Genomic DNA, 55,666 nt, shown 5'->3' with positions numbered 1-55,666 from the left:
CGGCTGCCTGTTCTGCCTGGACTGGCGCACCGAGCGCGACGGGGCGAAGGTCGAGGACGGGTTCGACGCGGCGGTCGCCGAGTGGCGCACCGCCGAGGGCTTCGACGAGCGGACCCGGCTGGCCGCCGAGTACGCCGAGCGGTACGCGCAGGACCACCACGGTCTGGACGAGGAGTTCTGGGAGCGGATGCTCGCGGCGTACTCGCAGGCCGAGGTGGTGGAGCTGACGATGTGCCTGGGGTCGTGGCTGGCTTTCGGGCGGCTCAACCACGTGCTGGGCATCGACGCGGTGTGCGTGCTCCCCGGGGGTTGATTTGGTGTCGCGACACCATCTATATTTGGTGTCGCGACACCATACCGATCCGGGAGGGGAACCCGATGTACCAGATCACCGCCGAGGCCGAAGTCCGGGGCGACATCGCCGTGCTGTGGACCGTGGCCACCGACGTGGACAACCGGCCGAGCTGGGATCCGCACGAGCAGGAGGCGCGCCTGGACGGCCCGTTCGAGGCCGGCGCCGTCGGATGGTCGAAGCCGAACGGCGGCCCGGCGACCGAGTGGACCGTCACCGAGGCCGAGGCACCGCACCGCTTCGGCTCCGAGTGCGCCCTGCCCGGAGGCAGGATCAGGGGCCTGAACACCTTCGAGGTCCTGCCCGGCGGACGGGTCCGCTGCGTCAAGACCGTTTGGGTGACCGGGCCGCTGGTGCCGCTGTTCCGCCTGCACTTCGGCCGCCGGATGCGCCGGGACATGCTTCTGACTTTCGCCGCGCTGGAGGCCGAGGCCGCGCGGCGGGCCGGCCGCGCCGGCGGGGAACAGGCTGGCGCGGGACAGGCTGGCGCGGGACAGGCTGGCGCGGAGCAGGTTGACGGGGACCAGGCTGGCGGGGAACGGGCCGCCGCGTGAGCGCAGCGGACTCCGGACCCCTGGCCTCGCCGGGCTTCTGGCTCCACCACGCCGCGCTGACCTGGCGGGCTCGCATGGAGACCGCGCTCGGACCCTTCGATCTGACGCACACCCAGTTCATGCTCCTGGCCACGACCGGATGGCTGGAGGGCACCGCGGGTCCGCCGACTCAGGCGCAGGTCGCCGAGCACGCCGGCTGCGACCGCCAGATGACCTCGCGCGTGGTGCGCACCCTGCAGGGCCGTGGGCTGATCGCGCGGGACAACGACCGGTCCGACGCCCGGGCTTTGCGCCTGACGCTCACGAGCGAGGGCCGCGTCCTGGCACGTCAGGCGATCCAGGCCGTCCGCGACCTGGACACGCGGATGTTCGGCGCCGATCCGGCACGGATGCGCGATGCGCTGCGCGCCATCGCCGAACTCCGCGATGCCGACGGGACAGGGCCCTGATACCCGCGCCGGACCGATGCGGCGGCCTGCCGAGGACCTGGCCGGCCGCGCCGCGAAGCTGGAGGGCATCTCCGGCGCCGCGGTCGGCTGCGCCGCCACCAGCCGCCGCTCCGGACCGATGCGGCGGCGCCGTCCGCATCGGTCGCATCGGTCGCATCGTCCGCATCGTCCGCATCGGTCGCGTCGGTCGCGTCGGTCGCGTCGGTCGCACGGGAACCCGCCCTCAGCGCGAGAGCTCCACCATGGTGTCCTCGAAGTCCGGGAACTCGTCCCGGGCCGCCGCGACCACCTCGCGGGCCGTCATCCGGTCCGTCCCGGCGTGCTTCTCGGCGACGGCCGTGAACTCCGGGTGCGGGTTGGAGCGGCGGGTCGGGTGCTCCACGGCTTCGTAGGGGCCCGAGCCGTCGGCCACCAGCCACAGGAACGAGGGCAGGTCGCAGGCGACCACGCCGGTCTCGCCCTCCGGGCCCAGGAACACGATCGGCTGCTCGGCCAGCGGCGCGTCCTCGCGGACCAGCCAGAAGGCCGCGTAGCCGCCGTCGGCGGTCTGGCCGAAGACCCGGAACTGCTCGGCGTCGGCGTCCGGGTTGCCGGTCCAGCCGCGGAACCAGTCGGCGGTGTCCTCGGAGTCCAGGAACTCCTCGAAGGGCTCGAAGTCCACCGGGGGGTGCTCGGGGGCGTCGTCCTCGTCGGGCTCGTCGCGCTCGTCGTCGCCGTGGGCGTCCTCGTCGGCCTCCGGGGGGAAGCCGATCGCGGCTATCGCGGCCAGCGCCGCGGGCAGGGCGAGGTCGTCGTCGTCTTCGATAGTCACGAGCCGTAGATTAGCCGCGCCCGGGCCGTCTACTCCAGCCTCACGGGGACCGTCTCGGTGTCGCGGGCCGGTGGCGCGCTCCCTAGGGGTATATCCGATGGCGCCGGAGGGCGCGGTCCTGGTGAAATGGGTTGCGAGGCGCGAGGGAGGGTGTGTCGATGAACACGGTCATCGAACGCGAGCGTCAAGGCAACGAGTGGGGTCCGGTGAGCATCGTCCACACGTGGGGCGGCTGGCCGTGGCGTGCACAGTGCGAGGAGTGCACCACACGCTCGCCGGGGCAGCGGACGCATGAGGAGGCCCAACAGTGGGCCGAGAGCCACTATCACGCGTTCCACGAGATCAGCTGACGCTGAGAGGCTGAGAGGCTGAGGAACCGAGGGGCTGAGCGACTGAACGACTGAGGCACCGCAGAACGCTGGAAGGCCCGATCCCCTGCCGTTGCAGGGAACCGAGCCTTCCGGTGCTTGTGACTCAGGGCGCTGCGAACCCGGACGCCCCAGGCGCTGCTTCTGCCTACTTCTGCTTGGGCAGCACCACCACGGCCAGCGGCGTGCGCTGCGCGCCCTGCCCCAGCGGGTTGTCCTTGAAGATCTCCGCGATCTTCTCCTCGGCGACCGTGGTGGCCTGGCCCAGGATGTTGCAGCCCAGGTCGTTGGCGTCGATGATGGCCACGCCCTGGAAGGTGTCAGCAGCCTGCTTCGGCAGCGCCCTGCGCAGCCGGTCGGACAGCTCCGAGGCGGCCTTGCCGGGGTCGGCCGGGGCCAGCTTCGCCGAGACGTTCGACGGGTACAGCGAGTACTGCGTCGGCCCGTCGATCGCCCGCACCGCGGGGCCGGCCAGCTGGTAGAACAGGCCCTTGCGGCCCACGACCTTGCCGACCGCGCCGGCCGCCGAGGCGGCCACGATCCGGGCCAGGCCCGCCTCCTGGATCGCCAGCTGCATGGTCTCCGGGGAGCCCAGGCCGATGCCGGCGGGGGTGCGGACCACGAACTTCTGCAGCTTGCGGGCCGCGAAGGAGGGCTTGATCTCCCACAGGAAGTAGCTGCGGCCCTGCGAGATGGCGACCACCTTCTCGCTGACCGCCAGGAACCAGGGGCTGTTCAGCGCCTCGGCGTGGTCGTCGGACTCCGCGGCCCGGGTCGCGAACTCGGCGCCGTACTCGGAGATCTTGGTGTGGAAGTCGTCGCCCTTGGCGAAGGCGTCGGTCTGGATCGGGAAGCGCAGCACCTGTCCGCTGGACGCGGTGCTGATCGCGATCTCCTTGCCGGGGTTGGCCGCGAAGTACTCCTTGGCCGCCGAGGTCGTGGAGTCGATGTGGGTGCCGGGGGCGTCCACGAACGTGCGCAGCCACAGCTCGACGTTCAGCATCCGCCAGAACAGCATGGTGTCGCTGTTCTTGCCGGAGATGAACTCCTCGAACGCGCGCAGCACCGAGGCCTGGTCGAAGTACGGCCGCGAGCCGAAGGAGTCCGAGCGGAACACCGTGTGCACGTGGTTCTTGATGCGCAGGAACCACTCGCGCTCCGGCGTGGTGAAGCCGATCTTGTTGCGGCGGTCGACGATCTGGTCCGGCAGCAGGCCGCGCACCGAGTCGCGCAGGATCTTCTTGTTCCAGCCGCCCTTGATGATCGCCTCGGGCTCCAGCGTGAACAGGTAGCGCACCAGGTTGAAGTCCAGGAAGGGCACGCGGCCCTCCAGCGAGAACCGCATGGTGTTGCGGTCCTCGTAGCGCAGCAGCGAGGGCAGGGAGTTGGCGAAGATGTCCTCGACCAGGCGGGCCCGCAGGTCGTCCGGGACCGGGCTGAACGTCTCGCCCTTGTGCTGCTTGGCGAAGCCCTTGTCCAGCATCTGCCGGATGTCCACCGGCTTGTCCAGGCCGATCTTGCCGCGCACGACCTGCTTGCCGTAGCGGGACAGCACGTCGGTGGAGGAGACGACCTCGCGCATCAGCTTCGTGTACTGCTTCTGCTTGCGCAGCTGGCGCAGGTAGACGAAGTAGTACGGCAGGTAGCCGGCCATCATCTCGTCCGCGCCCTGGCCGTCGAGCAGGACGGTGACGTGCTTGGTGGCCTCCTGCATGACCTTGTACTGCGCGTAGGGGCCGGTGGAGATGGTCGGCTCTTCCTGCGTGCGCACGAAGTCGGCGAGGTCTTCCAGGAACTCGTCCGGGTTCGGGTGGATCTTGTGGCACTCGATGGGGCCACTGTCAGAAGCAGTCTTGGCCATGACCGCATCAACGTAGCGCTCTTCATCGTTGACGCTGCCCGGGAACACCGCGGAGAAGCTGTTCTGCGTCGCGCCGACCGACTCCACGTCCTGCGCGTGCTGCTTCATCAGCTTGCTGATGACCGCGACCACGGTCGAGGAGTCCAGGCCCCCGGACAGCGCGGTGCCCACCGGCACCTCACCGACCAGGCGCATCCGGATCGACTCGGTCAGCCGCTCCTTGAACTCCTTGGTGGTGTCCTTGGTGAACGCCCGAGCCGGGCCGTCGGCCAGCAGGTCCTCGCGCAGCGTGGTGAACATGCGGCGCTGCACGTCGGCGCCGTCGATGACGACGACCTCGCCGGGGCGGACCTTCTCGATCCCGGCGAAGAACGTGCGGTCGGAGTCCTCGTGGATACGGAAGCGCAGGTAGCGGAAGAGGGTGGCGTCGTCCGGGGCCGCCTCGACCAGGCCCGAGGCCAGGATCGCCTTGATCTCCGAGCCGAAGACCAGGCGGTGGCTGTCGTCGGCGCCGGTGACCGAGGCCAGGTAGAGCGGCTTGATGCCGAAGTGGTCGCGCGCCAGGTAGCTCTTGCCGGTCTCGGTGTCGTGGATGGCCACCGCGAACATGCCGTTGAACCGGTCGAAGGCCGCCTCGCCCCACTCGGCGAAGGCGCGGACCACGACCTCGGTGTCGCAGACCGTGCGGAAGGTGTGGCCGAGGGCTTCCAGCTCGGCCATCAGCTCCCGGTAGTTGTAGACCTCGCCGTTGTAGACGGCGGCGTAGCGGCCGTCCTCGGTGAGGAAGGGCTGGTCGCCGTGGGCCCGGTCGATGATCGCCAGGCGGCGGTGGGCGTAACCGACGGCGGCCCCGTCACTGGCTGTGCTGCCGAACGAAACCAGGCCCTCGCCGTCGGGCCCCCGGTGGGCGATGGCGTCGCCCATCCGCTTGAGCATGGCCTCGTCATGAGCCCCGAAGACACCCGCGATACCGCACATGTACCGTGCCACTCCTCGCCGTAATAGAACCTGCCGCGCTGAGCCAAACCTATACGACGAGCGGGTGACGCCCGTGCGACGTCGAGTAGTGTGATCTTCGAGCGGGCAGAGGTACCCCGTGACCTGTCCCGACGCCGCCGGCACCTGTGAGATCGGTGTGGGCGCCCGGCCCGGCGTGGGATCTTCCGACGTTGCTACCATCGGAGTCGGAGGCGAATTTCCAGCGCATCCGCCCATGCCGGACGCCACGGCTACCGATCCGGGGGGACGACGATGGCGAATGAGACCGTGACCGACAGAGCGCAGGACCCGCTCGACGCCGGTTCCGGGGCGGGCCGCGAACCCGGGGAGCCAGTGGAGGCACCCGGCGGCGCGACCGGCGGGCTCAGTGGGCGCAGTGGGCTCGGCGGGCTCAGCGGCGGCGACCCCGTCCGGACCGCGCTTGCCGCAGATGCCGAGGCCGACCGTGCTGCCGCCGACGGTCTCGCTGCCGCGAAGCCCACCGCCGATGCGAACCGTGCCGCCGTAGATCTCTCTGCCGCCACGAACCTCAACGCCGTCGCCGACGACACGGATCTTGCCGACGACACAGATCTCACCGCCAACACAGATCTTGCCGACGACACAGCTCTCACCACCAACACAGATCTCGCCACCGACCCGTACCTCGCCGCCGTCGACCCGGACGCGGCGCCGCGGCGCAACCCGGTGGTCCGCGCGGCCGTGGCCGTGGTCCGCACCTTCGTGCGCGACATGGTCGTGTTCTTCTCGGTCCCGGTCCGCGAGGTCCGCACCAAGCGCCTGATGGCGATCCCGGCCACGCTGACGTGCGTGGCGACCATCGGTGTGCTGTGGATCCTGGAGCTGATCCGGCCCACCGGGCTGGCGTTCGTGCTGGACGTGGCCGGCGTGCGCCAGGGCGAGCCGATCTGGAAGCTGCTCCCGCAGCTCCCGCTGTCCCTGTTCGCTCCGGCCCCGGACCTGCCGGCCTGGGGCGCGATGGCGCAGGTGCTGATCGCCTTCGGGATCGCGGAGTGCTGGCTGGGCTGGAAGAAGATGATCGCGATCGCGATGATCACCAGCGCGGTCACCTCGATGGCCGCCCGGCTGATGGTCTACGCCAGCAACTGGCTGCACATCGGCACCCCGCAGATCGACAACTTCCAGGTCGACACCGGCCCCTCGGTCGCGGTGGTGGCGCTGCTGATCTACCTGGCGCTGCGGCTGCGGACGTACTGGGTGGTGGCGCTGACCGCGGTGTCGATGGGCGGCGAGGCGGCGATCCTGCCGAACCTGGCCGGGCGCGAGCACCTGGTGGCGATCAGCCTGGGCATCATCACCTACTTCCTGCTGGACCGGTGGTGGCCGGCGTGGAGGCGACGACGGATCGAGCAGGCCACTTCGGACTGAGCACGCTGACCGGAGTGAGCGGACTGACCGGCGTGCCCTGACCGCCACCGCCGCGCCGAGGTCTTCTCGCGGCAGCCGGTCGGCGACTCAGTCGGCTGAATCGCTGGCTGAGTCGCTCCCCGAACGGCGCGGCCGCACCCGCCGCGGATTGAGCCTCAGCCCCCGGATCGAGGCGTCGATGATCTCGATCGGGTGCAGCACCGGGGTGTCGTCGCCGAGGTGCCGCTGGATCTGCAGCAGGCAGCCGGGGTTGCCGGTGGCGACCAGGTCGGGGTTCGTGGCCCGGACGCGCTCGGCCTTGCGCCGTCCCAGTTCCTCCGCGGCCTCCGGTCGCACCAGGTTGTGCACACCCGCCGAGCCGCAGCAGAACGCGGCCTCCGCCGGCTCGACCACTTCCAGGCCCGGGATGTCGTTCAGCAGCTTGCGCGGCTGCGCCCGCACGCCCTGGCCGTGCGCCAGGTGGCAGGCGTCGTGGTAGGCGACCCGAGCCTCGATCGGGTGGCGTTCGGCGCGCGGTTCGAGGTCGGCCAGGACCTCGGAGACGTCGCGGATCTTCGCCGCGAACTCCGCGGCCGGTTCGGCGTAGTCGGGGTCGTCGGCGAGCAGTTCGCCGTACTGCTTCAGTGTGGAGCCGCAGCCGGCGACGTTGACCACGACCGCGTCGAGGTTGCCCAGCGCCACCGTCGCCGACGAGGCGGACGCCGGGCGCCGGAAGACGTCGATCAGCCGCCGCGCGTAGCGCTTGGCCTCCTCCTCGCGCCCGGCGTGCAGCGACAGGGCACCGCAGCAGCCCTGCTCCGGCACCACGACGTGGCAGCCCTCGGCCTGCAGCACCCGCGCGGTCGCGGCGTTGACGTCGCTGAAGAACACCCGCTGCACGCAGCCGGAGATCATCGCCACGGTCGCGCGCCGCTCCCCCCGCGGCCGGTTGCTGGCCGGCAGCCTGCTCCACGCCTTGCGCAGCGTGGTGTCCGGCATCAGCGCCTCCATGGCGCCGAGCTTGGGGAAGCGCCGCAGCAGTCCACTGGAACGGACCAGCGCCGCGCCACCCGTCCGGCGGTACGCGACCGCGCCGAGCGCCGCGACCCGCAGCCGTGCCGGGTGCGGGAACAGGCCGAACACGAGCTCCCGGAAGGCCCGGTCGCCGCGGTGCTCGGCGTAGGCCTGCTCGACTTCGGGGCGGAACTCCTCGATGATCCGGTCGTATTGGACGCCGGAGGGGCACGCGCTCACGCAGGACAGGCAGCCCAGGCAGGAGTCGATGTGTTCGGAGACGGAGTCGTCGAGTTCGGCCTTGCCCTCGATCACCTGGCGCATCAGGTGGATGCGGCCGCGCGGGGAGTCGTTCTCGTCACCGGTGAGGGCGTAGGTGGGACAGGCCGGGAGGCAGAAGCCGCAGTGGACGCACTTGGCGGTCAGGTCGTCCAGGTTCTCGCCCATGCTGGGCAGTGTACTGATCGGAAGATCCAGCTGAACACAGATCTTCAGCAAACACAGCAACGGTCCCTGCTCTCATCGAGATCAGGGACCGCTCCATGGAGGGTGAGCGACGGGGCTCGAACCCGCGACAACTGGGATCACAACCCAGGACTCTACCAACTGAGCTACGCCCACCATGCACCGCCGCGTCGCGAAGCTCCGGTCTCCCGTGTCCCGCACCGCGCTGGCACCGCCAAGCATACATGGATCCGGCGGTGCTCTGCACAACCCTTTAGGCCGCGTCCCGGAGGACCCGATCGGGAGGTCAGGACTCCGCGCGGGCCGCCGCGGCGGCGGCCGCAGCCGTTTCCTGTGCCTCGATCCGGCCGGCGAGGGTGCGCGCGGTCTCCGAGTCCGGGCCGGGCTGCGGGACGAAGATCGCGTCGCGGTAGTAGCGGAGTTCGGCGATGGAGTCGCGGATGTCGCCCAGGGCGCGGTGATTGCCTGTCTTCTTCGGTGCGTTGAAGTAGACGCGCGGGTACCAGCGGCGGGCCAGTTCCTTGATCGAGGAGACGTCCACGATGCGGTAGTGCAGGTGCTGTTCGAGCTCGGGCATGTCGCGGGCCAGGAAGCCGCGGTCGGTGCCGACGGAGTTGCCTGCCAGCTGCGCCTTGCCGGCCTCCGGGACGTGTTCGCGGACGTAGGCCAGGACGCGCCCCTCGGCCTCGGCCATGGGGATCCCGTCCGCCAGTTCCTCCAGCAGCCCGGAGGCGGTGTGCATCTCGCGGACCACGTCCACCATGCCGGCGAGCAGGCCCGGCAGGTCGTCGGCCGGTGGCGCGACCACCACGTCGACCCCGTCCCCCAGGACGTTCAGCTCCGAGTCCGTGACCAGGACGGCCACCTCGATCAGAGCGTCCTTGTCCAGGTCGAGCCCGGTCATCTCGCAGTCGATCCACACCAGCCTGTCACTCATGCTTCCACCCTAGTGGGGGTGGGGGTCGGACCGGGATCGACAACTGTGTTGACCATCTGGGCGGCGGCCTCCTAGGCTGAGATCGACAACCTTGTTGACGATCAATGCGAACCGGAGACAGCCATGCCCTTGTCCACCCTCGCCGAGGCCCCGCGTTTCGACCTCGACGGCTTCACCTTCCGCCCGCTCGCGGTCCCGTCGCGCGGCAGCACCGAACTCGCGATCTGGGCCCTCGACCTGGAGCCCGGCGCCCGCAGCCAGCCGCACAGCATGGACCGCGAGGAGGTCTTCGTCGTCGTCAGCGGCGCCGTGCTGGCCACCGTCGGGGACCGCGAGGTGCACGCCGGCCCCGGGGACGCGGTCATCGTGCCGCCGCACACCACCCTGCGGCTGGGCAACGCCAGCCCCGAGAGCCCGGCGGTGCTCACCGCCGTCACGTCCGTTGGAATGAACGCGACCGTCGGCGGCGCGGCGTTCGCGCCGCCGTGGGCTCAGTAGGGCCGGGAAGAGCGGGCCCTACCCGTCGCGGCCTTCGCGGCCGCCCCTGGCCCGGGACGCCAGGTAGGCCTCGCGATAACGCGCGGGCTGGGTGCCGAGCACCCGTAGGAAGTTGGCGCGCATCGCCGGTCCCGAGGCGAACCCGGAGCGCCGGGCCACCTCGTCCACCGGCAGGTCGGTGGACTCCAGGATGCGCTGGGCGGCGATCACCCGCTGGGAGTTCACCCAGCGCAGCGGCGTGGTGCCGGTGACCTCCAGGAAGCGGCGGTCGAAGGTCCGGCGGGACATCGCGGAGTGTTTGGCGAACTCGTCCACGTCGAACGGTTCGGCCAGGTGGTCCAGGGCCCAGGACATCGCGTCGCCGATCGGCGTGCCGGCGCCGAGTTCGGAGGGCAGGTGCCGGTCGAAGTAGGCGGCCTGGCCGCTGCGCCGCCCCGGGCCCACCACCAGGCGGCGGGCCAGCGCGCTGGCGGCCTCGGCGCCGTGGTCCATCCGGACCAGGTACAGACACAGGTCCAGGCCGGCCGCGGCGCCGGCCCCGGTGACCACGTCGCCGTGGTCGATCTGCATCGAGCGGGCGTCCACCTTCACCCTGCGGTGGTGGCGGGCCAGGGCCGGCGCGTACATCCAGTGCGTGGTGGCCCCTCGGCCGTCCAGGACGCCGGCCGCGGCGAGGACGAAGACCCCAGAGTCGAACGCGGCCAGCCGCGCGCCCTCCTTGTGAGCCTTGCGCACCGCGGCCAGCGCCGGTTCCGGGGGCCGCTCGCCGGGCGCCCGCCACGCCGGCACGATCACGGTGCCGGCCTGATCGGCCCCCGACAGCCCGAACGGCGTGGAGATGCGCAGGGAGCCGGTGGTGGCCAACGGCCCGGCTTCACCTGCGCACACCAGTAACCGGTAGTACGGCAGGCCCATGACGCGCCGGTCGACCCCGAACACCGAGATCGGTATCGAGGACTCGAACAAGGGGGCGTCCCGGAACAGCAGGACGGCGACGGTACCCCGGTCGCGCGTGGGGGCCAGGCGCGGGCGGGGGGCAGTCAGTGTCATTCGGCGGGCTGACCTCTCTGGTCCAGATGGATCGTCGGAACGAGCCATTTTCCTTTGTGCGCAAAGGCAAAAGCGACTTGGAGCGGAAGCCGTGCCGGGCCGGTGATTATCAGAACACATACATGATCGGGGCACGGGTGTCCACCCGCGCCGGACGCCCCGCCGGGGCTCACACGGGTGGCGCACAATGGTGATGTGTGCTGCCCTACTAATAATCTGTAGTGATCTATTACATCGCGGGGGACGGCAGAAAGGGGCACGGCGGGTGGATGAGCAAGCCGCTGCGGACCGGCGGCGAAAGCTCGACGCGGTCCTGGCTGACCTGCGCGGCGAGTGCGGTCCGACGCTGCGCGTGCTCTCCGGCGAGGCCGAACGCCGAGCGTACGAGACCGACGCGCTCACCGCGCACCGCGTTTTGCCCGGTCTGGTCCTGCTCCCCGCCGATCGCTCCCAGGTCGCCCCGATCGTCCGGGCGTGCCTGCGGCACGGCGTCCCGTACGTCGCACGCGGCGCCGGGACCGGTTTGTCCGGGGGCGCGCTGCCGGCTGAATCAGGGGTCGTCATCGCATTAGCAAAGCTCAACCGGATACTTGATGTGGATCCGGACCGGATGGTGGCCGTCGTGGAGCCGGGCGCGACCAACCTGTCGATCAGCGCGGCGGTCGCCGGATTCGGGCTCTACTACGCGCCCGATCCCTCGTCACAGGTGGTGTGCACGATCGGCGGCAACGTCGCGGAGAACTCCGGGGGCGCGCACTGCCTGAAATACGGCTTCACCTCGCATCATGTGCTCGCGGTCGAAACGGTGCTGCCGGACGGCACGACTGTGGTGCTCGGCTCGGATGACATAGAAGCACCTTGTTATGACGCACCCGGCTATGACCTGCGCGGAGTGTTCGTCGGCGCCGAGGGAACGTGCGGTGTGGCCACCCGGATCGCGGTGCGGCTGCTGCGGAAACCGGAGGTGGTCCGGACGCTCGTCGCGGACTTCCCGGACGTGCCCTCGGCGTGCGAGACGGTCAGCGCGGTCATCGCCGCCGGGATCGTGCCCGCGGCCATCGAGATGATGGACAACCTGGCCATTCGCGCCTGTGAGGACGCCGTGCACGCCGGCTACGACCGGGAGGCGGCGGCCTCGCTCATCATCGAGCTGGACGGCCCCGCCGAGGAGTGCGCGGAGCTGTTCGAGCAGGTCAGCGCCCTGTGTTCGGAACACGCCTGCACCCGGCTGCGCATCGCCGCGGACGATGCCGAGCGCGCGGCGATCTGGGCCGGTCGCAAGGCCGCGTTCGCGGCGATGGGAAGGCTCTCTCCGGAATTCCTTTTGCAAGACGGAGTCGTACCGCGGACCCGGCTCGCTGAGGCATTGGCCGGAATTGCGGACCTTTCTTCGGCCGCAGGGTTGCGTGTTGCCAATGTGTTCCACGCGGGCGATGGAAACCTCCATCCCCTCGTTTTGTACCGCGAATCGGACGGCGAGGGTCCGGCCGCCGAAGCGCTCGCCGCGGCGATCGCGGAGCTGTGCGTCGCACTCGGCGGATCGCTGTCCGGCGAGCACGGGATCGGCGTGGACAAAGCGTGCTCGATGCCCAAAATGTTCTCCCCCGCGGACCTGGCGGCGATGGACCGTCTGCGTGCCGCGTTCGACCCGTCAGGGCTGTGCAACCCCAACAAGGTGTTCCCGACTCCCGCGTTGTGCGGCGAGGCCCGGGCCGGGGCCCATCAGCCGCACCCGCTTGAAGAGACCGGAAAGATCCAGAGATGGTAGGCGCTTCCTCCTCCGCATCCACGCCCGGCGGGCATTCGTCCGCCGGCGGCTCGTCGGCGTCCCACGGCTCGTCGGCCGACGGCACGCCGGGCGCCGAGGCGTCCCCCGGCCCGCGCTCGATCACGCCGACGACGGTGAAGGACCTGCGCGACGCCGTCACCACGAACGGCGCGGTGTTGATACGCGGTACGGGCACGGCGACCACGTGGGGCGCCCCGGTGCGGGACGCACGCACCATGGTGTCGCTGGCCGGCATGGACCGGGTGCTGGACTACCGGCCCGCGGACATGACGGTGCACGTCCAGGGCGGGATCCGGCTGGACGTGCTCCAGGAGGAGCTGGCCGAGCACGGGCAGTGGCTGCCGTACGACCCGGCGCGCTCGGAGGCGACGATCGGCGGGCTGCTGGCCACCGGCGACGCGGGGCCGCGGCGCATGGCGTACGGGTCGCTGCGGGAGCTGGTCATCGGCGCGACGATGGTGTTCCCGGACGGCGCGATCGCCAAGAGCGGCGGGCACGTCATCAAGAACGTGGCGGGATACGACCTGGCGAAGCTGTGCCACGGATCGCTGGGGACGCTGGGGGTGGTGGTCGAACTCGTGCTGCGGGTGCACCCGCTCCCCCAGACCTCCCGCACGGTGATGGTGCGCGACGTCGACACCGCCTCGGCGCAGCGGGCGACGTGGGCGCTGACGAAGTCGGCGATCGAACCGACGGCGGTGGAATGGTGCGAGCCGGAGCAGGTCCTGGCGGTGCGCTTCGACGGAACCGCCGACGGCGCCGCGGCGCGGGCGGCGGCGGCGCGCTCGATGCTCACGGGGAGTCTGGCGGAACTGGATGAAGGTGAGGCGCACAGCTTCTGGGAGTCGCACGCGGCGCGGGTCGTCGCAGAACCCGGAGACACGGTGATGCGCGCGGCCACCCGGCCCGGCGTCGATCCGGCGCTGGTCGGAGCGCTGTCGGCGTGGGCGGATCGGGCGGGGGTCAAGGCGCTGCTGACGTGCAGCCCGGCGACCGGCGCCTACACGGTGCGCATCACGGGCGCCGATGCGAAGGCGCACGCGGAGGTGGTGAAGAACTGGCGCGCCTCGGTCGAGGCGGTCGGCGGCTTCGTGATGCTGCGGCGACGGCGCCCGGGAGTGGACGCGATGGTGGAGTCCTGGGGGCGCGCGCCGGGGAGCGTGGAGGTGATGCGGCGGGTTAAGGGGAACTTCGATCCGGAGAATCGGTTTGCTCCGGGGCGGTTCGCGCCTTGGTTTTGAGGGGTGTGTTGGTCTGGGATTACAGGCGATTTTTGCTGCGTACGTCAGGCGGTCGGCAGTCCCCCGGTGACATTCTCCGGCTGCCGCACCGGCTCTTCCTCGGGCTGCTCGGCCTCGGTCCAGCCGAACGCCAGGGAGGCGCCGACCATCGCCAGCAGCATGCCGATCAGGAAGCCGCCGAGGTTGCTGGTCATCCAGCTGGCCACGGCGAACAGCAGGGACAGCACCGAGTAGAAGGTGCGGTGCATCGGGTCGAAAATCAGGCACAGGCCGAGCACCACCAGCAAGACCGGGACCGCGTAACCGGCCAGGCCGTACATGCCCATGTGGATCGTGACCTTCATGGCGGCGTGGTAGAGCGCCAGCATTTCGCCGCCGCCCAGGCCCACCAGTAGGCCGCCCCAGAAGGGGCGGGTGCGGCGCCAGTGCCGGAAGGCACGGCGCGCTCCTCCGTGCTCCTCGGGGGCCGGGGCCTCCGGGAAGAGGAGCGCGCCTTCTTCGTGTTCTGTCACCGTTCAGCAGCCATTGCTCTGGAAGCTCATGCTCAGGCCCGGCAGCGAGAACGTCGATGCGGTGGTCGCGTAGCTGTCCTGGCGGACGTTGTCGATGTCGACCGTGTCTGCCTGCTGCGCGAAGGTGAACGGGTGGCCCTCGATGGACGGGACCTCGGTCAGGGTGCTGGCGTCGCGGCCGATCTGGATGTTGTTGAACGTCGCGTCGCCGGACAGGTCCGTCGAGTCCAGCACCAGATTGGTGGCGTGCACCGGCGTGGAGCCGGTGCCGGCCCTGATCACCAGGTTGATGCCGACCAGGTTGACGCTCTGGCACAGGTTGGTGATCTGCGCGTCGCCGATCACCGAGGTCATGACCACGGCCTGGCCGTTGGTCTTCTTCAGCCAGGGGTTGCCCGGCAGCCCGTGGTCCAGGTCGCCGTACTGCTGGAAGTTCGACCCGTGCAGGTGGCTCGCGGTCACCACGAACGGCATGCCCGAGATCGCGAACTGCACGCCGAGCGCGCCCTGCGCCGTCAGGATCACGAGTGCGCCGGTGGTGGCCAGGGCGGCCACTCCGGGTATCGCGGCGCGACGGTAGCGGACTTTGCCTTCGGGCTTGACGGATTTCGTCGCCATTCGGCTCCCTTCCGTTCCTGTCACCAGGCGCAGGTGATGCCGGCGCGATCGCCTGGACGAGATGGAACCAGCACCGGCACGGCTGGAATGTGACATGAGTCACCTGCTAGGTGACTGACGGGTAACATACTCTCAGGGTTTTGAATCGGTCAACCGTTCGGAACCTGATTGTTCGGGCGCTGATTCAGTCGCTGCCGATACCGGCGTCGGCCTGCGGCGGGACGCACGGGGCGACCGAGCGCGGATGATCTGCCAGGGCGGCGTGCGAGGCCTTCGCGGCGATCTCGGGGCCGACGAAGGGCGCGACGACGAAATACACCAGATGAGGCAGCAGGTTCGGCAGTTCGGTCGCGCGGCCGTTGGCGATGTACCGGTAGAGGGTGCCGTAGGCGCCGGCGACCACCGCGTTCACCAGCTCCCCGCGGTCCACGGCCGGCGGCGTGGCCGGGGCCAGGGCGAAGAAGGCCTCGAAGTCGCGCAGGCGCTCGGAGCGGGCCTGGCGGCCGGCCGGGCCGACGGCGTCGATCTCGACGATCGCGGTTGTGGCGAAGGCCGGGACGCTGGCCAGGACGTCCAGCAGGACGCTGAGAACCGCGCTGGTGGCACGGGTCCAGGTCTCGACGTCGGTCTCGTACTCGGCGGCGGGGCAGGGGATGTCGGCGGCGGCGGTGACGTCGTCGGCGGCGTGCGCGGTGACAGCATCAGCGCCGTCTACGACCTCGTCGATGCGGACCTCGTCGATGTCGACCGCGTCGCGGAAAGCGTGGCGCAGCATCGCGAATAGCACATCGGTCCCGTGCCGGTAGGCGGCCAGGAACGCCCCCTGCTTGCTTTCGAAGTGCTCATAGAACGCCGGCCGCGTGACGCCGGAGACCCGGCAGATGTCGCTGACCGAGGCGTTCGCGTAGCCGCGCTCGGCGACCGTGCGGACCAGGCCGTCGTACAGCCGGTCCCGCTGCGTCGCCACGACCTGCTCGCGCGGCACCCGGCTGGGCCCGCGTTTGATCGCCCGCTGCGGATCACGCGGGGAACGCGCGCCGGGCAGCGGGGCCAGAACGGGTGAAACAGGCATCTTCTCCCCCGGGGGCTTGACTGGAGAACTCCGCGGAGTTACAACTCCCACGGGTTTTGTTACCGGCCGGTATCAGAGTGTGATCTGTACTCGAACCCTGCAAATCTGAATTCGACCCCTGCAAGAGCGCTCTTCGATCTGCACAAACGCCTACTCGAACTTGCTTCTCCCCGGCGTCGTCGTCGACGCAGTCCCCGCTCATCTGACATCCCCGCTGACGAGGGAGCGTGAACATGGCTGTCCCAGGCCTGTTCCATCGGTTCAGAATCCATCGGTTCAGAGAACGTACCGTCGCCGCGTTCGCGGCCGCCCTGGTGTTCGCCGCCGTGGCCGCCTCGCCGTCCGCGGCCGCGACCGGGCAGCCTTCGGGCCCGTACACGGGCATGGGCACGTGCCCCACCTCCAGCACCCAGATGCAGGACCCGAACCAGGCCGTGGTGGGCTGCGTGCTGGCCACCATAGGCGGTGGCGGGTTTTCTGTGGGTTCCACTCAGGTGAACTTCAGCTCACCGATGACCGTCACGTTCGGCGTCACCTGGGCCAAGGGCGGCCCGACGGTCACGTTCCCGGACAAGACCAAGGCGCAGCTGTTCTCCACCGTGACGCCGACCGACGGCACCGAACTCCAGGCCAGCCCGCTGGACGTGCCGATCCCCGGCCTGTCCAACTTCTGGCCCGGGGTCACCAGCGCGATCGTGCAGATCGAGCTGGCCGGTCCGATCGCGAACTTCGCCCCGCTGTCCGCCGGGGAGAACTACCCGCTGTTCCAGCTGCCGATCAAGCTCCATCTGATGAACCTGTTCCTCGGCCCCGACTGCTACGTCGGCTCCGACAGCGCCCCGATCGTCCTGAGCCCGACGGCCGGGACCACGAGCCCGCCGCCGCCGAACCAGCCGGTCAAGGGCAGCACCGGGACGATCTCCATCGGCCGGGATCCCAACGGCTTCAGGCCCACGATCGTCGGCTTCAACGGCGCGACGCTGAACGACAACGCGCTGTCCGTGCCCTCGGCGCACGGCTGCGGCCTGTTCGACACCGCCGACTGGATCGTGAACCTGTTGTTCGGGCTGCCCTCGGCGGCCGGCCACAACGCGATCACGCTCTCCTCGGTCACCACCGCGCTCGCCGTCGACAACAGCGACAGCGACCTGATCAACGCCATCAACGCCACCAGAAAGTGAGTCCGTCATGCGCACCCGTACCCTCGCCCTGACCGCTCTGGCCGCCGCCGGCCTCGTGCTCGGCGCGGCCGGCCAGGCCGGCGCCAGCACCGGCGGCGTGCTGACCGTCGGCAGCACCGGCGGCACCAACGTGAACGTCGGCGACACCCTCACCGGCGCGATCAACAGCGACTTCATCTTCACCACCAGCAGCGGCACCATCGACTGCAGCACCGGTTCGTTCACCGCCGGCGTCACGGCCAACCCGGCCGTGGGCGCCGGCAACGCCACCGAGTCCATCACCGGCCTGCACGCGGACCCGGCGAACTGCAGCACCTCCATCGGCGGGACCTTCGGCGTGGTCAGCGTGGAGCTCAACGGCGCGGCGCACGGCACCGTCGTGGACGGCGCGCACCCGACGCTGAAGGTCACCAGCCTGGACGAGCAGGTCACGCTGGCCTCGTTCCTGGGCGACGTCACCTGTGACTACGGGACCACCGGCTCGGTCACCGAGATCGACGGCGCGCTGTCGAACGCGACCAAGTCGATCAGCTTCGCGACCCAGAACGTCAACCTGATCAGCGGGTCCGGGCTGTGCCCGAGCAGCGGCACGTTCAGCGGCGGCGTGGGTCCGGTGCTGGACTCCTCGCAGAGCAACCAGGCGACGTACGTCAATTAAGGGAGCGCCGCGGGGCGGAAACTGACAGCGAGCCCTCACAACCACTACGCTGAACCGCCCCACAAGCGGAGGGGCCCGGTCGGGCTCCGGGCTCCTCCGCTTCTTGCGTTGTTTCGGTATGTTTTGCGGCAATCTTTGCGCTGCATTCCGCCGTCGTGCGCGCTATCTGGTCCGGTCCAGGTACCGGCGGCCGAGCTCGACCAGCGCCGGGACCGCCGCCCCGGCGCGTTCGAAGCCCTCGCCGAGGGTCAGGCCGTGCTCGTGGCGGTAGTGGATGCCCTCCAGGATCACCGCGAGCTTGTAGTGGCTGAAGGCGATGTACCAGTCGAGGTCGTCGACGATCAGGCCGGTCGCGCTCTGGTAGCGGTCGACGATCTCGCGGCTGCCGGGGAAGCCCTCCTGGTTGGTGAGGCCGCCGCCGCTGGCCGCGAGGATGTCCTTCGGCGGGTGGCCGGGGTCCTCCCAGTAGGTGAGCAGCAGGCCGAGGTCGGCCAGGGGGTCGCCGAGGGTGGACATCTCCCAGTCGAAGACGGCGGCGACGGAGGGGACGGCGGGGACGGCTGGGCGATCTGTTGGCCCGCCTGGGTTTGCGGGCGTGTCCCTACCTCCGACCGCAACGCCGGGCAGCCGCATCATCACGTTGTCCAGCCGGTAGTCGCCGTGCAGGATCGTCGAGCGCTGGGTCACCGGGACGGCGGCGCGCAGCCCGTCGCCGAGCTCGAACAGGCCCCTGATCTCACGGCTCTGCGATGACGCGTACTGCCGGTCCCACCGGTCCAGCTGCCGGTGCAGATACCCGTCCGGACGCCCGAAATCGGCCAGCCCCACCTCCGCCGGATCGACCCGGTGCAGCGCGGCGAGGACGTCGACCAGGCTCTCGCCGATCGAGCGCCGCTGCGCCGCGGTGAGCGCCGCGCACTGCTCGCGCGTCCGGAGCACCACGCCGTCGACCTTCTCCATCAGGTAGAACGGCGCGCCGATCACGTCCGGATCCTCGCACAGCACGTAGGCGCGCGCCACCGGCACGGTCCCGGTGCCGTGCAGCGCGGAGATCACGCGGAACTCGCGGCGCATGTCGTGCGCGGTGGGCAGCACGTGCCCGAGCGGCGGGCGGCGCAGCACCCAGGCGCGGCCGTCGGCGTCGCGGAGTTCGTAGGTGAGATTGGAAAGACCGCCGGCGATCAGCTCGGCGGTCAGCGGGGGGCGGGCGTCCACGTGCGGGACGGCGGCGAGGTAGCCGGCGACGGCGGCCGGGTCGAGCCCGGACAGGACGGGCGCGGCGGGGTCTGTCACCCTTCGAACGGTATGGCCTATCGTTCCGTCGCGGAAGAGCGAAGATTGCAGCACGAAGGAGCAACCTGTGGACATCCGACTCGACGGCAAGGTCGCCCTGGTGACCGGCGGTTCCCGCGGCATCGGCCAGGCCATCGCGGCCACCTACGCGGCCAGCGGCGCCCGGGTGGTGATCAGCTCCCGCAAGCTCGACGGCCTGGAGCGCGCCGCCGAGGAGATCCGCACGCAGGTCCCGGACGCCCAAGTGCTGCCGTTCGCCGCGCACGCCGGCGACCCGCAGGCCGCGCACGACTGCGTGAAGTTCGCCGTCGACACCTTCGGGACGCTGGACATCCTGGTCAACAACGCCGCGACGAACCCGCACTTCGGCAACGTGATCGACGTGGACGCCGCGCGCTTCGACAAGACGGTCGAGGTCAACCTGCGCGGCCCGCTGATCTGGACGCAGGAGGCATGGCGCCAGGCGATGAACCCGGAGGCGGCGCAGCCCGGCGGGTGCGTGATCAACCTGTCCTCGGTCAGCGGCCTGCAGTTCAACGACCCGCTCGGCGTCTACGGGACCACGAAGGCGGCGCTGATCCACCAGACGAAGCACCTGGCGGGCGAACTGGCGCCGGCGGTGCGCGTGAACGCGATCGCGCCGGGCCTGGTGAAGACGGAGTTCGCGCGGATGCTGTGGGAGGGCGCCGAGCCGGACGCGAAGTACCCGTGGGCGCTGGAGCGGCTCGGGGAGCCGCAGGATATTGCGAACGCGGCGCTGTTCTTGGCGAGCGGGCTGGCTTCGTGGATCACCGGGGAGGTGCTGGTGGTGGATGGTGGGGCAATGATCAAGGGTGGGATTTGAGGGGTGGCGCTCACTCCCCTGAAGCGCGAGCCGCAGCCACGAGCCCTGCGGCGATCCGCGCGACGTCCTCCTCCCCCGTCACATACGGCGGCATCACATACAGCAGCTTCCCGAACGGCCGGATCCAGACCCCCTGATCCATCGCCGCCTTGGTCGCCACGCGCATGTCCGTCGGCTGCTGCATCTCGATCACCCCGATCGCGCCCAGCACCCGCACGTCCGCCACGCCCGGCAGCTCGCGTGCCGGTTCCAGGTGCTCCGTCAGCAGCTTTCCGATTCCGGCGACCTGTTCGCGCCACGTGCCTTCCAGCAGCAGCCCGGTCGAGGCGTACGCCGCCGCGCATGCCAGGGGGTTGGCCATGAACGTCGGTCCGTGCATCAGCACCGGGGCCTCGCCGCTGGAGATCCCGTGCGCGACGCGGGTCGTGCACAGCACCGCGGCCATCGTCATGTAGCCGCCGGTCAGTGCCTTGCCGACGGTCATGATGTCCGGGCTGACGCCGGCGTGCTCGGCCGCGAACAGCTCGCCGGTGCGGCCGAAGCCGGTGGCGATCTCGTCGAAGACCAGCAGGAGGCCGTGCTCGTCGCACAGCGCGCGCAACACCTTGAGCACTTCGGAGTCGTAGAAGTGCATCCCGCCGGCGCCCTGCACCACTGGCTCGACGATGATCGCCGCGAGTGTGTCGGCGTGCCGTGACGCCAACTGCGCCAGGTGCGCGGCGTACTCCTCGGTGAGGGTCTTCGGCGGGCGGTCGGCGAAGACGTGCTCGGGCAGCACGTCGGCCCAGAGCTGGTGCATGCTGCCGGCCGGGTCCGTCACGGCCATCGCGCCGAAGGTGTCGCCGTGGTAGCCGCCGCGGACGGTCATCAGGCGCGTGCGGGACGCGTGCCCCTGCGAGCGCTGGTACTGCAGGCACATCTTGATCGCGACCTCGACCGAGACCGAGCCGGAGTCGGCGAAGAACACGTGCTCCAGACCGGCCGGGGCCATGGCGGTCAGGCGTTCGGCGAGGCGGACGGCCGGGGCGTGGGTGAGGCCGCCGAACATCACATGCGCCATGGAGTCCAGTTGGTCGCGGACGGCCTGGTCCAGCACCGGGTGCCGGTAGCCGTGGATCGCCGACCACCAGGAGGCCATGCCGTCGACCAGTTCGCGGCCGTCGGCCAGGCGGATGCGGACGCCGTCGGCGCCGACCACCGGGAAGGGCTCGACCACCGAGGGCATCGGGGCGTAGGGGTGCCAGACCTTGTCGCGGTCCGCGGCGGCGAGTTCGGGGGTCCAGGGCAGTGCGTCGGTCTGTGCATCAGTCTGTGCATCGGTCTGTGCATCGGTCAGCGCGTCGGTCACCGGGCAATGAAAACACTTCGGCGTGCGCGGCTCCCATCGCCGCTCGTCACGGGGACGCCCTACTACCACTGTTCAAACTTCTGGGGGACAACTCGGTGCGCCTTCCGCCGTTCGGCTCATCGATCGGCATATATGAGGAGGAAGCGGCGCACATGTATCGGTATGCACCGCTCATCCGCCACGAACCTGAGGAAGACCAGAGTGCGCACCGGGACCCCGCGCCACACCCGCCGGACCCTCGGCGTCGCCGCCGTCGCCACGCTGCTCGGCGGGGCCCTCGGCTCGGCCGCCGCGCCGGGCGCCGCGAACGCCACCGTCCAGCCGGTGGCCACGCCGATTCCGCTGACCAGCGTGCCGTCCGACGGCTCCACCGGCATCCGGACCGAGGTGCCGGTGAGCGTCACGGCGCAGTCCGGGGAGAAGCTGGCCGCGGTCACGCTGGCCGCGCCGGACGGGAACGCCGTGCCGGGGTCGCTGAACCCGGAGGGCACCGTGTGGACCGCGGACGGCCATCTGCGGACGCACACCAAGTACACGCTCACGGCGATCGGCGTCGCCTCCGACGGCAGCCAGGTGACGCGGACCTCGTCGTTCACCACCTTCTCCCCCTCGACCGACAGCCAGCTGAAGTTCCAGACCACCGAGCCGCAGAACGGCGACCTGGTCGGCGTCGGCATGCCGATCCTGGTGCAGTTCACACACCCGGTCACGGACCGCGCGGCGGTGGAGAAGGCGCTGGTCGTGCGGACCGACCCGCCGCAGCCGGGGCACTGGAGCTGGCTGTCGGACGCGCGGCTGGACTGGCGCCCGGAGAACTACTGGCAGCCCGGGACCAAGGTCCGGGTGTCGCTGAACCTGGACGGTGTGCCGGCCGGGGCCGGGCAGTACGGCGGCAGCGACACGTCGTTCGCCTTCAACGTGGGGCGCAAACAGCTCTCGCTGGTAGACCTGTCCAAGCACGAGATGACGGTCTACGACAACGACAAGGTGCTCCGCTCGATGCCGGTCACCGGCGGCAAGCCGGGCAACGACACCTGGGGCGGGACCATGGCGGTCATCGACAAGGCAGCGTCGGTGCACATGCAGTCGCGCACCGTCGGGTTCGGCGACGCGTACGACATCCCGAACGTGCAGTGGGCGATCCACCTGACGTATTCGGGCACGTACATCCACGCCGCGCCGTGGTCGGTCGGGTCGCAGGGCTATGCGAACGTCAGCCACGGCTGTGTCGGACTGTCGACCGACCGCGCGGCCTGGCTGTTCCAGAACACGCTGCCCGGGGACCTGGTGCAGGTGGTGAACTCGCCGAAGACCGTCGCGCCGGGGAACGGGTACGGGGACTGGCAGGAGAACTGGAACCAGTGGCTGAGCGGGAGCGCGGTGAAGGCCTAGGCTTTCACCGGCAGGCGGGCCTCGGCGGCCAGCCGTCGCCCAGCCCCAGCCCCCGGCGGCGGGCCGGGACGGTGCGCGCTTGACCTGGAGTCGACTCCAGGTCGTAGCGTCGGCGGTCATGACGATGAACTATCGCGTCCTCGGTGCCACCGGCATCGAAGTGAGCACCTACGCACTCGGCACCATGATGTTCGGCGCGATCGGCAACCCCGACCACGCCGACAGCGAGCGGATCATCCACGCCGCGCTGGACGCCGGGATCAACTTCGTCGACACCGCGGACATGTACTCCACCGGGGAGTCCGAGGAGATCGTCGGCAAGGCCCTGAAGGGCCGGCGGGACGACGTCGTGCTGGCCACCAAGGTCCACTTCTCGTTGGACGGCGAGCGCAACCACGGCGGCAACTCCCGGCGCTACATCACGCGCGCCGTCGAGGACAGCCTCCGGCGGCTGCAGACGGACTGGATCGACCTGTACCAGATCCACCGGCCGGACCCGAAGACGGACATCGAGGAGACCCTCGGCGTCCTGACCGACCTGGTGCGCGCCGGCAAGATCCGCTCCTTCGGCAGCTCCACGTTCCCGGCCGAGCAGACCGTCGAGGCCTGGCACGTGGCCGAGCGCCGCGGCCTGATGAAGTTCCGCACGGAGCAGCCGCCGTACTCGATCCTGGCCCGCGACATCGAGCGCGCGCTGCTGCCGACCGCCGAGCGCCTGAACATGGGCGTCCTGACGTGGAGCCCCCTGGCCTGGGGCTTCCTGAGCGGCAAGTACCGCCGCGGCACGGACGTGGACTACACCGTCGGCCGCGCGGCCCTGCGCGCCGACCGCTTCGACCCCGCGCTGCCGGCCAACGCCGCGAAGTACGACGCGGTCGAGGAGCTGGTGAAGCTCGCCGACGATCTGGGCGTCACCCTGCCGCAGCTGGCGACGGCGTTCCCGCTGGCGCACCCGGCGGTGACCTCGGTGATCATCGGCCCGCGCACGATGGAGCAGCTGGAGTCCTCGCTGGCGGGGCAGGACCTGGTCCTGGACGACGCGACGCTGGACCGCATCGACGAGATCGTGCCGCCGGGGACGGACCTGGCGTGGGTGCGGGACGGCGGCGGCTGGCTGCCGCCGGCGCTGAGCGAGAAGGCGCTGCGGCGGCGCGGGGTTGAGGACCGGGCTGCGGCCACGGCTACGGCGGAGGAGCCGGTGGACGAGGCGGCGGCAGCGGAGGAGCCGGAGCCGGCGTCGGACTCGGCGGACGATTCGGCCGAGTGAATGACCCCGGGATCCGCGGGTGGGCGGGAGCGCCCGCGGATCCCGGTCCGAGCGGAGATAATCGCAGCATGATCGAATCAGTCGCCACCGTCGCCACGGACCGCCCCGCGCGCTATCTGAAGCAGCTGGTCTCGCACCTCGGCCGCGAGGTCGACGCCGAGCAGTCGGAGGACGGCCAGAACGGCGCACTGATCTTCTGCTCCGGAGGCTGCACCCTCGCCGCCGAACCCGGCACCCTGCGCATGACCGCTCGCGCCGAGGACGTCGAACGACTCGCGGCAGTGGAGGCCGTGGTGGCGCGGCACCTGGTGCGGTTCGGGGAGAAGGACGAGCTGGTGGTCGAGTGGTCGGCCGCGGCGGAGGTACAACCAGGTGGCGCCGAGCACGGCGAGCTTGCGGCCAGCGAAGACTCGGCGGTCTAGCCTCTTCGTAGACAGCGGCCCGCATTCCCTTGCGTGTCACAGGATTCGTGCTGGTCAGCGGTCCCGGCCGGCGCGCACCCGCCGCACCAAGTCCCGCGCCGCGTCGTCCCAGTGCGTGTGGGCGAAGCGGAAGCCGGCGTCGGGTAGGCGGCCGGGGATCACGCGGCGGCTCTTGAGCAGCAGCTCGGTGTCGGAGCGGAGGGCGAAGGCGCCGATCGCGGCCATGGTGCGGGTCGCGGGGAGGGCGATGGGTGTGCCCCAGGCGTGGCGCAGGGTGCGCATGAAGTCGCGTTGGGGGAGGGGGTTCGGAGCGGCGAGGTTGATCGGGCCGGTCAGGTCGGGGTGGGCGGTCAGGAAGTCGAGGGCGGCGACGAAGTCGTGGTCGTGGATCCAGGACACGTACTGGCGTCCGCCCGCCACGGGGCCGCCGAGGCCGAGGCGGGCCAGCCAGGACAGGTAGTCGAAGATGCCGGCGCGGGCGGGGCTCATCACCATCGCCGAGCGGAGTGCCACTTTGCGCGTGTGCGGGGTGTCCGCCTCGGCCTGTTCGCGCTCCCAGTTCTTGGCGATCTCGACGCTGTAGGCCCAGTACGCCGGCACGCCGCTCTCCGCGCCGCCGATGACCCCGTCCTCGTCGTTCGGTGCGCCGAAGGTGTGCTGGTAGATGGTCGCGGTGCTGGCCTGGAGCCAGACCCGCGGCGGACGCTCGGCGCGGGCGATCGCCTCGCCGACCACCCGGGCCGAGAGCACGCGCGAATCCATCATCTCCCGGAGGTTCGCGGGCGTGTAACGACAGCTGACGCTGCGTCCCGCCAGGTTCAGCACGACGTCGCACCCGTCGACCTCCCCCGCCCACGCGCCGAGCGTCCGCCCGTCCCAGCGCACCTCGTTCGGCCGCCGCGGATTCCGGCTGAGCACGACGACCGAGTGCCCGGCCGCCGTGAACGCACGCTCCACCACCGTACCGACCTGTCCGGACCCGCCGGGTATCACGATCTTCACCTTGCGCCTCCCCTTTAAGCGATCGCTCAAATCGTAGCGGAGGGAGGTTTTGCGCAGGTCGGCGGGGCCGGATCATCTCAAGACACCCGAGTGCTAGGCGCCGTAGACCGTCGCCAGCCTGCCCAAGCCGTCCGCGCCATACCCCTGCGCGACGGCCCGGTCGATCGCGGCGTGTACGGCGTCGAGCATCCCGGTGTCCAGGCCGTGTGCACGCGCCGTGGCAGTGATGTGCCGGATGCTGGAGGCCGCGGAGGCGATCGTCGAGCGCGTACCGGGGAACTCCCCACTTTCGATCTGGACGGCGAACCGCGTCGCCATCTCCGGCAACAGACCGCCGATGCCGGAGGCGAAAGCCGCGAACTCGGTCGGGGCGATCCCTTCGGCGGCGGCCAGGGCGAAGGAATGCAGCAGGCCGTTGGTCGCGGTCGCGAACAGGTCCAGGAGCGCCACGTCGAAGGCGCTCGCGCGGGCCGGGTCGGGGCCGAGGTAGACGATGCGTCCGCCGAGGACGGACAGAGCCGGTGCTACGACGGCGTGGACCTCCGGGTCACCGCTCAGCAGGACCGTTCCGGCCGGCGTACCGATCATGGGCGTCGGTGTGAGGATGGCGCCGGGCAGGTAGGCGATGCCCCGTGACGCCGTCCACGCCGCCGTCTCCCGCACCTGCCCGGGATCGCCGCTCGTCAGATTCACCAACGGACGCCCGCCGAACTCGACGCCGTCCACGACACGACGCACCGCCTCGTCGTCGATCAGGCACGCCACCGCGACATCCGCCGCAACCACCGCCTCCGCGACCGAACCAGCCTCCACAACCGGTTCGGACAGCGCCGCAGCCTTCCCCGGCGTCCGATTCCACACCGTCACCACATACCCGGCGCGGGAGAACGCCGAGGCCAAAGCCTGTCCCATCGGGCCGAGGCCGAGTACTGCGATCTTCTGTACATCACCGAACTTCTGTGCATCACTTTCCATGCCGCGAAGCTAAAGCCTCACATTGACGTGAGAGTCAACCCCGCGCTCTCCTGATGTCATGAAGATCGGCGAACTCTCCCGCCGCACCGGCGCCTCGATCCGGGCCCTGCGCTACTACGAGGAACAGGGCCTGCTCGCCCCGACCCGGCTGCCGAGCGGTTACCGCGTCTACGACGAACGCAGCGTCGCGACTGTGCATCGCATCCGCATCCTGCTCTCCGCTGGGCTGGGCACATCGGCCATCGGCGAGATCTTGCCGAACGTCTACGACGACTCCGTGGTCCTCACCGGCCGCTGCCCGGAACTGCATGAGGGCCTGGCTGTCGAGCGTGCACGCATCACCAAGCAGATCGAAGACCTGGAAGCGGCGCGGGACATTCTGGACTCGCTGATCGGACGACCTCTAGTGATCACCACCGGCTGAGGCAAAATACCCCAGCTCAAACCGCCTCGGTCACAGCCCCCAGCAACGTCGGCAGAAAGAGCCGCTCCAACGTCCCCGGCGGCAACTCCCCCGGCTCCACATAGCTCTGCGCCAGCGCGCCCTCGCGAATCGCGATCAGCATCCTGACCAGCGACTCCAACTCCACCCCGGCCCGCACTCGCATCCCGGCGCGCGCCAGCAGCTCCCCCAGCAGCTGCACCGCCTCCGCGCGCAGCCCGGCGTCGTGCTCCGCGAGCCGCTGCGCCGCCTCCGGGTCCCGGATCGCCGACAGCGTGAACTCGGTCGTCACCAGGTACCAGGTGCGCTCGGCCTCGTCGAACTCCGCGAGAGCCGCCGCGATGTCCGCCAGCGTCAGCGGTCCAGTGCCGAGAGCCGCGGCCTGCTTCTCGAAGCGTTCCAGGACGCGCTCGGCGTGCCGGTCGAACAGCGTAAAGAAGAGCTCTTCCTTGCTCGCGAAGTTCGAGTAGAACGCGCCGCGCGTATAACCGGCGCGTTCGCAGACGTCCTCGATGCGCGTGCCGCCGAATCCGTTCTCTGCGAACGCCTCCAGCGCCGCGTCGAGAAGCTTGGCCAACGTCTGCGGCCGGCGCTTCGTCGTTCCCTTGGGCACGGGCTCTTGACACCTCCTCCTGGAGCGGGAAACGATACAGGAACGCATCCGATACGGAAATGTATCCGATAACCGGAAGGGCCGCCATGACCACCACCGAACCGGACGTTCAGCACGTCGAGCAGGCCGTGGGCAACGTCGCCCAGGAGCTCTACTTCCCGGTCCCGCCGACCTTCGACGACGTCGCGGCCGAGCGCCGGTACCGCAAGGAGCAGCTGGCCGCGGGTTTCCGGATCTTCGGCCGGTTCGGCTTCTCCGAGGGGGTGGCCGGCCACATCACGGTGCGCGACCCGGAGTTCCCGGACACGTTCTGGGTCAACGGGTTCGGACAGTCCTTCAACCAGATCAAGGCCTCCGACCTGATCCGCTGCGACCACGAGGGCACCGTCCTGGAGGGCCGCTTCCACGTCAACCGCGCCGCGTTCGTCATCCACGCCGAGGTGCACCGCGCGCGCCCGGACGTCATCGCCGCCGCGCACTCGCACTCGCTGCACGGCAAGGCCTTCGCCTCCCTGGGCATCCCGCTGGACCCGATCACGCAGGACGCATGCGCCTTCTTCGAGGACCACGGCCTGTACCTCGGATACGGCGGCGTGGCCAGCGACGTCGAGGAGGGCAAGCGCATCGGCGCCGCGCTGGCCGGCTACAAGGCCGCGATCCTGCAGAACCACGGCCTGATCACGGTCGGCGAGTCGGTGGCCGAGGCGGTGTGGTGGTTCGTGACGATGGAGCGCTCGTGCCAGGCGCAGCTGCTGGCGATGGCGGCCGGGACGCCGAAGCTGATCGACCGGGAGACGGCGCTGATGGTGCGCGAGCAGATCGGCGGGCACTTCGCGGGGTGGTTCCAGGCGCGGCCGCTGTGGGACCAGATCACGGTCTCGGACCCGGATCTGTTCGGCTGAGTCGGCTGAGTCGGCTGAGTCGGCTGAGTTAGAGCACTTACTTGGGACAGCGCTTCGATTGACGCAGAAGCGTCAGTCGAGCCATTCCAGGAGCACGTCGGTGTCGTCGGCCTGCATGGAGCTGCGCACGACCGGGTCCATGAGCTCCACCGAGCCGACGTGCTCCAACTCCAGCGCCCACACGGCTTCGAGCCCGGCCAGTTGGGCCAGCCGCGCGTAGCCGCTGCGCAGCGTCGTGCGGTTCTTCAGGCGCAGGCAGCGGCGCAGCGCGTGCTGCACCACGACCGCGTCGCCGGCGTATGTCAGGGGCCATGCATAGTCGGTCGGTCCCCAGGCGCCCACGACCGACGGCATCACGCGCCCGACCCCGCCCAGCTGCTCGCAGCGCCGGACGACGGCGATCCGTACCGCCTCGGCGGTGGTGTCGTTGACGAACACGGCCTGCAGCACCTCCGGCGCGATCCCCGGCCGCCGCACCAGCCGCATCCGCGCGCTCTGGGCCGCGCGTTGATGGCCCGCGATCCACAGGTGCCACCGCCGCGGCCCGGGTAACCACACCACCGCACGCTGCGCGGCCCACGCACATCCGCGCGGGGTCACCCGCGCGATCAGCACCAGCGTGAGCACGATGGAGAACACCGCTACGACGGCGTGGATCACATCGGTTCACGGTAACGCAGAACGCTGAGGAAGGTGCGCGGCTGTTGCCTGGTGAGTGTTGCCAAAAGACAACTGGCAACCGCCGGGTCCGCGAACGGCGACCGGCCCCGCGCGGCGAGCGAGCGATCCGAACCACGACAGACCGCAACCACCAGCCGCCCGAACGCGCGCGCCGCGCCGCAGGCACCGCCGAACCCCGAGCGACCCGAGCCCATGCGCCTCGGATCCAGAGCCCCGCCGAAGCGCAAGCCGCCCGAACCCCAAGCGGCGGCCGCCGGACCGGAGTCCGACGACCGCCGCGCGTGGCCCGCCGGCGCCCGGCGTCGGCCCTGTCTCAGGACGTCAGCGCCGACCCCGCCGGGGTCCGGCCCGGATCCGGCCCGGACCCGGGCGCGCCGGGCGGGCCGGTCCGGTTTCAGCGCCGGGTCACGGCATCGCCGCCAGGTGCGGGGCGACGGTGTTCACGAAACTCCAGCCGTTGCTGGCGTCCCAGTTGATCGACCACGTCATCGCGCCGCGGATGCTCGGCCACTTGGTCGGCGGGACGTACGAGCCGCAGTTCGTCCCGGCCGCCAGGCAGTCCAGCGAGTTGTTCACCACCGACGGCGAGACGTAGCCGGCGCCGGCGCCGCTCGAGGCCGGCAGGCCCAGGCCCACCTGGTCCGGACGCAGCCCGTTCTGCAGCTGGATGCAGGCCAGCTCGGTGATGAAGTTCTCCGTGCCCTCGGCGTAGACGCCCTGGTCGCAGCCGTTCATCGTGCCGGAGTTGTAGTACTGCATGTTGACGATCGTGAGGATGTTCTTGATGTTCAGCGCCAGCTGGAAGTACGCCATGCCGGTGGACTGCATGTCGATCGTCTGCGGGGCCATCGTGATGATCAGGCTCGAGCCGACCTTGCTCGACAGCGACTGCAGCGCCTGCGCCATGTACGTGGCGTTGACGCCGTTCTCCAGGTCGATGTCGACGCCGTCGAACCCGTAGCTCTGCATGATCCCGTAGACGCTGTTGGCGAAGTTGTTCGCGGACGTCGAGTCGGCGACGCTGATCGCGCCGTTCTGCCCGCCGACCGAGATGATCACCTTCTGGCCGCGCGAGTGCAGCGTCGCGATGTCCGCCTTGAACTGCGCGTCGGTGTACCCGCCGAGCGCCGAGGACAGCCCGGAGTCGACGCTGAACGTCACGCCGCCGGAGTTGCTCGGGTCGGCGTTCGCGAAGGCCACCGCGACCAGGTTGTAGCCGGCCGGCACGGCCGCCAGGCTCAGCGGCTGCGCGGCGTTCACGAAGTCGTGCCAGTAGCCGGTCAGCACGTGTTTGGGCAGCGAGCCGCCGCCGTTGCCGGAGCCGGCCGTCGTCGCGCTGACCGCCGAGGACTTCGCGGACTCACCGGCGGAGTTGGTCGCCGAGACCGCGTAGCTGTAGGTGGTGGAGGCGCTCAGGCCGGAGTCGGTGTACGACGTGCCGGACACACTCGCGACCTTCGAACCGCTGCGATACACGTTGTACCCGGTGGCGCCGCTGGACGCACTCCACGACAACGACACCGAACTCGACGTCGTCCCACTCACCGACAAACCGGTCGGGGTCGGCGGGACCGAGGGACCGCCTCCGGTCGTGGTCCCCGTGACAGCCCCGGACTGCGCCGACTCCCCTGCAGAGTTGGTCGCGGAAACCGTGTAGCTGTAACTGGTCGAGGCGCTCAGGCCGGAGTCGGTGTACGACGTGCCCGACACGCTCGCGACCTTCGAACCGCCGCGGTACACGTTGTACCCGGTCGCACCGCTGGACGCACTCCACGACAACGACACCGAACTCGACGTCGTCCCGCTCACCGACAGACCGGTCGGCACGGGGGGCACCTGAGTCTGGCCACCCGGTCCGACCAGCGAGACGTCGTCGGCGTAGTACGTGCCCTGCGCGTACCAGCCGTGCAGGTAGATCTGGACGCTCGTGGTCGAGGCGCCGGTGGTGAAGCTGGTGCTCAGCTGCTGGTAGGAGCCCGCGGACGGGGTCCACGTCGAGCTGTAGTTGGTGGCGCCGAGGTAGACGTAGGCGCCCTGGACGTAGGCCGACAGCGTGTAGGCCGAGTTCGGCTGCACGGCCACCGTCTGCGTGCACTGCGCGTCGTCGGAGTTGTTGGCGGCTCCGGCCAGCGCGTGGCTGCCGCTGTGGACGGGCGAGGACACGACACTGCCGGTACCGGCGTCACACGTCCACGGGCTCAGGCTTCCGGTCTCGAAGCCTGAGTTCACCACCAGGTTGCTGTCGGCCCGGGCGCGGGACGCGCTCAGGGCGACGGACATCGTGGCGGCTATCAGGACTGCGGCCAGCATGGCCGCGAACGCACGGAGGCGCGTTCTTGCACAGGTCAAAGCACACCTCTCACGGGGAAGACTCCTGGATCTTGTGGGGGTAGTGGTCTACACCACAGGGGCTGTGTTCAAAATGGTGTAGACCAGACGGGGTGTCAAGAGTCTGAACGCCCAGCGATTCCTAAGGGAATGCAAAGGTTCGCCACGGCTCGGCGAGAAGCCTGCCTGGTTCCGTGGTCCCGCGACGGCAGGAGCCGTCGAGGACCTGGAACCGGAAGGAACTCCCATGACGTTTCGCAGAAGGCTGATCCCGGTCGCCGCGCTCGTGGTCGCGATCGGCGCTTCGGCGGCCGGTGCGGCCACGGCCGCGGAGACCGGTAATGGCAGCTCGGCCAAGGCGCAGAAGGGGGCGGGCTGCAAGGTCGAGCTCGACAGCAAGACCTTCAAGAAGGAGATCGCGGCCAAGGTCGCCGGCAAGGGCCAGATCGTGACCAAGGGCGGGAGCGGTGACGCTCTGGCCGCTTGCAAGAAGAAGGTCGCGACGGTCGGCCTGGACCCGGTCGCCGCGAAGCTCGGAGTGTCGAAGGACGCATTGGTGCTGGCGCTGAAGCAGACCGAGCGGTGGGTGGCCGGCTCCGCGACGAAGCCCCCGGTGGCGCAGTTCGAGGAGCACCTGGCCGGCCTGCTGCACGTGCCGGTTTCCAAGGTGACTTCGGTGTTCGGCAGCTTCACGCACGCCGCGGTGAAGCCGGGCGCGTGACCCTCTCAGCACGGTCTCAGCCCACGAAGCCAGACTGCCGACCATGCGCATCCTGGTAGTGGACGACGACCCGGCCGTCCGCCGCGCGCTGGAACACGCGCTGCGGCGTGACGGTTATCAGGTCGCCCTGGCCGCCTCCGGCACCGAAGCCCTCAGCGAGCACGCGGAGAACCCGCCGGACGCGCTGGTCCTGGACGTCATGATGCCCGAGCCGAACGGGCTGGAGATCTGCCGGCGGCTGCGCGAGGTCGGCGACGGCACGCCGATCCTGCTGCTCACGGCCCGGGACCTGATCGACGACCGGGTCGCGGGGCTGGACGCCGGGGCCGACGACTACCTCGTGAAACCCTTCGCCCTGGCCGAATTGCGGGCCCGTCTCAGGGCTCTGCTGCGCCGGACCACCGCGACCGCCGCCGCCGCGACCGAGCACCTCGCGTTCGGCGACATCGTCCTGGACACCGCGGCCTGCCGCGCCACCCGCGCCGGGCGGAACCTCGCGCTGACCCGGACGGAGCTGGCGCTGCTGGAGATGTTCCTGCGCAACCCGCGACGGGTCCTGAGCCGGACGCAGATCTTCGAGACGGTCTGGGGCTACGACTTCGGGCCGGACTCGAACGCGCTGTGGGTGAGTATCAGCTGTCTGCGATCCAAGCTGGAGGCCGACGGCGCGCCGCGGGTGATCCAGACGGTGCGCAGCCTGGGGTATGTGCTGCGGGAGGACCCGTGAACCTGCGGACGCGGGTCGCGATCGGCGGCGGGGTGACGGTGGTCGCGGCGGTGGCGCTGGTCGGGGCGATCGAGTACCCGGCGATCGGCGCCGGGCTGCGCTCCAACGCTGATGCCGACCTGGTCGCCACCGCCGCCGGTGCGCCGAGCACGTACGGGAAGCTGCTGGCCGTCGCGAACGCCAAGGAGAGGTTCGGGATCGGCGGCGTGAATACGAGTTCGAAGATCGAGGTCGGCAAGGGCTTCATGGAGCTGGTCAATACCCTGCTTCCCGTGGTGGCAGGCAAGGGCACGCCGGTCGACGAGCGCGACAAGTCGGTGGCTGCGGGCAACACGCCGGCGTACTTCACCGATGTGCGCAACCAGGGCGTGTTGTATCGCCTCTACACCGCGGAGCTGCCGGGGCATCCGGGCGTACTGGTCCGTGCCGCGACGCCGGAGTCGGACCCGACCGGGACGCTGAACCGGCTGACGTGGTTGCTGGTGCTGCTGATCCCGGCGGCCGGGCTGCTCGCCGCGGTCGGCGCGCGCCTGTTGGCCGCGCGGGTGCTCAGTCCTGTGGCGCGGCTGACGGCGGCGGCCGAGCACATCGCCGCCACCGGGGATCTGTCGGCGCCGATCGCGGTCGCCGGGCGGGACGGGGACGAGGTGGCGCGGTTGGGGGTGGCGTTCAACGCCATGACCGCGGCTCTGGACGGGTCGGTCGGGGCGCAGCGGCGGTTGGTGGCGGACGCTTCGCACGAGTTGCGGACGCCGTTGACGTCGTTGGTGACGAATCTGGAGTTGTTGGCGGAGCGGCCGGATGATCCGCAGGCGCCGGCGTTGATCGGCGAGGCGTTGTATCAGGCGCTGGCGTTGGCGGAGTTGACGAGCGATCTGGTGGATCTGGCGCGGTTCGGGGAGGTGCCGGCGCGGAGTGAGGTGGTGCGGCTGGATCTGCTGTGCGCGGATTTGGCGGCGCGGCGTGGGGCGGAGGTGGATGCGGGGAACGTGGCGGTGGTGGTACGGGGGGATCCGGCGGCTTTGGAGCGGGCGGTCGGGAATCTGGTCGACAATGCTTTGAAGTTCGGGACGCGGGCTGTGGTGACGGTTCGGATGTCGGCGGGGGCTGCTGGTTTAGCGGCGTCGGCGGCGTCGGCGGCGTCGGCGGCGTGGGTGGTCGTCGAGGTCGCCGACGACGGTCCCGGGATCCCGGAGGCCGACGTGCCGTACGTCTTCGACCGCTTCCACCGCTCGCCGGACGCGCGGGCGCTGCCGGGGTCAGGGCTGGGGCTGGCGATCGCGAAGCAGGTCGCGGAGGCGCACGGCGGCCGGATCGAGGCCGTGCCGCGGCCGGTCGGGGCGTTGCTGCGGATCACTCTCCCGGTCGCAGCAGCACCGTGAACGGCACGCCGATGCGGCGCCAGGCCTCGGCGGCCTCCTCCCAGACCTCCAGGGCGATGCTGTAGGCGTCCAGGTCGGCGAAGGCGAAGGTGTTGCTGTCCTCGACGACGGTCAGGATCCCGCCGCCGCTGCCGGGCTCCGGCGGGGGCAGCCACTGCAGGTCGGCGAGGCAGTCTGCCAGGGCGTCCCAGTTGTGGCCGAAGTAGGCGGGGAAGCGATAGGAGCGTTCGCACTCTTCCAGGAACTGCGCCTTGTCGCGGACGCGGGAGCAGTCCACGAAGACGCAGCGCCAGGCGATCTCCTCGGCCTCGGCGCGGATGGCAGCGGCGGGGCGGTCGGAGTTCCAGACGTGGACCCCGGGACCGAACTCGCCGAGGACGTGGGCCAACGCGGTCATGTCGCACCACCTCGCAGCACCCAGAGGAAGGACTTGTAGTGGTCCGGGGTGTAGTAGAGCTCGCCGTTGCGGCCGAGGATGAGCCGGCGCGCGCCGCGATCGGCGGCCCCGGGCGTGGCGACGGTGTACTCGCGGTAGTAGCCGCTGGGTTCGGACGGAAGCTGGCGCTCGCGGTTCTGGAACGTGACGCCGTCCTGGCGGTACTGGAACGTGCCGCCGTCGTCGATGCGCTTGATGACGTCGCGCGCCTCGGCAGGAAGGCTCGCCTCGGCGATCGAGGCCATGCCGGCCGGCTTGGCCGCCGCCGAACTCGAGCCCGCCTTCGAACTCGAACCCTTGCTCGACGAACTGCCGCACCCCGCCAGCCCGAGCGCCGCCACGATCAGGAGCGCGAGCAGGGCCACGAGCGGCGTGGTGCGGCGGGGCGACGCGGACGGGGTCACGGTCGGAGCCTAACTCACGGTGATCATCAGGGCACGCGGTCGGGGGTGGGCCAGCGCAGCCCTGCCGCGCTGGCCCCAGCAAGCTACCCCCGAAGCATCCCGCTCAACTCCGCCGCAGCAGCCCGCGGGTCCTCCGCCTCCGTCAGCGCACGCACCACCACGATGCGGCGCGCGCCGGCGGCCAGTACCTCGGGGAGGTTGCCGGTGTCGATGCCGCCGATGGCGAACCAGGGTCGGGCGCCTTCCGGGGCCAGGCGTGCCGCGTACTCGACCAGGCTGAGGCCGGGGGCGGGGCGGCCGGGTTTGGTCGGGGTCGGCCAGACCGGGCCGGTGCAGAAGTAGTCCACTCCCGGTGCGGCGGCGGCCGCCTCGACTTCGGCTTCGGCGTGGCAGGAGCGGCCGATGATCGGCTCGTTGCCGATGATGCGGCGGGCGATCGGGACCGGGAGGTCATCCTGGCCGAGGTGCAGGATGTCGGCACCGGTGGCGTGGGCGATGTCCGCGCGGTCGTTGACCGCCAGGAGCTTGCCGTGGCGCTTGCACGCGTCGGCGAAGACTTCCAGGGCGGTCAGCTCCTCGCGTGCCTCCATGCCCTTCTGGCGCAGCTGGACGATGTCCACGCCGCCGGCTAGCACGGCGTCCAGGAACTCCGGCAGGTCGCCCTGCTTCTCGCGGGCGTCGCAGCACAGGTAGAGCCGTGCGTCGGAGAGCTTGTCCCGCAGTTCGGTCGCGTGGTCCCGCGGTTCGGTTCCGGCCGCAGGGCTCACAGCTCAGCCTGCGCGCGCCGCCGCACCTCGGTGCCGCGGTTCTCGCGCAGGGCGTCGACCGGGGTGCCGGGCAGCGAGTCGTCGGGGGTGAACAGCCAGCGCAGGGCTTCCTCGTCGGTGAACTTCGCGTCCCTGAGCAGGGTCAGGGTGCCGGTGAGGCCCTTGACCGTGTGGTCGTCGACGATGAAGCCCGCCGGCACGTGCAGGGCGTTGTTCTCGCCGCGGCGGACGGCGATCAGCTGGTTGTCGCGCAGCAGCTGGCGGATGCGGGTCACCTGGACGCCGAAGCGCTCGGCGATGTCCGGCAGCGTGAGCCATTGCCCCACGAGCGCGTCGAGGGCGGGGTCGATCGAGTCGCGGTGGGCCTCGGCGTTCATGGTCCCAACTGCGGTGTTCTTCTCATTCACGCCCACAAGCATGCCAGCTTCTCTAGAGAACCGCCGACGTTAACGCCGCCCCGGCATCGGCCACCCGGGCGGCGTCCAGCACCGCTCCGGCCGTCACCAGGCGGCGGCCCTGCGCCAGATCGCGGGGGCGGCCGACGGCCAGCACCGCGGTGAGCCGGGCGTGCGGGTCCAGCCAGCACACCGACCAGGTCGGTGCGGCCAGGTCGCCGCGCAGCACCATGCGGTCGGCGGAGGTGTGGTGCCCGACGTACTGCACCATCCGTCCGAACTGCTCGCTCCAGAAGTACGGCACCGGGTCGTACACGGCCGCGCCGACGCCTTCCAGCACGTTCGGCACCAGCGCCTGGGGCCCGCGCAGCGCGTTGTCCCAGTGCTCGACCCGGATGTGCCGCCCGCCGTAGCGCACGCTGCGGTACGCCGCGACGTCCCCGACCGCGAACACGCCGGGCACGTTCGTCTCCAGGTGCTCGGAGACCAGCAGCGAGCCGTCCTTGGCGCGGTGGAACGCCTCGCCGAGCCAGCGGGTGTCCGGCCGCGCCCCGACCGCCACCAGCGTGTGGTCGGCGCCCGGCGGCGGTCCGGTGACCGGGTCCGAGCACTTCAGCTCGGCGCCGGCCTGTGCGTACCAGCCGGCCATGGCCTCGCCGACGGCTGCCGGGAACACCAGGGCCAGCGGCCGTTCGCGCGCCTCGTGGATCACGACCTCGGTCCCGGCGTTGCGCGCCGCGGTAGCCACCTCGGCGCCGATCCACCCGGCGCCGACGATGGCGATCCGCTTGCCGCCGGTGATGCGCTCGCGCAGCCGCAGCGAGTCCTCGTAGGTCCGCAGCGTCTCGCCGAAGCCGAGCTGGATCGGCGTCGAGCCGGTGGCCACGATCAGCCGGTCGTAGCGCAGCTCCACGCCGGTGCCGGTGGTGACCACGCCCGGCGCCCAGCCGACGGCGCGCTCGCCGAAGCGGCACTCCACGCCGGAGTCGGCGAAGTCGAACGCGAAGGCGAGCTCCTCGACCTTCTCGACCGTGCCGCGGCCGTTGCCGGCCAGCACGGCTTTGGACAGCGGCGGCCGGTCGTAGGGCGCGTGCTGCTCCTCGCCCAGAAACGTGACCGCGCCCGGGAAACCCTTTTCGCGCAGAGACCGCACGGTGTGCAGTCCCGCCATGCCGCCGCCGACGACCAGAACACGTTCCAGTTTCATCGTCCGCCACTGTATCCCGTGGAAATCCTGTATGGGCCATCATGGTCGCCGTGGCGAGCGAGGACTACCGGGACACCCCGATCGAACCCGACGACGAGGACGGGAGCGCCGACATAACGGCCGACGACAGCGGTCCGGACCGGGGCCGCTCCCCGCACGCGGTGCAGCGCGTGACCTGGGCGGAGTTGTTCTTCGACCTGGTCTTCGTGTTCGCGGTCACCCAGGTCGCGCACGCGGTGTACGTCGGTGCGGGCTGGGCGGACCTGGGCCGCTCGGTCCTGCTGTTCGTGCCGTTCTGGTGGGCCTGGGTCGGCTGCGCCATCCTGTTCAACGGCCTGGTGATCTCCGCGACCAGGCGGCACCTGATCCTGCTGGCGATCGCCGGCGGCGCGTTCGTCATGTGCATCTCGGTGCCGGACGCCTACGGCAACCGCGGCGTGCTGTTCGGCGCGGCGTACCTGGTGACCCGGATCCTGCTCGGGATCACGATGCAGGAGCGCGACGCCTTCCGGATCCGGCTCAACCCGTTCACCGTCGGGGTGCTGGCCGGTCTGGCCTGGACGCTGGCCGGCCTGCTGCCGGCCGACACCCGGCAGTGGGTGTGGCTGGCGATCGCGCTGGTGGAGCTGGCGGTCCCGATAGTGCTCGGGCACCGGCTGGACTACATGCAGTTCGACGCCTCGCACCTGCCGGAGCGGTTCGGGCTGTTCATCATCATCGCGCTCGGCGAGACGCTGGTCGGGATCGGGCAGGGCGGGACGCGCAACGCGCTGCACGGCGAGGAGGCGGTGACGCTGTTCGTGGCGTTCCTGTTGTCGTGCGGGCTGTGGTGGACGTACTTCCAGTACGGCGCCTCGGCGACCGAGCACGCGCTGAAGGTGGCGAAGGTCCCGGCGGTGCTGGTCCGGTCCTCGTTCTCCTACGGGCACATGCTGTTCGTGCTGGGCATCATCCTGGCCGCGGCCGGGATGTCGCAGGCGGTCGCCGATCCGCAGGCGCACCTGCACGGCGTGCACGCGCTGCTGCTCGGCAGCGGCGTCTCGCTGTACATCGCGACGTTCTGTTACACGCGGATCATGATGTTCGGTGGCGCTTCCTATACGCGTGTGGCGGCCTCGCTGTTGGCGATCGTGGTCACGGTCGCCTCCCCCGGCCTGCCGGCGATCGTGCCGCTGGCGCTGTTGGCCGCGCTGGTGATCGCCCTGAACGCCTTCGAGTTCTATTGGGTGAGTACCGGAAAACCGCTCATGCTGGTGAACGTCTGGCAGGGCGCGGCCGGACGGTGAAGGGACGAAGACGGTGAAGATCCGGTGTCGATCCGCTGCTCAACCGGCGTTCCGGGAGACGGGCCCCGCCGTACATCGGACGTCGGATCTAGACTGATGACCATGCCTGTGCCCGCCCGCTCCGACGTCCTGATCATCGGCGGCGGCCTGATCGGTCTGGCCACCGCGTGGCGGACCGCCGCCCGGGGGATCTCGGTGACGCTGTGCGATCCGGCGCCGGGGACGAACGCGTCGTTCGCCGCGGCCGGCATGCTCACGCCGGTCACCGAGCTGCACTACGGCGAGGAGACGCTGCTCGGCCTGAACCTGGCCTCGGCCAAGCGGTATCCGTCGTTCGTCGCCGAGCTGCGCGAGGCCTCCGGCGGTCTGGATCCCGGGTACACCGAGGCCGGGACACTGGCCGTGGCCTTCGACGCCGACGACCGCGAGGTGCTCTCCGAGCTGCACGTGTTCCAGCAGTCGCTGGGGCTGAAGGCCGAGTGGCTCAGCGGCCGGGAGGCGCGGCGGCTGGAGCCGATGCTGGCGCCGGGGGTGCGCGGCGGGCTGCTGGTCTCCGGGGACCACCAGGTCGACAACCGGATGCTGCTGGCCGCGCTGTTCGCGGCGCTGGAGCGGGATCCGAACGCGACGATCGTGCGCACGAAGGTCGCCGAGCTGACGGTGTCCGCGGCCGGGGACCGTGCGACCGGCGTGGTGCTGGAGGACGGCACCGCGCTGTCCGCAGACCAAGTAGTGCTGTCGGCCGGATGCTGGTCCGGGCAGATCGCCGGCATCCCGGCCGAGCTGCTGCCGCCGGTGCGTCCGGTCAAGGGGCAGATCCTGCGGCTGGCCGTGCCGGACGTCTTCAAGCCGTTCCTGTCCCGCACGGTGCGCTACGTCGTGCGCAACAACCACGCGTACCTCGTCCCGCGCGAACACGGCGAGCTGGTGCTCGGCGCCACGGTCGAGGAGCAGGACTACGACACCGCGGTCACCGCCGGCGGCGTCTACGAGCTGCTGCGCGACGCCCGCGAACTGGTCCCCGGCATCACCGAGCTGCCGCTGATCGAGAGCCGCGCGGCGCTGCGCCCCGGCACCCCCGACAACGCCCCGCTGATCGGCCCCACGGCGCTGCCAGGGCTGCTGTACGCCACCGGCCACTACCGGCACGGCGTGCTGCTCACCCCGGCCACCGCCGACGGGGTCGCGGAGATCCTGGCGACCGGGACCGTCCCGGAGGCGCTGGCCCCCTTCAGTCCCCAGAGGTTCGCCGTGCCCGGGATGCGTCCGGGACGCGTCCGGAGAAATGAGCGCTGAGCACATCATGCAGCTGTCAGTGAACGGCGAGCCCTCGCAGATCGCCGAGGGCACCACCGTCGCGGATCTGGTCGTCTCGCTGGTCGAGGCGGCGCGGGAGGGCAACCGCGGCGGGATCGCGGTCGCCGTCAACGAAACCGTCGTCCCCCGCGCGTCCTGGGACGGCACCCCGCTCAACGCCGGCGACCGGGTCGAGATCCTGACCGCCGTGCAAGGAGGCTGAAACCGCTGTGACCGCACTGCTGGACCCCACCGGAACCACCGCCGACAGCTTCGAACTGGCCGGGAAGACCTTCACCTCCCGGCTCATCATGGGCACCGGCGGCGCGCCCTCGCTGGAGGTGCTGGAGCAGGCGCTGCTGGCCTCCGGCACCGAGCTGACCACCGTGGCGCTGCGCCGCGTGTCGACGGCCACCCGCGGCTCGGTGCTGGACGTGCTGCGCCGCAACGACATCCAGGTCCTGCCGAACACCGCCGGCTGCTTCACCGCCGGCGAGGCGATCCTCACCGCCCGCCTGGCCCGCGAGGCCCTGGGCACCGACTGGGTCAAGGTCGAGGTGATCGCCGACGAGCACACCCTGCTGCCGGACCCGATCGAACTGGTCGCGGCCTGCGAGGCGCTGGTCGACGACGGCTTCACCGTCCTGCCGTACACCTCCGACGACCCGGTCCTGGCCAAACGCCTGGAGCAGCTGGGCTGCGCCGCGGTGATGCCGGCCGGCGCCCCGATCGGCTCGGGCCTGGGCGTGCGCAACCCGCACAACATCGAGCTGATGGTCGACGCGGTCTCGATCCCGGTGATCCTGGACGCCGGCATCGGCACCGCTTCGGACGCCACCCTGGCGATGGAGCTGGGCTGCTCGGCGGTCATGCTCGCCACCGCGGTCACCCGCGCACAGCACCCGGTGGCGATGGCCACGGCGATGCGGCACGCGATCGAGGCCGGACGGCTGGCGCGCGCCGCGGGCCGGATGCCCAAGCGCTACCACGCGCAGGCTTCGTCGACCATGGACGGCCGGGCCCACCTGCGGGACGAGGTTCCCGCGTTCGACTAGGACGTGTGAGGCGCGGCGGGCCTGTACCGGCGGCCTGCCGCGCCTTCGTGGATGTGCGTCAGTGCCTTCTGCGACGGCGGTGCTCTTTGTAGTCGCTGTCCCAATCATCCTCGGGGACCATGTCCATGACGTGATTCGCGGCGGAGTATCGCATCCGAGAGCGGATTTCTTGAGTCGTCGGGTAGTCGGAGCGGGTCCGTCGGGTGGCAGCGGAACTGTAGTCATGCAGATCCAGGGGATGTGAGTCGACCATCCTCCTGCCGTCCGGGCCACGGACTTCGTACCGCATTCTGTCGAAGACCTCGTGCCCCCTACCGCTGGAGCCGCTGCCGGTCAGGCCCGCGCCGGTCACCGTCACACCCAACATCGACGTGACTTCGGGCACCGAATCCTCAATCCTCTTGTGGTCGAGGTTCGTCGGATGCGAGCCGGGCGTGAGGTTGCTCTGCCGCTGCGTCTGGCCGTACAACCCGTCGCCGAGAGCGTAGGCGGCGCCGGTGTGCAGATGAGCCGCGGTACCGGACGGCGGCCTGCCCGCGCTTATCAGAATGTCCCTTGCGGAACTCCCCATCACAGTGTTCTGATCGATGGCCCTGCGACCGGGCGGGTTCTGGCGCATGGTGTCGCGGGTCACGATATTGGGGTCGTAGCGGTCGTAGTTGTCGTTGCCGTAATACGCGTCGCCGTAGCCCGGAGTGGATGCACGAGAGCTACCGCGGGAGGAACTGGGGGCTGGGACGTAGGAAGTGCTGGCCCGACGGTCCGCATAGTCACGGGAACGTTCACGGCGCCGACGCTCGTCCTCTTCCTCGCGCGGGCTCATGGAACGCCGCCGCTCCGAGTCGCGTGCGCGCTGAACGGTGGCCCGCTGGAGCGCCGTGTCGGTGGCGGCTCCCCCATCGGTCGCAGTGTCCTGCCCCGCGGACTGCCGGCCCCCGGCCTGCTGCCCCGCGACGGACGGAGCGACCTCGGCCCCCTGGGCGAACGCGTCGCCGTCGGTCGCGGCCTGGCGCTCACTGTCCTGGTTCGGGTCGGTCACCGTGACGGCGCCGTGGTTCGTGCCGGTCTCGCGGATCCCCCGGAGGTTCTTGTCGAGGTGCCCGATCTCGTGGCCGGCGGTGGCCGGGTCGTGCTCGGCGCCGTCGGCGAACAGGATGTGGGTGCCGACCGTCAGGGCCTTGGCACCGAACGCCGCGGCGGCGCGCTGGGCGAGCGGGCCGGTGTGGACGCGGCCCTGGGAGAGACGGTCGTTCTGGTAGAACGACTCCGCCTTCTTGAGCGTGCCGCTCTCGATCGGCCGGCTCGCGGAGGCCAGGGCGGCGGCGAGGGTGTCCGCCGGCGCCTCGGCGGTCTCGACGGCCGCGCGACGCTGGACCGCACCGTGCCCGCAGTCGGCACCGTGGACGTGCTCCTCCTGGGCGAGCATGCGGGACACGGCCTGGTTGCCGACGGCGCGCTGAAGCGCCAAGGCCGCGGCGGGGGTCATCGGCCCACGGGCCGCGGCCGCGGGGGACATCGCGGGGGACATCACGGAAGATCGCGGAGCCTTGGCCGCACCGCCGCCCGTTCCTCGCTTATTCTCAGGCAACTTCTCTGGTGTGTGCATGGATCCCGCCTTCGCAGGGGTACAGACGACATTCAATCCACCATTGTCAGCACGAGCGCTGCGATGCCGGGAGGCGGCTTCCGGACACGGATGACTGCCCGTAGGGGCAATCGGGGGCGGCCACACGCCGTTTCCCACCCGTCCACCGACGGTCCCACGTTCTAGACTCTGCTCCGTGGACAAGACTTTGGACGATTCGCTGGTCGGGCAGGTCCTCGACGAGCGCTACCGGGTCGACTCCCTGATTGCTCGCGGGGGCATGGCGACGGTCTACCTGGCCACCGACCGGCGGCTCGACCGCGTGGTCGCGCTCAAGGTCATGCATCCTGAGCTGGCGCGGCACGACGAGTTCGTGTCGCGCTTCATCCGGGAGGCGAAGACCGCCGCGCGCCTGACCCACCCCAACATCGTCGCGGTGTTCGACCAGAGTGCCGACGGCGGGCACGTGTACCTGGTCATGGAGTTCATCGACGGCCAGACGCTGCGCGAGCTGCTGTCCGACCGCGGCCGCTTCACCCCGCGCGAGGCGCTGGAGGTGCTGGCGCCGGTGCTGTCGGCGCTGGGCGCCGCGCACCGCGCCGGGATGGTGCACCGGGACGTGAAGCCGGAGAACGTGCTGATCGGCAAGGAGGGGACCTACGCGCACGCGGTGAAGGTCGCCGACTTCGGGCTGGCGCGCTCGGCGGCGGCCGGGGCGACGGTGTCGCTGGCCGGGATGATCGTCGGCACCGCCTCGTATCTGGCCCCCGAGCAGGTCAAGTCCGGGATCTGCGACGCCCGCTCGGACGTGTACTCGGCCGGCATCGTGCTCTACGAGATGCTCACCGGCGCCAAGCCGTTCGTCGCCGACTCCCCGATCCAGGTCGCCTACCGGCACGTCCACGACGAGGTGCCGGCCCCCTCGGCCGCCGTGCCCGGCCTGGACCCGGCGCTGGACGCGCTGGTCGCCCGGGCCACCGCCAAGGAGCCGGGCGAGCGGCCGGGCGACGCCAACGTCCTGCACGCCGAGGTGCTGCGCACCATCGGCAGCCTGCCGGACTCCGCGCTGGACTTCGGCGCGATCCCGGAGGACCAGGACCCGGACAACACCGCGACCGCGGAGTTCGCGGCCCTGGCCGGGCAGCGCCACACCGCGCGCACCCGGATGATGCCGGCGCCGGAGGCCACCCGCGCCGTGCCGCCGCCCCCGCCGCTGCCGACCAATCCGACGCGGGTGGACCATGCCGCCCGGGCCACCAAGCCCGGCGGCAAGCAGGTCTACAAGGCCCGCACCTCCCCGAACCAGCCGCGCCAGCTCGTCCCGGCCGACCAGCCCTGGCGGCCACGGCGTGGGCACTACGCGCTGGCCGTGATACTGGTGATCGCGGTGATCCTCGGGATCGTGGCGTGGTGGACCACCAGCGGGCAGTTCCGCTCGATGCCCTCGGTGATCCGGCAGCCCCAGGACGCCGCGCTGGCCGAGCTGACCCGCGACGGCCTGCACCCGGAGATCCTGAACGACTACAGCGACAGCGTGCCGTCCGGGCAGGTGATCACCTCCTCGCCGGATCCGTCCGGCAAGGTGAAGAAGGGCGGCGCGGTGAAGATCACGGTCTCCCGCGGCCCCAAGCCGGTCCTGGTGCCGGACCAGGCGGGTCAGACCCCTGATTCGGCCACACAGGCGCTGCGGTCCGCCGGCTTCCAGGTGGTGATCGCCCCGGACCAGGTCTTCTCCGACACCGTGGCCGGCGGTTCGGTGGTGTCGGTGAACCCCTCGTCCGCGCAGCCGGGGAGCACGGTGACGCTGACGCTGTCCAAGGGCGCCCAGACCTTCCCGGTCCCGGACGTGACCGGACTTTCGGAGGACGACGCCCGCGCAAAGCTGGCGGCCCAGGGCTTCACCAACGTAGAAGTCAACAAGTGGTTCTTCGGCAACACGATCCATTCACAGCAGCCTGAGGCGGGGACGTATGCACGGCACAAGGACCCCGTGGCGCTCTTCGAGAACCCGCTGTCCTGACCGGGAGCGCGCGGCGCGTCCGTGCGCCCCCGGCCCCGCCTGCGAGGACCGGATACTTCGGCGAATCGGCACGTTCACCGACGAGGGATGTCCATACTCGACAGTGGCCGTCCGGTGACGGAACGTCAGTGATGGTCAGCGGCGTTCCGCGCGGGTAAGAGGATGAGTGGACGCGGGCCGCGGCGGAGTCGGTGATGCCGACCCGGGAACCGCCGGACGGCACGCGGTGGGCAGGCAGCGAGAGGGTGGGAGCGAGCAGTGGATAGGACGGTGGCGGATCAAGCCGCCCCTCCCTTTTCCGGTACACCCGGCGCCCCGGAAGCGGGCGCGGTCGGAGCAGGGGGTGACAAGCGCACCCCTCGGCACGCCGCGCCGCCGCACGACTGGCACGACACCGCCGACTCGGTACGCCTGCGCCTGGCCCTGCTGAACCGGGCCAGCGAGGAGATCGGCACCACCCTGGACCTGGTGCGCACCGCCGAGGAACTGGTCGGCATCGCGATACCCGACTTCGCCGACACCACGTGGGTGCTGCTGCAGGAGCGGGTCGCCACGCACCACGAGATCCCGGCGCCGTTCAAGGACGGCGGCGCGCGGGTGCGCCGGCTGGCCCTGGGCGTCTCGGACAAGGACCCGCTGCCGGTGGAGTTCTGGTTGTCCACGCTGCCGATCGGCGAGACCGCGGTGTGCCCGCCGGCCTCCCCCTTCGCGCGCTGCATGGCCGAGCGGCGCTCGCTGTTCTTCCCGGTGGTCCCGGACGAGCTGGCCCTGCGCACCTCCGAGGACTTCGGACGGCCGGACTTCTACCAGGCGATAGCGGGGCGCTCCCTGCTTCTCAGCCCGTTGATGGCCCGCGGCCGGGTGCTGGGCCTGCTGGCGTTCAACCGCGACCCGGGGGCGCGCGCCGAGTTCTGCGGCCGGGACGTAGAGCTGGCGGACAACCTGGCGCGGCGCACGGCGCTGTGTATAGACAACGCGCGGCTGTACAACCTGGAGAAGTCGCAGGCGTTGACGTTGCAGAGTTCGCTGCTGCCCAAGCGCGTGCAGCCGCCGCCGGGGATGGAGGTCGCGCACCGGTACGTGCCGGGCAGCGACGTGGCGGAGGTCGGCGGCGACTGGTTCGACGTGATCCCGCTGGCCGGCGGCCGGGTGGCGCTGGTGGTCGGGGACGTGATGGGGCACGGGATGCAGGCCGCGACGGTGATGGGGCAGCTGCGCACCGCGGTGCGGACGCTGGCCCGGCTGGAGCTGCCGGTGACCGAGCTGATGGGGCACCTGGACGCGCTGCTGCCGGACATGGCCGACAGCTACCTGTTCGCCACGTGCATCATCGCGGTGCACGACCCGGAGGCGCGCACCTGCGAGATCGTGCGGGCCGGGCACGTGCCGCCGGTGATCGTGCACCCGGATCCGGCGGTGAAGCCGCGGATCGAGGACGTGCCGGCGAACCGGCCGCTGGGGCTGGGGTTCGTGTCGGACCCGTTCGAGTCCTGGACGCTGGACCTGCCGGAGGGCTCGCTGCTGGTGCTGTGCACGGACGGCCTGGTGGAGTCGAAGAACCGCGACATCGGAGACGGATTACATCTGTTGCTGGAGAACCTCGGCGATCCCGAAGCGGGTCTGGAAGAGATCTGCGACACCCTGACCCGGACGCTGGTGCTGGAGGGCGACCGCGACGACCTGGCGCTGCTGGTGGCGCGGATCGGGCGCGCGCCGTCGCGCTCGGCGTCGTGGGAGCTGCCGGCGGAGTCGTACGCGGTGCGCGAGGCGCGGCACTTCGTGCGGCAGCAGGCCGGCTCGTGGGGGCTGCCGGAGGACACCGTCGACACCGCGGAGCTGCTGGTCAGCGAGCTGGCGACGAACGCGGTGCGGCACGCGGCCGGGCCCGGGCCGATCGAGATCCGGCTGTCCTACGACGAGCGGCTGACGTGCGAGGTGGCCGACCAGGTCGGGGCGGAGCCGCGGCCGGCGGCGCTGCCGGACGATCTGGAGGAGAGCGGCCGGGGGCTGTTCCTGGTCAGCGAGCTGTCGGCGGACTGGGGGTCGCGGCGGACGTCGACGGGGAAGGTCGTTTGGTTCGCTTTGGAGGGGTTGGTTGTGGCGGCTTAGGTTCGCCGGGCTCAGGTCCGGGGCTCTGCCGTTTTCCTTGCCAGGGAAGGCTTTCCGGCCTCGTGTCTACCTCCGGGACGACACCGGACCTACACACCGCATTTCGCGAACAGTGCGTCGGCCTGCGCGCGGTCGAGCTCGCGGACGAGTTCCACGGAGGCCTGGAGCGCCTCGTGCACGACCCCGTACATGTTGGCCGGGTTCCAGTTGATCGACATGCCCTTCGGCTCGACCATCAGCAGCGGCAGGCCGTTGATCGTCGGCAGCTCGGAGGGCGAGGCCGAGCCGGGCATGAACAGCGTGCCGGGCAGGGCGAAGTTGAACCGCAGGTGGTCGTGCAGGTCCTGGTTCGCGAAGTCGTCCTCGGTGAGCTCGCGGTTGCGGGCGAAGCGGACCATCTCGGGGTCGACGGGTTCGGCGTCGAGGTAGCCGGGTCCGGCGTGCCGCAGGAGCGCGTCCTGGAGCAGGGCGTAGCAGTGGTAGAGGCGGTCGCGGACGCCGATCATGCGGAACTGGAAGGCGCGCCGGTTCTTGGCGTCGAGCACGAGCAGGTCGACGTCGTCGTGCAGGGTGAAGACCTCGCGCAGGAACCACGGGACCAGGCCGGCCTCTTCGAGATCGTCCAGGCGCGCCATCAGTTCCGGACGCGCGCGCCAGCGCTTGCGGGTGCCGACGGAGCGGCAGAGCATCGTCATGGTCGCCATGAACGTCAGCTGCCCGGCGGTGGTCACCATCTCGTCGCCGCGGTTGCGCTCGTCGGCGAGGGCGTCGAGCTGCTGGACGAACAGCTCCAGCGTGGCGTCGATGGCAGCGCCGGCGTCGGCTCCGCGCTCGACCAGAGTCCCGCACATGAGGGCCAGGACGGCGGTGTGGAACAGGTCCCCGCCCGGCATGAGGTTGCGCAGCGAGACGACGTTGGCGGTGAGTTCGGCGGGGTCCTGCGACGCCACGAGTTCGGACACCTCGACCCCGGCGTCCGGCGGGAGGAACAGGCCCTGGCCGTCGGCGAGCGCTTCGATCTCCTCGGCGGTGGTCCGCGCCCGAACGAATTCGGCCAACGCTTCCAGCACTGTGGAATCCCCCCACTTCGCATTCAGGTTCGAACGGAAACTGTACCAAGGTCCTGTGATCGGACCCCGTCTCGCCGACCGAATATAAATCCGCCATTCGGCAAAGTTATGAGAGGCTGGCGGGCGTGACCACCGAAGTCCCCGGCCCAGTCCCCGGCTCGATATCCGGCCCAGTCCCGGCCTCAGTCCCCGCCGCGCCTGCGTCGCCCGCCTCCGAGCCTGCGCTGAGCGTACCGCCGGCGCCGGGTTCGCCGTCGTCGTCATCGCTGTCCCCCGCGCACCAGTACGCGGCGACGCGCCGATCGGGCCTGCTGGCGACCGCCGGACTGGTGGCCACCACGGCGGTGTGGGGCTCGACGTTCCTGGTCGTGAAGGACGCCATCGCCTCGGTGCCGGTGCTGGACTTCCTGGGGCTGCGGTTCGCGCTGGCGTGCGCGGCGATGCTCGCGGTGCGGCCGCGGGCGCTGGCCGGGCTGGGGCGCAGCGGCTGGCGGCACGGCGTGCTGCTCGGGCTGGTGCTGGCGGCGGGGTACGCGGCGCAGACGTTCGGGCTGCGCACCGCGTCGGCGTCGGTGTCCGGGTTCATCACCGGACTGTTCGTGGTGTTCACGCCGCTGATCGGCGCGGTGCTGCTGCGGCGGCGCGTGCCGTCGGCGGTGTGGGTGGCGGTGGCGCTGGCGACGGTCGGACTCGGGCTGATCTCACTGCACGGCCTGTCGATAGGGCGCGGGGAGCTGCTGACGGTGGTCGGCGCATTCTTCTTCGCACTGCACATCGTGGGCCTGGGCGAGTGGTCGCACCGGCACGACGCGTACGCCCTGGCGGTGGTGCAGATCGGGACGGTCGCGGCGGTCTCGCTGCTGCTCGCGGTGATCGGCCACGGGAGCCGCGGCGGCCACGTGCTGACGCTGCCCCCGAACACCGCGGGCTGGGCCGCGGTCGCGGTGACGGCGCTGCTCGGCACGGCGGCGGGGTTCTTCCTGCAGACCTGGTCCCAGGCCCGGATGCCGGCCACGCGCGCCGCGGTGGTGCTGACGATGGAGCCGGTGTTCGCGGGCGTGACCGGGGTACTCGCCGGCGAGACGCTGGCGGTGCGCGGATGGATCGGGGCGGCGATGGTGCTCGCGGCGATGTACGCGGTGGAGTTGGGTCCGCGGCGGCGGTAGGCGGTAGAGCCAGAGCTGGTCAGCGACGGGCGGCCATGAGCTGCGGCAGCGCTAGGCAGCGAGGCGGGTGCCTGGCCGTGCTCGGCGCCGGCTAGTGCAGCGCGGCGTGCTCGGCCCGAGCGATCTCCGCGTCGTACTCCCCCGCGTCGAAGCGGAACTCGGGCAGCACCGGTGCCGGTCCGTTCAGATCCCGCCAGCCGCCCCACACCACCTGCTCGCCCTCGCGGCGGATGGTCACCGCCAGCGCACCGCAGCACTCGGGGGTGCAGTCGGCCTCGGCGAGGACCACTTCGCGCGGCTCGGCGTCCGCGCGCAGGCCGCCGTCGGGGCGCAGCAGGATCTCCGGCGGGAGCCCGGGGCCGGAGACGAATGACTCGCGGATTATGTCGCGGCCGTCGATCAGCGGCTGGACGGCCGCTTCGACGCCCCAGTGCTCCGACCCGCCGATCTCGATGCGGATGCTGCTCAGCCCCGTCGCCATGCCCTGATTCTGGCACTCCGCCGCGGTTGGCGCGCGGACAACGCAGGGTCCGAAATCCGCTGGCCCGCTGCGTGACCCCGAGGCCTGCGATGACGCCCTTAAGGGAAATCAGACCCTCAACGCCGTTGCGGCGACTGACGTATAAACGTCAGCCGCCGGTCACTGCCGAACACTCGCCGATCGGTCGCCGATCAGTTGTTGATCCCGCCCGGGTTGATGCCCGGACCGTCGGGGTCGTCGTCATCGTCGTCGCCGCCCTGCCCGACCGAGTCCACCTCGACCTCGAGCCCGAGCCGCTCGGCCAGCCAGCCGTTGAAGCCGATCGAGGCCTGCACCCAGTTCATGACGCTGGCGACGAAGTAGTCGACGTTCACGCCCTGCGGCACGACCATCTGCGACTCGCCGACCAGCCGCAGGATGCCTTCCTCGTTGGTGTGCGTGTACACCTTCGGCCACAGCGAGTCGCGGTTCCACTCGTCGATGACGTCGAGCAGTTCCTGCTTCTCCTCCAGCGGGTACGCGCGCTCGTAGAAGGCACGCACCGCGAACAGCTCCTTGTTCTCCCCACGGAACATCGCGTAGACACGGAAGCCCGGCCAGGAGGCGACGATGTCGCCCTCGTCGTCGGTGCCGTGCTTGATCCCGACCTGCTCGAACAGGTCACCGATCAGCTTGGCGTCGGGCTTGATGATCGGCGGCGGACCCTGCGGCGGCTCCTGCGGGCCGAAGTTCGGGATGGCTCCCGGATCGATGGTCATGCGTTGTCCTCAGCGGCAGATTCAGAAGTTGGCTGTTCCATCCTGTCATCACCCGGCAGCCAGGCTGTACTCCTGGCCGCACGCAACCGACGACGGCGCCGACGGGGCAGGCTCACGCCTCGTCCTCGGCGCCCAGTCCCGACCCCGCGAACAAGTACTCCACCAGCTTCGCCAGCGCCGGCAGGGCCGCCGCCACCGCGTCCTGCTCGGGCACCTCCAGCCGCTCCAGCGCGGCGCCGATCCGCCGCTGGTGCGCCGCCTGCCAGTCGGCCAGCTGGTCGCGGCCGGCCTCGGTCAGCTCCACCACCGCCACCCGGCGGTCGTCGGCGTGCGTGCCGCGCACCACCAGGCCCGCCGTCATCAGCTGCCCGATCAGCCCGCTGACCGTCGAGGTGGACAGCCGCTGGCGCGCCGCCAGGTCGCCGACCCGGGCCGGGGACCGGTCGCTGAGCGCCTGCATCAGCTCGATCTGCGCCATCGGCAGCGCCTCCCACGGGTACTCCGTGCGGATCGACGTGCGCAGCGCGCGCCGCAGCCGCGTCACCACGTCGGTGAGCTGCTGCGCGGTCGCGTCGCCGGGCGCGGGCGGCTCGTGCGACCGGGCCTGGGACGTCTGAGCCTGGAACGTCTGGGCCTCGAACTTCTGTGGCGTCGCGGGGGTCTCCGGCGTAGGCATGTCCAGACCTTAGAAGACGAAGGCCCGGTTGCGCCTGTGCCTCCGCACGGTTGAGACACAGTGTCGGCGCTCCGAATATTTCGGTGTCCGAAACTTTCGGGGTACGCTGTAAATCGTGAACGTCCTCCTCCGTGAGCGACCGCGCCCGGAACGCATACGCAACCTCCCCTCAGCCTGGCGACTGGCGGTCCTGACCGTCTGTTTCGGCGCCTTCATGGGCCAGCTCGACGCCTCGATCACCACGCTCGCCTACCCGGCCCTGCGCACCGGGTTCCACGCGTCGCTGTCCGCGGTCTCGTGGGTCTCCCTGTCCTATCTGCTGACGCTCACCCTGCTGCTGGTCCCGACCGGCCGTCTGTCGGACGCCCTGGGCCGCAAGCTGTTCTACGTCTACGGCTTCGGCGTCTTCACCGCCGCCTCCGCCGCCTGCGCCCTGGCCCCCAGCCTGGACACCCTCATCGCCTTCCGCGTGGTCCAGGCCCTGGGCGCGGCGATGCTCCAGGCCAACAGCATCGCCCTGATCTCCAACGCCGCCCCGCGCGAGAAGCTGCGCCAGGCCCTGGGCGTCCAGGCCGCGGCGCAGGCGCTCGGTCTGGGCCTGGGCCCCGCGGTCGGCGGCCTGCTGGTGGACACCCTCGGCTGGCGCTGGGTGTTCTGGGTGAACGTCCCGGTCGGCATCGTGGCCCTGGTCGGCGGCATCGTGATGCTCCCGCGCACCCGCGAGCGCACCCCCGGCCTCAAGCCCGATCTGGGCCCGCTGAAGCAGCACGACGTCCGCTGGGGCCTGCTCGGCGCAGCCGGCGGCTACCTCGTCCTGTTCGGGCCGCTGGTGCTGGTCCCGGTGATCATGGCCGCTCGGGGCAGCAGCGCGCTGTCCTCCGGCCTGGTGCTGACCACGCTGCCGGTCGGCTTCGCGGTCGGCGCCTCGTTCCTGAGGTGCCGGGCCGGGGTGGGGCTGGGCGTGGCCGTGGCGGCCCTGGCCGGGCTACTGGCGCTGCCGTTCGAGCCGGCGGTGCTGGTCCCGCTGCTCGGCGTCCTGGGGTTGGGTCTGGGCGCCTACGCCCCGGCGAACAACGCGCAGGTGATGGCCGCGGTCCCGCAGAGCGCCTCGGGTGTCGTCAGCGGTTTCCTCAGCACGGCTCGCAGCCTGGGGACGTCCGGCGGCATCTACCTGGTGACGACCGCTATAGCGTTCGCGCACCACGACAGTGGACTCGGATCACGCTATGCGTTCGGCGGCCTATTGGCCGTCTGCCTGCTCACCCTGGCCGTCTCGGTACGACAGGTGGACCCGGGCACGCACCCGGTCCCGGACGAACTCGTCGACCAGCCGCCAGCCCCACTCGGGCCGCAGATCGGGCCGCTTGTGTGGGGTGACGATCAGAAGCGCGTCGGAGACCTGGGCCAGTTGCCACGCCAGCAGCGGCAGGCGAGAGACGTCGGCCAGGTGCAGCGCGAAACTGCACACAGTCAGTGAGTAGTGGCGGCCGGCCAGAGCGCCTGCCGCGACGTCCTCGAAGCTCAACTCTTCGGCGGGGATCCCTATAGCGGCGCTGTATGCGGCCGTCGTATAGGGATCCGCTGCATCGATCTCCTTAGCGCCGATCTCAAGGAGTGCGCGCGTCGCCTCTCCGCTGCCGCACGCCAAGTCCAGCACGTGGCGCAGATCCAAGGAGTTCCGCTTCACACTCTCCTGGATGACGGCGCGTACGGCGGTCTCATGCGGGTTCCGGTAGTCGGCTCCGAACCGCCGGTAGTACTCCTCCGCACCGAACTCTTCGTACGCGCCGCGGATGGAGGACATACAGATCACGATAAGTCGCGCAGCTCCTTGGCCGCTCGTGCCACCTCCCCAAGCACGTGCGGAGTGAACTCGAAGACCGCCTGGTCTCCTTTGAACGGCACGTCCGGCGACCACGTGAAGCGCAGCTCGTAGCCGGACCGCTTGCGACCCCCCATCCGCGCCAGGGCCGCACAGACCTCTTTGGCGAGGGTCGGACGGGTCGCCCGGTAGCCGTTCACTATCGGGAAGTACGCCTGCGACTCGTGGTCCCCTATGGCCGCGCGGAAGGCCCCCAGGACGCCCTCGTACATCGTCCGGGTCACCTTGCGCTCGATCGGCTCCCCGATGTCCGGGGTGAGGACGGTCCGCACCGTGAGCACCGGCACGCCGGTGCGCGAGGACCCCACCTCGGCACCGCGCACGAAGTCCCAGGCGTGTTTGGCGTCCACGGCGCGCGCCGCGGCCAGCGCCAGATCGCGCAGGCCGGTCATCGCCGGCGCCAGATCGGCCAGCGAGAACTCGTTGAGGCGCACGTAGAGCACGTCCGCCCACTTGAGGTCCAGGTCGCCGAGGACCGAGTTCGCGTCCCGCTGTTCGGCGTTCGCGACGGTCTCCAGCAGGTCGGTCATCCGCAGCGGATAGTCGCGCAACCGCTGGTCCAGCGGCACCAGCACCTCGTACGGGTGCGGGTTCGCGACCCCGGGCGGCGGGTCGAGCTCCCAGATCTGGCCGCGTCCGTAGTCGCGGCCTCTGCGCCAGCCCGTTGCTGCCAAATAGCGGAGTACGTCATCCGGCCGGAGCCTTGCGGCCCGGCCGGATGCGGATGTGGGGGCGGTCATGACGTGAGCATCTCCCGGAACCCATCGCCGAACAGCCCGTGGAGGGCCCTGATAGTAAGCAGATTCTCACGCGGGACGCGCACTGTATACGTACTTGACCGGTTTCTTCCCGGCAACGGGAGCGCGTCGTGGAAACACGCCCAATACGCGGCGTGCCGGAGGATTAGCCGGTCCGTGGTGATGTCCGTCCACGCCGAGGAGGCGCGCGGCACGACCACCAGGAAGAGGAACCGGGGCACCAGGTAGTCACGCCCGGCGAGCCAGTTGAAGTTCTTCACTTCCAGCGGATAACGCCAGGCGACGTCGTTTCCGCGCGGATCGGACCAGGACTTCACCTGGGCGTCTATCAGGGGGAACCCGCGGCGTCCGTCCGCGGCGGGATAGCGTAGCGTCCAGTCCACTCCGACCCGGTCGCGGTCGGAGCGCAGGGCGTCGAGGTTGGCCGCGGCGGCCAGGGCTCTGATGAACGTCTCACCGAAGTCGCCCTGGTGCCCGGAGTCGCCGAGGCTCAGGGGGCGTCCGGCACCCCCGGTCTTGTTCTCGTTGGCCTGGAACCCTTGGTCGATGGTCCCCGTCATGGTTTCCCTTATACACGCTCTCATCGGGGTTATCGGGTCCTGATACAAGAGTAACCTGGACTATCCGTCACCGGTAGGTCACTTAGCGTTGACTCCGGGTGAACATCTAAGGTGATCCCCGTGAGCAGCAGTTTCGGGAAACGCTTCAGTGTCGTCTCGGTGGCGGTCGCGACGGTCGTGGTCGCCGTATCAGGGTGTTCGTCGAGTGGTACGGGCTCTGCCATGAGCACGACGCCCACGGGCAAGGGTCCGGGAGGGATTTCCCCGACGGGGGCTTCGAAATCGTCGGGGGTCGCGGCGTCTTCGGGCGGTTCGTCTTCGGGCGGTGCGTCTTCGGGCGGTGCGTCTTCGGGTGCTTCGTCCTCAACATCCTCAACGTCGGCGCCGACGACGCCGTCGGCCACCGCACCGTCCCACGTCCCGGTCGTGCCGGGCTCCTCGGCCGCCGGCCCGGTGACGAAGCTGCCCGGATACACCGACTCCGCGCCGGCCGGGGAGCCGCTGGCGTGGCACGCGGGCTCGCCCCGCGTCGAGGTCAGCGGAAACGCCGACGCGTTCGCGGCACGGTTCGACCCCGCGGCGGTGCGCTTCGAGCTGCACGCCGGCTCGCAGGTCCCCGGCGGGAACGGCTGGCCCGGCGGCAACGCCGCGAGCACGAGCGGGCTCCTCGCCGGGTGGAACGGGGGGTTCCTCATGGCCAACAACGCTTCCTGGGGTGGTTTCTACCTAGGCGGCCACACGGCCTTTGGGCCGTTGCGCACGTGGACGGCTTCGGAGGTCTTCTACAAGGACGGCTCGATGGACGTCCTGGCGTGGCCCGGCGGGCTGCCGAGCGCCGACGTGGTCGGCGTGCGCCAGAACCTGGCCCTGATGATCAACGACGGGAAGCTCGCGGCGGACCTCGACGACGGGACCGCGGCGGACGAGCGGACGTGGGGCTTCACCAACAACTCGGCGGACGTACACGGCAACCGCTCCGGGATCGGGGTGACGGTGGACGGGAAAGTGGTCTACGCGGCGGTGCACAACGCCTCGCCCTTGCAACTCGCGCAGTACCTCCAGCGGGCCGGCGCGGTGCGCGCCATGCAGTTGGACATCAACTTCACGCGACCGATCTTCGGGACCTACGCGGACGGACGCTGGACCGAACCGGCGCCGTGGCTCGGGCCGGCGGGACGCTTCACGTCTGGCAACGAGCGGGATTTCGTCACCGTTTATACGCGCTGAGTTCGTGGCTGCTTCGTTGTCGGTTTGTGGCTGGTGCGGAACTGCGATGGCCGCCAGGTGGCAGATGCCCGGTGAGGTGCGGGATTACTCCTCTTGAGGGATACCGGTGTGGTCAGAAGGCTGCGGCGGAGTCCATTTCGCGCTGCCAGGCTTCTGCCGCGGCGGGCGGCAGGTCGGGTGGCAGGTCCAGTGGCAGATCGGGCGGCAGGTCTTCGAAGGGTTCGAGCAGATTCGGCTTCCAGGTGCCCACGATCCGGCCGTCGGCGAGCATCGTCTGCGCGATCATGCCGCCGCCGGCGTTGACGCGCTTGGCGAAGGCGGGGGCGAGGATCAGGTCGCGGGAGCGGTGGCCGAGGAGGTAGGGGTCGAAGCGGGGTAGGAGACGGTGGGGG

At 70.6% G+C, this 55,666-nt stretch carries 57 protein-coding genes and 1 tRNA gene (1 of these 58 cut by a window edge); 28 read left to right on the top strand and 30 right to left on the bottom strand.

The window, feature by feature from the left end; translation table 11 throughout:
* From GWK61_RS08040 to GWK61_RS08030, 3 genes are all read left to right on the top strand, one after another.
* A protein-coding gene (locus GWK61_RS08040; protein ID WP_194906612.1) for a carboxymuconolactone decarboxylase family protein crosses the window boundary here: on the top strand, nt 1-313 show its 3' portion. 167 nt of this gene lie to the left of the window's left edge; the window shows 313 of its 480 coding nt (coding positions 168-480); its start codon lies off the left edge, out of view; the stop codon is at nt 311-313.
* A gap of 65 nt (nt 314-378) precedes the next feature.
* Entirely contained in the window at nt 379-906 is a 528-nt protein-coding gene (locus GWK61_RS08035; protein ID WP_194906610.1) for an SRPBCC family protein, read from the top strand.
* Nucleotides 903-1,355 carry a MarR family winged helix-turn-helix transcriptional regulator gene (locus GWK61_RS08030; protein WP_194906608.1) on the top strand — a complete coding sequence of 151 codons (453 nt, stop codon included), beginning with the start codon at nt 903-905 and terminating at the stop codon, nt 1,353-1,355. The genes GWK61_RS08035 and GWK61_RS08030 overlap by 4 nt, the downstream gene beginning before the upstream one ends.
* 223 nt (nt 1,356-1,578) lie before the next feature.
* On the opposite strand, the gene GWK61_RS08025 is transcribed toward GWK61_RS08030, so the two are convergent.
* Nucleotides 1,579-2,166, bottom strand: a complete 588-nt coding sequence (locus GWK61_RS08025; RefSeq protein WP_194906606.1) for an SMI1/KNR4 family protein — start codon at nt 2,164-2,166, stop codon at nt 1,579-1,581.
* 158 nt (nt 2,167-2,324) lie between these two features.
* Here GWK61_RS08025 and GWK61_RS08020 point away from each other — a divergent pair, with 158 nt between their 5' ends.
* Complete coding sequence (locus tag GWK61_RS08020; protein ID WP_194906604.1) at nt 2,325-2,516, top strand: hypothetical protein; 192 nt, start codon at nt 2,325-2,327, stop codon at nt 2,514-2,516.
* A 166-nt stretch (nt 2,517-2,682) separates the two neighbouring features.
* On the opposite strand, the gene asnB is transcribed toward GWK61_RS08020, so the two are convergent.
* On the bottom strand, nt 2,683-5,373 hold the full coding sequence (asnB, locus tag GWK61_RS08015; RefSeq protein WP_194906602.1) for an asparagine synthase (glutamine-hydrolyzing): 2,691 nt from the start codon (nt 5,371-5,373) through the stop codon (nt 2,683-2,685).
* A gap of 273 nt (nt 5,374-5,646) precedes the next feature.
* Between asnB and GWK61_RS08010 the strand changes: the two genes are divergently transcribed.
* Nucleotides 5,647-6,783, top strand: a complete 1,137-nt coding sequence (locus tag GWK61_RS08010; RefSeq protein WP_194906600.1) for a hypothetical protein — start codon at nt 5,647-5,649, stop codon at nt 6,781-6,783.
* 87 nt (nt 6,784-6,870) lie between these two features.
* Here GWK61_RS08010 and GWK61_RS08005 read toward each other — a convergent pair whose 3' ends face one another.
* The 3 genes from GWK61_RS08005 to orn all read right to left on the bottom strand — a co-directional run bounded on the left by GWK61_RS08005 (nt 6,871) and on the right by orn (nt 9,178).
* Nucleotides 6,871-8,223 carry a (Fe-S)-binding protein gene (locus tag GWK61_RS08005; RefSeq protein ID WP_194906598.1) on the bottom strand — a complete coding sequence of 451 codons (1,353 nt, stop codon included), beginning with the start codon at nt 8,221-8,223 and terminating at the stop codon, nt 6,871-6,873.
* 100 nt (nt 8,224-8,323) lie between these two features.
* A tRNA-His gene (locus tag GWK61_RS08000) sits at nt 8,324-8,398 on the bottom strand.
* Nucleotides 8,399-8,527: 129 nt separating this feature from the next.
* On the bottom strand, nt 8,528-9,178 hold the full coding sequence (orn, locus tag GWK61_RS07995) for an oligoribonuclease (protein WP_194906595.1): 651 nt from the start codon (nt 9,176-9,178) through the stop codon (nt 8,528-8,530).
* A gap of 123 nt (nt 9,179-9,301) precedes the next feature.
* On the opposite strand from orn, the gene GWK61_RS07990 reads away from it, so the two are divergent.
* Nucleotides 9,302-9,676, top strand: coding sequence for a cupin domain-containing protein (locus GWK61_RS07990; protein ID WP_194906592.1), 375 nt, complete (start codon nt 9,302-9,304; stop codon nt 9,674-9,676).
* An 18-nt stretch (nt 9,677-9,694) separates the two neighbouring features.
* Here the strand turns inward: GWK61_RS07990 and GWK61_RS07985 are convergent, their stop codons facing one another.
* On the bottom strand, nt 9,695-10,726 hold the full coding sequence (locus tag GWK61_RS07985) for a GlxA family transcriptional regulator (RefSeq protein ID WP_194906590.1): 1,032 nt from the start codon (nt 10,724-10,726) through the stop codon (nt 9,695-9,697).
* 265 nt (nt 10,727-10,991) lie between these two features.
* Here GWK61_RS07985 and GWK61_RS07980 point away from each other — a divergent pair, with 265 nt between their 5' ends.
* Both GWK61_RS07980 and GWK61_RS07975 read left to right on the top strand, forming a co-directional pair.
* On the top strand, nt 10,992-12,494 hold the full coding sequence (locus GWK61_RS07980) for an FAD-linked oxidase C-terminal domain-containing protein (RefSeq protein ID WP_323747457.1): 1,503 nt from the start codon (nt 10,992-10,994) through the stop codon (nt 12,492-12,494).
* Nucleotides 12,488-13,756 carry an FAD-binding oxidoreductase gene (locus GWK61_RS07975; RefSeq protein ID WP_194906588.1) on the top strand — a complete coding sequence of 423 codons (1,269 nt, stop codon included), beginning with the start codon at nt 12,488-12,490 and terminating at the stop codon, nt 13,754-13,756. The genes GWK61_RS07980 and GWK61_RS07975 overlap by 7 nt, the downstream gene beginning before the upstream one ends.
* A 44-nt stretch (nt 13,757-13,800) precedes the next feature.
* On the opposite strand, the gene GWK61_RS07970 is transcribed toward GWK61_RS07975, so the two are convergent.
* The 3 genes from GWK61_RS07970 to GWK61_RS07960 all read right to left on the bottom strand — a co-directional run bounded on the left by GWK61_RS07970 (nt 13,801) and on the right by GWK61_RS07960 (nt 15,958).
* Complete coding sequence (locus tag GWK61_RS07970) at nt 13,801-14,268, bottom strand: DUF6114 domain-containing protein (protein ID WP_194906586.1); 468 nt, start codon at nt 14,266-14,268, stop codon at nt 13,801-13,803.
* Between the two features lie 3 nt (nt 14,269-14,271).
* Nucleotides 14,272-14,886, bottom strand: coding sequence for a DUF6230 family protein (locus GWK61_RS07965; RefSeq protein WP_194906585.1), 615 nt, complete (start codon nt 14,884-14,886; stop codon nt 14,272-14,274).
* 184 nt (nt 14,887-15,070) lie between these two features.
* On the bottom strand, nt 15,071-15,958 hold the full coding sequence (locus tag GWK61_RS07960; protein WP_194906583.1) for a TetR/AcrR family transcriptional regulator: 888 nt from the start codon (nt 15,956-15,958) through the stop codon (nt 15,071-15,073).
* A 233-nt stretch (nt 15,959-16,191) separates the two neighbouring features.
* Between GWK61_RS07960 and GWK61_RS07955 the strand changes: the two genes are divergently transcribed.
* Nucleotides 16,192-17,139: a hypothetical protein gene (locus tag GWK61_RS07955; protein WP_228561920.1), complete on the top strand. Its 948-nt coding sequence runs from the start codon at nt 16,192-16,194 to the stop codon at nt 17,137-17,139.
* 7 nt (nt 17,140-17,146) lie between these two features.
* Nucleotides 17,147-17,797, top strand: a complete 651-nt coding sequence (locus tag GWK61_RS07950; RefSeq protein ID WP_194906581.1) for a hypothetical protein — start codon at nt 17,147-17,149, stop codon at nt 17,795-17,797.
* A 162-nt stretch (nt 17,798-17,959) separates the two neighbouring features.
* Here GWK61_RS07950 and GWK61_RS07945 read toward each other — a convergent pair whose 3' ends face one another.
* Nucleotides 17,960-19,090, bottom strand: coding sequence for a phosphotransferase family protein (locus GWK61_RS07945; RefSeq protein WP_194906579.1), 1,131 nt, complete (start codon nt 19,088-19,090; stop codon nt 17,960-17,962).
* Between the two features lie 67 nt (nt 19,091-19,157).
* Between GWK61_RS07945 and GWK61_RS07940 the strand changes: the two genes are divergently transcribed.
* A complete protein-coding gene (locus GWK61_RS07940; protein ID WP_194906577.1) occupies nt 19,158-19,934 on the top strand; it encodes an SDR family oxidoreductase in 777 nt (258 codons plus the stop codon).
* Nucleotides 19,935-19,944: 10 nt separating this feature from the next.
* Here GWK61_RS07940 and GWK61_RS07935 read toward each other — a convergent pair whose 3' ends face one another.
* Nucleotides 19,945-21,222, bottom strand: a complete 1,278-nt coding sequence (locus GWK61_RS07935; protein WP_194906652.1) for an adenosylmethionine--8-amino-7-oxononanoate transaminase — start codon at nt 21,220-21,222, stop codon at nt 19,945-19,947.
* Nucleotides 21,223-21,483: 261 nt separating this feature from the next.
* Here GWK61_RS07935 and GWK61_RS07930 point away from each other — a divergent pair, with 261 nt between their 5' ends.
* From GWK61_RS07930 to GWK61_RS07920, 3 genes are all read left to right on the top strand, one after another.
* Entirely contained in the window at nt 21,484-22,674 is a 1,191-nt protein-coding gene (locus tag GWK61_RS07930; RefSeq protein ID WP_194906575.1) for a L,D-transpeptidase, read from the top strand.
* Between the two features lie 124 nt (nt 22,675-22,798).
* Complete coding sequence (locus GWK61_RS07925) at nt 22,799-23,941, top strand: aldo/keto reductase (RefSeq protein ID WP_369125566.1); 1,143 nt, start codon at nt 22,799-22,801, stop codon at nt 23,939-23,941.
* Between the two features lie 68 nt (nt 23,942-24,009).
* Nucleotides 24,010-24,363: a DUF2218 domain-containing protein gene (locus GWK61_RS07920; protein ID WP_194906573.1), complete on the top strand. Its 354-nt coding sequence runs from the start codon at nt 24,010-24,012 to the stop codon at nt 24,361-24,363.
* Between the two features lie 54 nt (nt 24,364-24,417).
* Here GWK61_RS07920 and GWK61_RS07915 read toward each other — a convergent pair whose 3' ends face one another.
* Both GWK61_RS07915 and GWK61_RS07910 read right to left on the bottom strand, forming a co-directional pair.
* Nucleotides 24,418-25,365 carry an epimerase gene (locus GWK61_RS07915; RefSeq protein WP_194906571.1) on the bottom strand — a complete coding sequence of 316 codons (948 nt, stop codon included), beginning with the start codon at nt 25,363-25,365 and terminating at the stop codon, nt 24,418-24,420.
* 93 nt (nt 25,366-25,458) lie between these two features.
* Nucleotides 25,459-26,340 (bottom strand): NAD(P)-dependent oxidoreductase, encoded by an 882-nt coding sequence (locus GWK61_RS07910; protein WP_194906569.1) that lies wholly within the window; start codon nt 26,338-26,340, stop codon nt 25,459-25,461.
* Nucleotides 26,341-26,398: 58 nt separating this feature from the next.
* Here GWK61_RS07910 and GWK61_RS07905 point away from each other — a divergent pair, with 58 nt between their 5' ends.
* Nucleotides 26,399-26,764 (top strand): MerR family transcriptional regulator, encoded by a 366-nt coding sequence (locus tag GWK61_RS07905; RefSeq protein WP_194906567.1) that lies wholly within the window; start codon nt 26,399-26,401, stop codon nt 26,762-26,764.
* A gap of 16 nt (nt 26,765-26,780) precedes the next feature.
* Here GWK61_RS07905 and GWK61_RS07900 read toward each other — a convergent pair whose 3' ends face one another.
* Nucleotides 26,781-27,395 carry a TetR/AcrR family transcriptional regulator gene (locus tag GWK61_RS07900; RefSeq protein ID WP_194906565.1) on the bottom strand — a complete coding sequence of 205 codons (615 nt, stop codon included), beginning with the start codon at nt 27,393-27,395 and terminating at the stop codon, nt 26,781-26,783.
* An 86-nt stretch (nt 27,396-27,481) separates the two neighbouring features.
* On the opposite strand from GWK61_RS07900, the gene GWK61_RS07895 reads away from it, so the two are divergent.
* Nucleotides 27,482-28,297, top strand: coding sequence for a class II aldolase/adducin family protein (locus GWK61_RS07895; RefSeq protein ID WP_194906563.1), 816 nt, complete (start codon nt 27,482-27,484; stop codon nt 28,295-28,297).
* 72 nt (nt 28,298-28,369) lie between these two features.
* Here the strand turns inward: GWK61_RS07895 and GWK61_RS07890 are convergent, their stop codons facing one another.
* Together GWK61_RS07890 and GWK61_RS07885 are read right to left on the bottom strand one after the other, a co-directional pair.
* A complete protein-coding gene (locus GWK61_RS07890; protein WP_194906561.1) occupies nt 28,370-28,957 on the bottom strand; it encodes a hypothetical protein in 588 nt (195 codons plus the stop codon).
* 426 nt (nt 28,958-29,383) lie between these two features.
* Nucleotides 29,384-31,288: a glycoside hydrolase family 18 protein gene (locus GWK61_RS07885; RefSeq protein WP_228561916.1), complete on the bottom strand. Its 1,905-nt coding sequence runs from the start codon at nt 31,286-31,288 to the stop codon at nt 29,384-29,386.
* Nucleotides 31,289-31,553: 265 nt separating this feature from the next.
* Between GWK61_RS07885 and GWK61_RS07880 the strand changes: the two genes are divergently transcribed.
* The 3 genes from GWK61_RS07880 to GWK61_RS07870 are packed head-to-tail and all read left to right on the top strand — an operon-like array spanning nt 31,554 to nt 34,136.
* A complete protein-coding gene (locus GWK61_RS07880; RefSeq protein WP_194906557.1) occupies nt 31,554-32,027 on the top strand; it encodes a hypothetical protein in 474 nt (157 codons plus the stop codon).
* A 43-nt stretch (nt 32,028-32,070) separates the two neighbouring features.
* Nucleotides 32,071-32,754, top strand: coding sequence for a response regulator transcription factor (locus tag GWK61_RS07875; RefSeq protein WP_194906556.1), 684 nt, complete (start codon nt 32,071-32,073; stop codon nt 32,752-32,754).
* On the top strand, nt 32,751-34,136 hold the full coding sequence (locus GWK61_RS07870) for a HAMP domain-containing sensor histidine kinase (RefSeq protein ID WP_194906554.1): 1,386 nt from the start codon (nt 32,751-32,753) through the stop codon (nt 34,134-34,136). Before GWK61_RS07875 ends, GWK61_RS07870 begins: the two co-directional genes overlap by 4 nt.
* Here GWK61_RS07870 and GWK61_RS07865 read toward each other — a convergent pair.
* The 5 genes from GWK61_RS07865 to GWK61_RS07845 all read right to left on the bottom strand — a co-directional run bounded on the left by GWK61_RS07865 (nt 34,108) and on the right by GWK61_RS07845 (nt 37,345).
* A complete protein-coding gene (locus tag GWK61_RS07865; RefSeq protein WP_194906551.1) occupies nt 34,108-34,533 on the bottom strand; it encodes a barstar family protein in 426 nt (141 codons plus the stop codon). The genes GWK61_RS07870 and GWK61_RS07865 overlap by 29 nt on opposite strands.
* The gene (locus tag GWK61_RS07860; RefSeq protein WP_194906549.1) at nt 34,530-34,976 is read right to left on the bottom strand and encodes a guanyl-specific ribonuclease; all 447 of its coding nucleotides are present in this window, start codon (nt 34,974-34,976) and stop codon (nt 34,530-34,532) included. The genes GWK61_RS07865 and GWK61_RS07860 overlap by 4 nt, the downstream gene beginning before the upstream one ends.
* 83 nt (nt 34,977-35,059) lie before the next feature.
* On the bottom strand, nt 35,060-35,743 hold the full coding sequence (gene thiE, locus GWK61_RS07855) for a thiamine phosphate synthase (RefSeq protein WP_323747455.1): 684 nt from the start codon (nt 35,741-35,743) through the stop codon (nt 35,060-35,062).
* A complete protein-coding gene (locus GWK61_RS07850) occupies nt 35,740-36,120 on the bottom strand; it encodes an Rv2175c family DNA-binding protein (protein ID WP_194906649.1) in 381 nt (126 codons plus the stop codon). The genes thiE and GWK61_RS07850 overlap by 4 nt, the downstream gene beginning before the upstream one ends.
* Before the next feature lie 52 nt (nt 36,121-36,172).
* On the bottom strand, nt 36,173-37,345 hold the full coding sequence (locus GWK61_RS07845; RefSeq protein WP_194906548.1) for an NAD(P)/FAD-dependent oxidoreductase: 1,173 nt from the start codon (nt 37,343-37,345) through the stop codon (nt 36,173-36,175).
* 50 nt (nt 37,346-37,395) lie between these two features.
* Between GWK61_RS07845 and GWK61_RS07840 the strand changes: the two genes are divergently transcribed.
* The 4 genes from GWK61_RS07840 to GWK61_RS07825 all read left to right on the top strand — a co-directional run bounded on the left by GWK61_RS07840 (nt 37,396) and on the right by GWK61_RS07825 (nt 40,982).
* A complete protein-coding gene (locus tag GWK61_RS07840) occupies nt 37,396-38,631 on the top strand; it encodes a low temperature requirement protein A (RefSeq protein ID WP_194906546.1) in 1,236 nt (411 codons plus the stop codon).
* A gap of 102 nt (nt 38,632-38,733) precedes the next feature.
* Complete coding sequence (thiO, locus tag GWK61_RS07835; RefSeq protein ID WP_228561914.1) at nt 38,734-39,927, top strand: glycine oxidase ThiO; 1,194 nt, start codon at nt 38,734-38,736, stop codon at nt 39,925-39,927.
* Nucleotides 39,917-40,150 (top strand): sulfur carrier protein ThiS, encoded by a 234-nt coding sequence (gene thiS, locus GWK61_RS07830; protein WP_228561913.1) that lies wholly within the window; start codon nt 39,917-39,919, stop codon nt 40,148-40,150. The genes thiO and thiS overlap by 11 nt, the downstream gene beginning before the upstream one ends.
* A 16-nt stretch (nt 40,151-40,166) precedes the next feature.
* Nucleotides 40,167-40,982 (top strand): thiazole synthase, encoded by an 816-nt coding sequence (locus GWK61_RS07825; protein WP_228561930.1) that lies wholly within the window; start codon nt 40,167-40,169, stop codon nt 40,980-40,982.
* A gap of 58 nt (nt 40,983-41,040) precedes the next feature.
* Here GWK61_RS07825 and GWK61_RS07820 read toward each other — a convergent pair whose 3' ends face one another.
* Complete coding sequence (locus tag GWK61_RS07820) at nt 41,041-42,468, bottom strand: eCIS core domain-containing protein (protein WP_194906540.1); 1,428 nt, start codon at nt 42,466-42,468, stop codon at nt 41,041-41,043.
* Nucleotides 42,469-42,763: 295 nt separating this feature from the next.
* Here GWK61_RS07820 and pknB point away from each other — a divergent pair, with 295 nt between their 5' ends.
* Together pknB and GWK61_RS59350 are read left to right on the top strand one after the other, a co-directional pair.
* Complete coding sequence (gene pknB, locus GWK61_RS07815) at nt 42,764-44,587, top strand: Stk1 family PASTA domain-containing Ser/Thr kinase (protein ID WP_194906538.1); 1,824 nt, start codon at nt 42,764-42,766, stop codon at nt 44,585-44,587.
* Nucleotides 44,588-44,857: 270 nt separating this feature from the next.
* Nucleotides 44,858-46,696: an ATP-binding SpoIIE family protein phosphatase gene (locus tag GWK61_RS59350; RefSeq protein WP_194906537.1), complete on the top strand. Its 1,839-nt coding sequence runs from the start codon at nt 44,858-44,860 to the stop codon at nt 46,694-46,696.
* Between the two features lie 89 nt (nt 46,697-46,785).
* Here the strand turns inward: GWK61_RS59350 and GWK61_RS07805 are convergent, their stop codons facing one another.
* A complete protein-coding gene (locus GWK61_RS07805) occupies nt 46,786-47,766 on the bottom strand; it encodes a hypothetical protein (protein ID WP_194906534.1) in 981 nt (326 codons plus the stop codon).
* A 125-nt stretch (nt 47,767-47,891) separates the two neighbouring features.
* On the opposite strand from GWK61_RS07805, the gene GWK61_RS07800 reads away from it, so the two are divergent.
* Nucleotides 47,892-48,932, top strand: a complete 1,041-nt coding sequence (locus GWK61_RS07800) for a DMT family transporter (protein ID WP_323747453.1) — start codon at nt 47,892-47,894, stop codon at nt 48,930-48,932.
* Nucleotides 48,933-49,023: 91 nt separating this feature from the next.
* Here GWK61_RS07800 and GWK61_RS07795 read toward each other — a convergent pair whose 3' ends face one another.
* The 3 genes from GWK61_RS07795 to GWK61_RS07785 form a co-directional block, all read right to left on the bottom strand.
* Nucleotides 49,024-49,413, bottom strand: a complete 390-nt coding sequence (locus GWK61_RS07795; protein ID WP_194906531.1) for a hypothetical protein — start codon at nt 49,411-49,413, stop codon at nt 49,024-49,026.
* A 191-nt stretch (nt 49,414-49,604) separates the two neighbouring features.
* Nucleotides 49,605-50,171, bottom strand: a complete 567-nt coding sequence (locus GWK61_RS07790; protein WP_194906529.1) for a type III secretion system chaperone family protein — start codon at nt 50,169-50,171, stop codon at nt 49,605-49,607.
* Between the two features lie 112 nt (nt 50,172-50,283).
* Nucleotides 50,284-50,847, bottom strand: coding sequence for a MarR family winged helix-turn-helix transcriptional regulator (locus GWK61_RS07785; protein WP_228561912.1), 564 nt, complete (start codon nt 50,845-50,847; stop codon nt 50,284-50,286).
* Between the two features lie 112 nt (nt 50,848-50,959).
* Here GWK61_RS07785 and GWK61_RS07780 point away from each other — a divergent pair, with 112 nt between their 5' ends.
* The gene (locus GWK61_RS07780) at nt 50,960-52,324 is read left to right on the top strand and encodes an MFS transporter (protein ID WP_194906642.1); all 1,365 of its coding nucleotides are present in this window, start codon (nt 50,960-50,962) and stop codon (nt 52,322-52,324) included.
* A 332-nt stretch (nt 52,325-52,656) separates the two neighbouring features.
* On the opposite strand, the gene GWK61_RS07775 is transcribed toward GWK61_RS07780, so the two are convergent.
* From GWK61_RS07775 to GWK61_RS59345, 3 genes are read right to left on the bottom strand one after another with little or no spacing between them, the layout of a single operon-like run.
* Nucleotides 52,657-53,469 (bottom strand): hypothetical protein, encoded by an 813-nt coding sequence (locus tag GWK61_RS07775; protein ID WP_194906527.1) that lies wholly within the window; start codon nt 53,467-53,469, stop codon nt 52,657-52,659.
* On the bottom strand, nt 53,466-54,047 hold the full coding sequence (locus GWK61_RS07770) for a DUF4365 domain-containing protein (protein WP_194906525.1): 582 nt from the start codon (nt 54,045-54,047) through the stop codon (nt 53,466-53,468). Before GWK61_RS07770 ends, GWK61_RS07775 begins: the two co-directional genes overlap by 4 nt.
* Nucleotides 54,048-54,076: 29 nt before the next feature.
* Nucleotides 54,077-54,451, bottom strand: a complete 375-nt coding sequence (locus GWK61_RS59345) for a hypothetical protein (RefSeq protein ID WP_194906523.1) — start codon at nt 54,449-54,451, stop codon at nt 54,077-54,079.
* A 22-nt stretch (nt 54,452-54,473) separates the two neighbouring features.
* On the opposite strand from GWK61_RS59345, the gene GWK61_RS07760 reads away from it, so the two are divergent.
* Entirely contained in the window at nt 54,474-55,274 is an 801-nt protein-coding gene (locus tag GWK61_RS07760; protein WP_194906520.1) for a phosphodiester glycosidase family protein, read from the top strand.
* Nucleotides 55,275-55,386: 112 nt separating this feature from the next.
* Here GWK61_RS07760 and GWK61_RS07755 read toward each other — a convergent pair.
* Nucleotides 55,387-55,666 (bottom strand): DNA glycosylase AlkZ-like family protein (locus tag GWK61_RS07755; RefSeq protein WP_194906519.1); only part of this gene is annotated, 280 nt, incomplete at its 5' end.

The sequence above is a fragment of the Catenulispora rubra genome, assembly GCF_015356825.1.
GTDB lineage: Bacteria > Actinomycetota > Actinomycetes > Streptomycetales > Catenulisporaceae > Catenulispora > Catenulispora rubra.
This window is presented reverse-complemented; position numbering and strand designations above follow the sequence as displayed.

Bases quoted from the DNA above. Each gene is read 5' to 3' on its own strand.
- GWK61_RS07960 (WP_194906583.1), bottom strand. From the start codon at position 15,958: ATGCCTGTTTCACCCGTTCTGGCCCCGCTGCCCGGCGCGCGTTCCCCG.
- GWK61_RS07850 (WP_194906649.1), bottom strand. From the start codon at position 36,120: ATGAACGCCGAGGCCCACCGCGACTCGATCGACCCCGCCCTCGACGCG.
- GWK61_RS07785 (WP_228561912.1), bottom strand. From the start codon at position 50,847: ATGCCTACGCCGGAGACCCCCGCGACGCCACAGAAGTTCGAGGCCCAG.
- GWK61_RS07845 (WP_194906548.1), bottom strand. From the start codon at position 37,345: ATGAAACTGGAACGTGTTCTGGTCGTCGGCGGCGGCATGGCGGGACTG.
- GWK61_RS07910 (WP_194906569.1), bottom strand. From the start codon at position 26,340: ATGGAAAGTGATGCACAGAAGTTCGGTGATGTACAGAAGATCGCAGTA.
- GWK61_RS08005 (WP_194906598.1), bottom strand. From the start codon at position 8,223: ATGGGCGAGAACCTGGACGACCTGACCGCCAAGTGCGTCCACTGCGGC.
- GWK61_RS07975 (WP_194906588.1), top strand. From the start codon at position 12,488: ATGGTAGGCGCTTCCTCCTCCGCATCCACGCCCGGCGGGCATTCGTCC.
- GWK61_RS07775 (WP_194906527.1), bottom strand. From the start codon at position 53,469: ATGACCGCCCCCACATCCGCATCCGGCCGGGCCGCAAGGCTCCGGCCG.
- GWK61_RS07880 (WP_194906557.1), top strand. From the start codon at position 31,554: ATGACGTTTCGCAGAAGGCTGATCCCGGTCGCCGCGCTCGTGGTCGCG.
- GWK61_RS07965 (WP_194906585.1), bottom strand. From the start codon at position 14,886: ATGGCGACGAAATCCGTCAAGCCCGAAGGCAAAGTCCGCTACCGTCGC.
- GWK61_RS07920 (WP_194906573.1), top strand. From the start codon at position 24,010: ATGATCGAATCAGTCGCCACCGTCGCCACGGACCGCCCCGCGCGCTAT.
- GWK61_RS07795 (WP_194906531.1), bottom strand. From the start codon at position 49,413: ATGGCGACGGGGCTGAGCAGCATCCGCATCGAGATCGGCGGGTCGGAG.
- GWK61_RS08010 (WP_194906600.1), top strand. From the start codon at position 5,647: ATGGCGAATGAGACCGTGACCGACAGAGCGCAGGACCCGCTCGACGCC.
- GWK61_RS07770 (WP_194906525.1), bottom strand. From the start codon at position 54,047: ATGACGGGGACCATCGACCAAGGGTTCCAGGCCAACGAGAACAAGACC.
- GWK61_RS08035 (WP_194906610.1), top strand. From the start codon at position 379: ATGTACCAGATCACCGCCGAGGCCGAAGTCCGGGGCGACATCGCCGTG.
- GWK61_RS07950 (WP_194906581.1), top strand. From the start codon at position 17,147: ATGCGCACCCGTACCCTCGCCCTGACCGCTCTGGCCGCCGCCGGCCTC.
- GWK61_RS07820 (WP_194906540.1), bottom strand. From the start codon at position 42,468: ATGACCCCCGCCGCGGCCTTGGCGCTTCAGCGCGCCGTCGGCAACCAG.
- GWK61_RS07885 (WP_228561916.1), bottom strand. From the start codon at position 31,288: ATGCTGGCCGCAGTCCTGATAGCCGCCACGATGTCCGTCGCCCTGAGC.
- GWK61_RS07790 (WP_194906529.1), bottom strand. From the start codon at position 50,171: ATGACCATCGATCCGGGAGCCATCCCGAACTTCGGCCCGCAGGAGCCG.
- GWK61_RS07990 (WP_194906592.1), top strand. From the start codon at position 9,302: ATGCCCTTGTCCACCCTCGCCGAGGCCCCGCGTTTCGACCTCGACGGC.
- thiO (WP_228561914.1), top strand. From the start codon at position 38,734: ATGCCTGTGCCCGCCCGCTCCGACGTCCTGATCATCGGCGGCGGCCTG.
- GWK61_RS07865 (WP_194906551.1), bottom strand. From the start codon at position 34,533: ATGACCGCGTTGGCCCACGTCCTCGGCGAGTTCGGTCCCGGGGTCCAC.
- GWK61_RS07925 (WP_369125566.1), top strand. From the start codon at position 22,799: ATGAACTATCGCGTCCTCGGTGCCACCGGCATCGAAGTGAGCACCTAC.
- asnB (WP_194906602.1), bottom strand. From the start codon at position 5,373: ATGTGCGGTATCGCGGGTGTCTTCGGGGCTCATGACGAGGCCATGCTC.
- GWK61_RS07955 (WP_228561920.1), top strand. From the start codon at position 16,192: ATGGCTGTCCCAGGCCTGTTCCATCGGTTCAGAATCCATCGGTTCAGA.
- GWK61_RS07895 (WP_194906563.1), top strand. From the start codon at position 27,482: ATGACCACCACCGAACCGGACGTTCAGCACGTCGAGCAGGCCGTGGGC.
- GWK61_RS07875 (WP_194906556.1), top strand. From the start codon at position 32,071: ATGCGCATCCTGGTAGTGGACGACGACCCGGCCGTCCGCCGCGCGCTG.
- orn (WP_194906595.1), bottom strand. From the start codon at position 9,178: ATGAGTGACAGGCTGGTGTGGATCGACTGCGAGATGACCGGGCTCGAC.
- GWK61_RS08020 (WP_194906604.1), top strand. From the start codon at position 2,325: ATGAACACGGTCATCGAACGCGAGCGTCAAGGCAACGAGTGGGGTCCG.
- GWK61_RS07905 (WP_194906567.1), top strand. From the start codon at position 26,399: ATGAAGATCGGCGAACTCTCCCGCCGCACCGGCGCCTCGATCCGGGCC.
- GWK61_RS07985 (WP_194906590.1), bottom strand. From the start codon at position 10,726: ATGACACTGACTGCCCCCCGCCCGCGCCTGGCCCCCACGCGCGACCGG.
- thiS (WP_228561913.1), top strand. From the start codon at position 39,917: ATGAGCGCTGAGCACATCATGCAGCTGTCAGTGAACGGCGAGCCCTCG.